Source organism: Streptomyces sp. NPDC005181, assembly GCF_040608395.1.
Lineage (GTDB): Bacteria > Actinomycetota > Actinomycetes > Streptomycetales > Streptomycetaceae > Streptomyces.
Genome location: NZ_JBEXID010000046.1, coordinates 1 through 55442 on the forward strand (window position 1 = coordinate 1; position 55442 = coordinate 55442).

A 55442-nucleotide genomic window follows, 5' to 3' on the forward strand; every position below is an offset into this window, starting at 1 on the left:
GGCGCGTGCCCGGCTGCACCTGCACCACGGCCGCTGGCTGCGCCGGCACCGCCGCAACGTGGACGCCCGCACCCCGCTGCGACTGGCCCGCGACGCGTTCGACCGGATCGGCGCGCAGCCCTGGGCCGAGATGGCCCGCGAGCAGCTGCGTGCCACCGGCGAGTCGAGCGGCCGACGGCACGCCAACACCAGCGAGCAACTGTCGGCCCATGAAACGCAGATAGCCGTACTGGCATCACAGGGGCTGACCAACCGGGAGATCGGCCAGCGCCTGTTCATCTCCCACCGCACCGTCGGAGCCCACCTGTACCAGATCTACCCACGCCTGGGCATCACCAGCCGGGGCATGCTCCCCGCTGCGCTTGCCGCCCTCCACGAAGAACAGCCCGAGGCCACCTTGTCCGGCGGCCCGAAGTGATCTGGCGGTGTCCGACCCAGGGCGGACGGCCTGTCGCACCGGGGCGCCGACTCCCGTGCCACGCACGTCTCCGCCGACCGGCTCGGGCACCTTCACGGCTCCGGCCACGGCGGGGGCGGTGTTCACCCCGCCCCGCCCTTGGCTAGGTCCTGTACGTGGTCGACCTGCAAGATCGGCTCTCCCGCGGAGGTGCGTTCCTTGGGGCGGCCGGCGCATTGGGGGCTTTCGCAGTTACCGCCGCTACGGTGAATGACTGCTGCTCGGGCGCTCGGGTCACGGATGAAGCGATCAACGAGCGACGGCTTCTTGCTCTGCTCCCGCTTGGCGTTGGCTTCCGCAGCTTTTGCCAAATGCTTGTAGGCGTCCTCGTCGGTCTCCGTGGTGTCGCGCGCCTCGGGATCCAGGTCGCCCAGACGGTAGCTGTCTGTGTCGTCGTGAAGCGCGCCGGTGTCGGCCTCAAGTGCCTCGACCACGTCCTGAGTCCAGCTCTCGCGCTCTGGGGAGGGTACGGGGGCCAGAATCGAGAGGAACTCACGACGCCACTCGCCGTCGGCTCCTACGCCCCAGTGCATCCGACGCTGAACGATGGCTGCCCAGGTTTCAAAGCTGAACTGCTTCTGTAATGGCTTGTGCCAGTAGCGCAAGGGACGACCAGCAGACTGATACTCCGCCATGAGTTCGTTGCCATTCGTGATCCGCTGATCCCCCGAGAGACCGTCACCGAGGTAGGCAATCCAGCCTGTGTCCGGCAACCGACCGTCGCCATAGGGGCTCTTGCCGTCCGAGAAGACGCTCAGAATGCTGTCAGCTAGGCACCCAATACCTGCCATCTCGGCGCAACCGAGCCTTCGACGGAGCCATTGATCGTGTGGAACAGGAGCCCGCGCTGGCGTGCGGGGTCGGTAAGCAGCCCGTGCAGACACCGTCGTCCATAGTGCAACCGGGATTTCGCGGTGCTGGGTGGGATGCTCAGGATCTCCGCGATCTCCACGTGGGAGAAGTCTTCAACGTCGGCCAGGTATACAACGATGGCGAGCTTCCGCGGGAGTCGCTGCAGCGCGACTTTCACCGCATGCTCCGACAGCCGGCCCACAGCCTGCGTCTCGGCGGTCTGGGGAACATGCAACGTCGGGCGTTCTGTGTCCGGCAACCGGCCGATGGAGCGTCGCGTCGGAGAGCTCGAGCGCACCGGGCGCTGTCGCTCGCCACGGGCATCGAGCGCGGTCTCGGCCAGGAACCGGAACATCCACATCCTGGCATCTGTCTGCCAGGTCAATGACCCGAAGGAGTCGAAAGCCCTGAGGTAGGTCTCCTCAATCAGCGCCTCGGCGTTGCGGCGATCGCGGGTCATCTGTACAGCGGCCGCGTACAACTGGTCGATGAACGGCATGGTCACACGGTGGAAGAGCGCGAAGAGTTCGGCTGGATCCGCCGCGGCGGCGGCAGGGCCGTCCAAAGCGCCGGTGTTCGGCGGAGCGGCCAACTCGTAGTCCGTGCTATCAGCGACAGGGATGCGTTGATCCTTATGCGGCAAGACGTCTCGTGGTGTGCGACGACTGCTCGCGCGGGTCTTTCTCTCGTGCGGTGTCGGGAGGGAAGTCAGGCTCGGGACGGTGCTCGGTCGTTCTCGGTCAGGACGCGGCGTGCTGCGGCACGCCGCGTCCTGGGCGCTGGACGGGTCGCAGGTGATGTCGCTGGCGCCATCCAGAGCCCTCACGACAGGGCCGCGCTCCGCCAGAGTGCGGACGATGGTTCCACCGATGGCCCCGGTTCCGCCTGTGACGACGGCGACCCTGGGGCCGGTGGCTTGAGGTGAGGTGTCGGGCATGAAGAGCTCCAGTACCAGTGAGGAGGGTATGTGAGTCGGGCTTGTCGGTGCGCTCGTTCGCCACAGCCCTGCCACGGTTGATTGCTTAGGGGTAGGTGCCGCGGCCGGGCAGGCCGCCGTCCCCGAAACCTACGACCGCGGACCAGTGGACCGGCTGCACAGGAGCATCTTTGGCCTGCAAGCCGGAACGCGTTGCAAGTCTGGCCGCAAGGCCATCATCGGTGCCTCGGTCACACGACTAGACAATCGGACCTGAGGCATAAGTCATGGCATCCATCGCCGTAGGTATGTGCCCCTCCGCGGCGGCGTCACCTCGCAGCAGTCCGACCGTGGCCGGGGCCGTGCCAGCGCGTCGCAGAGCAGTAGAGGCGGTGGCCTCGGCCAGCGGCCTGGCGAGCAAGGCCGGCCAGCGCCCCGAGATGACCGATGGCTTCGTCCTCACTGAGCACTGTGCATCGTGAAGTTGCAGGTCACGGGTCTGGTGTGCGCCGGGTTCGGGATGCTCACGCTGGTCGCGGGCGCATGACTCCGGACAAGATCGTCGGTCAGCGGGCGACTTCACGGTTCGTCAGGACCAGCAGAGCCCTCACCAGCGCGGTCGCCCACGCCGGGTCGGTGCGGATCTTGTCCAGGACGCGCCAGTTCTTCAGGTGGGCGAATCCGTGCTCGACCGGTGCCCGGACGGCCGCCAGTGCCTTGTTGGACAGCTTCTGCCCCCGTGTCAGAGGCCGGTTCCGGGCGGCCTTGTAGCCGGTGATCACCGTCGGGTCGGCGCCGGGATCGCTGTCGTCGAGCCCGACGAATCCCAGGTCAGCGATCGCGCCGAGCCCGGCCGCCCGCAACTTCTCCGTGAGCTTGTCGTGATGGCAGGCGGTTATCTCCGCGGTCCGTCCGGGTCTGACCGCGGAGACCCAGACCAGTCGGCCCCGGTCGTCGGTGAGCGCGATCACGAGCAGGCCATGGTGTCTGTGCTTGCCGGAATAGTTTCTCCGGTTCTCTGCATTTCCCCTCCTACTGTGGAGACCGTGACCGGAGGGATAGTTGGGGGTCAGGGCATCCAGGCAGCGCATTTACGACGCCGAGTTCTGTGAGGGGGCGGTACGGATCGTGACGGAGACCGGGAAGCCGATTCCGGAGGTGGCCGAGGATCTGGGCATCCGTCGCGGGGCTCCGGGCGGCCAAGCTCCATGCACCATCTGACGGCGCAGAGTGATGTGAGCCATACCCGGAGCCCCTGGGTGCACCGATCCTACGAATGACCAGTTCAGACCGAGAAGAAGGTAGGGCGTGATGTGTGCAAGCGATTCGTGGCCTTGTGGGTGAAGTAGCTGAGGCGGACCCGGCCGTGGCGGTCGGAGTGATCAGCAGCTGCAAGGCCGAGGAGGGCATACCGCACCGCGTCGCCTGCCGGGCTCTGGGGGTGTCGGAGTCGTGGTTTTACAAGTGGCGCGACCGGCCGCCGACCGCGCGGGAGGTGCGCCGGCAGTTCCTGGCGGAGGAGATCGAGGAGATCTTCCGCTGCTCCGGGGGCACCTACGGCTCGCCGAAGGTGTTCATCGAGCTGGTGCGCCGAGGCTGGCGGGTGTCGGTGAACACCGTCGCGAAGCTGATGGCCGAGCTCGGGCTGGCGGGCCGGAAGGCCAAGCGCCGCCGGTCGCTGACCAGGCCGGGCAAACGGCCGGCCGCCCCGGACTTCGTCCGCCGGGACTTCACCGCCGAGGCACCAGACCTCGTCTGGGCAGGCGACATGACCGAGATCGACACCGGCGAGGGCAAGCTCTACCTGGCCACGGTGATCGAACTGCTCTCCCGCCGGCTGCTCGGCTTCGCGATGGGCGCCCGGCACGACGCCGAGCTGGTGGTGGCCTCACTCAACATGGCCGCGGCCACCCGGGGCGGCGATGTCCGCGGCGTGGTCATGCACACCGACAGGGGCAGCGAATACTGCTCCCGGAAGTTCAAGCGGGCCTGCCGCAAGCTGAGCATTGTGCAGTCCATGGGCCGAGTCGGCTCGTGCTTCGACAACGCCGTCAGCGAGGCGTTCAACAGCGTCCTCAAAGTGGAGTACGTGTACCGGCACAGCTTCCGGACCCGCACCGAAGCCCGCATCAGGATCGCCACCTGGATCACCGGCTTCTACAACACCAGGCGGCTACATAGCGTGTGCGGCTTCAAGAGCCCGATCGACTACGAGAACGAGTACCGGGCCACCCTCTCCGAGGGACTGGCCGCATAGGAAGGACTCCACGGTTCGAGGGGATTGACAACGCGGGCCGCCGAGAAGTTGACGGTCCACCGGCCTGCGGGCTATGCGAGGTGCAGCACATCATCCAATTGGCGCTGGAACTCGTCGCGCTTCTGCGTCACGCGCTCGCGGAGGAAGGTCCGTAGGCCCTCTGGCTCGTCCTCGAGAGCGTTGAAGACGAACGTCGATATCCCGCCGAGCCGGTACGGCGTAAATGCGTTGAGGACCTGCTCGTTCTTGAGTTCGTATCCCTCCTCGGCCGTCTCGGCCCGAGAACCGGCCTCGTCCTTGACGGCCAAGGCTTCGCCAGGGCGGGCGAGGACGAGCACGCTGGCGTTGGAGTCGATCTGTGTGTTGTTGATGTCGCGGGCTCGCTGGAGGAGGTGCTGGATGGACGCCGACGGAGCGTCGTTGAAACCGGAGCACAGGATCGACACCGTATGCGGGTCCTCCAGCAGCACTTCGAGATCAGCGCGGCCCGCGGGCTGGTCGATTGGACAAGCGGCTGTACCGCAACCCGTGCAAGGGCAGTAGCTCGATCAAGCCCCCGAAGAAGCCGGAACGCAAGGCTCGGGCCTGGCAGCAGGATCGTGTTGACGCCGTACGGGAGGCGCTGGCCGATCGGTACCGGATCGCGCTCGACCTCGGGGTCGGGTGCGGACTCCGGCAGGGTGAGGCGTTCGCCTTCAGCCCAGGCGATGTCCGCGGCGATTCGTGCACGTAGAGCGGCAGATCCTGATGTACAAGTCGCAGCTGTACTTCGGCCCTCCCAAGGGCGGCAAGGAGCGCGATGCGCCCCTGCCGAAGGTGCTCGCGAAGCGGCTCCTCACGCACCAGGAGCACTTCGAACCGATCGACGTGACCCTGCCGTGGCTGGATCCCGAGGAGCCCGACCTCGCACGCGAGGACCGGCGCAAGGTGACCGTCCCGCTGCTCGTCTACACCGGGCGGCGCGGCGCGATCAACCGCACCACCTGGAACACCAAGGCGTGGAAGCCCGCGCTTGCGGGTGCGGGAGTCATCCCGCCGCTGCCCAAGCGACAGCCGGGCGAGAAGCCGTCGCGTGTATGGGAGCCGAGCCGCGAGCACGGCTTCCACGTCCTGCGCCATACTTATGCCTCGGTGATGCTCGAAGCTGGTGAGTCGATCGTGTCGCTCGCGAAGTGGCTGGGGCACTCCGACCCGGCGTTCACGCTCCGGACGTACACGCACTTCATGCCGCAGGCCGGCGCGCGGGGACTGTCCGCCATCGAGGCGTGGCTCACGGACCTCGGCTGAAAGTCCCTGAGAAGTCCCAAAGGACGGGACCAGCCGCCGGACGCCCGTAAACGTGCAGGTCAGAGCGTGAGCGCTCCCTGGGTGGGACAGAACCCGGCGTACAGCCCGACTCGTCTGCCGCTCATACGTCTGCTTCCCCCGCCTTCCCGGCAGGGCCGGACCCGCGGCTGTCGCGGGACCGGCCCTGTTGTGTTCCTCAGGACCGTGGCGGGCCGAGGTATCCGGTCGTGGCGGTCAGCCCGCCATCGGCAGGACCCTCCGCGACGGCACCGAGCCCAGTTCCTCCACGGCCACCGCCTCCCCGCTGTCCGCGTCGACGTAGCTGACACGGACGACCGGGTCGGCACCGCTGTCGCGGCCGGCCGTGGCGTCGAGTGCGAACACCACCGCGACCGGACGCGCGTTCTCCCCGTCCCCGTACACACCCGAGTACTGGAGAATGCGCCATCCGTCGTCCTCCCAGTGGGCCAGCAGGGCGGACCGGACCACTGGTGCGGCGGCCTGCCAGGCAAGGGAGCTCTCCAGGAGTTCGACGCTCGCCGCGACCGGCACCTGGTTCCCGGCGGCGGTGCCGAGGAGCGGGTGCCCGAAGACACGCAGCCTCGCCCGGCGCAGTGGCAGCAGCCACCACCGGTCGAGGTCGGCCGAGAGGGCGACCAGAACCGCCGCCGCCCCGGTCAGGAAGACAAGGGCACCGGCAGGCCGCCCGGAGACGGCCGGCCACCAGGTGTCCTGTGCCGCAGCCACCGTGGCCCCGCCGATGAGCACGACCGCCGCCCGTACGAACGCCCGCCAGGTGATGGGGGTGTCCTCGCGTACCGAGCAGCCGCACGATGATTCCGGTGCCATGGCCAGTCCGTAGCCGAGGTAGGCGAGGAAGCCCGCCCCGAGGAGCGCGGTGGCAGCCCCCGGCACCGGGTTCGCCGGGATCACCAGCAGACCTGCGGCGATCAGGAGTTCACCTGCGCCGGTCGCGCGCAGCACCACCGTGGCCCGCTCACTGCTGCGCAGCATCCGGGCCAGCGCCGTCTTCGGCGCCTGCTGCGCGGTGCCCCGGCTGAACACCTTGACCGCTCCGGTCCACCCGAGCAGGCCCGCGAGGACCAGCGGGGCGAGGCCCGTTGTCAGTGACAGCATCTCTTCCTCTCTCTGTGTCCTCTGGCCTGCGTCAGTGCCCGACGGAGATGCGGACGACGTCCACGGAGTTGTCGGACGGACGCCAGGCACCGAGCACCTGGGCGCTCTGTCCGATGCGCAGCCGGGACAGGTCGGACGTCAGTGCGCGGCCCGCGTAGGAAGCGCCGGCGTCCGGGGCGACGTGGCCGACCAGTTCGTGCTGCCCGTGGGCGAGGTGCAGCCGGTTCTTCGCGATGCCGCGGATCTGCGTGTCCAGGTTGACGATGTTCACCCACACCGCGTCGGCGGCCACGGTGCCGTCGGGCATCTTGACGCCGCGTGCGTAGAGCCCGTCGCCGACCTCGATCACTTCGGCGGTGGTGGCGCGTACCTTCCACACGCTGGTGACGTTGGTCATCTGCACCCGGGAGTGGCCGCCATTGGATCCGGCCACCTCCAGGATGCTGCCGGTGATGCCCGTGATGCGGCCCTCCACGAAGGTGGACTTGGCGATCGCGGGGTCGAGCGAGGGTTCCGCGGCGAAGGCGGCCTCGGCGTCGAGCCCGCCGAGCGCGGTCGCGCCGATGATGGTCGCGCCGCCGAGCGCGGCATTGGTGAGGAAGCGCCGGCGGCGCATCCCGTCGGCCCGGTCGTGTCGTACGGTCATGTCGGTCCTCCTCACTCGTAGATGTAGACCGGGAGCTTGCCCGAGCTCAGGTTGCCGATCGCCGAGAAGGCGGCCGGGGTCAGGTCGAGGACGCGGTTGGTGCGACAGGTGCCGTTGCAGCAAGTCGCCTCGCCGCACCAGTCCTTGGTGCGCGGGCCGCAGTCGGTGATCGTGATGCACACCGTCGCGCCCGAGCACTGGTGCTTGACGTTCATCACCGCACCGCAGCCGCGTCTGGGGATGTTCTCGCCACAGAGGTCGGGCCGGGTGATGTTCCAGCACGCCTGTGAGGCGTTGGGCCAGGCGCCGTGGTGTGCGCTGGACTGGCAGTTGCCGCAGGCACCGCCGCCGGCACTGGAGCATGGCCCCCAGGCGTTGCCGCAGCAGAACCAGCTGGTTTCACCGGCCCAGAGGCTGGTTGATCCGCAAGCCATAGTGTTGCCCCTCCTGAGAGAGTAGAGTTGACAAGTGCATGACAAATACTGGACCGACCGTCGACAGGGCACAGCGGAAGCGGGTACGCCCGTGGTGCGGCCGGGGATGGTTGTGCGAGCGAAGCAACCCAATGATGCGCGTAGACAAGCGGGGTGCATAGATGGCCTCGTGCCGCATCGTCGAGGATGTCGCCGGCCGCGCGCCGCTCGCCGGCGCTCAGCCTCCTGGTCCTGCCCGACGAACCACCAGGTGGCCGGCGAACCACTCCCTGGCCAGGTCCGCCACCATTCCGAGAGCGCCGGGCTCCTCGAACAGGTGAGTGGCGCCGGGGACCACGGCCAGGTGGTTCTCGCAGCGCAGCAATGCCTGGGCCTGGCGGTTGAGGTCCAGCACCACCTCGTCATCGGCTCCGACGATGAGCAGCGTGGGCGCGGTCACCGCCGGCAGGCGCGGTCCGGCCAGATCGGGCCTGCCGCCGCGCGAGACGACCGCCACGGCCGGGGAGTCCGGCTCCGCCGCCGCCCACAGCGCGGCGGCCGCGCCGGTGCTGGCGCCGAAGTAGCCCACCGCGAGGCCCTGGGTCTCGGGCCGGTCGAGCAGCCAGCGGGTGGCGTCGGTCAGGCGGCGGCCCAGCAGGGCGGTGTCGAAGACATGGGCGCGGTCCAGTTCCTCCTCCGCCGTGAGGAGGTCGAACAGCAACGTGGCCAGGCCCGCCTCGTTCAGCGAGGTCGAGACGGAGCGGTTGCGCGGGCTGTGCCGGCTGCTGCCGCTGCCGTGGGCGAACACCACGATCCCCGTGGCCCCTTCAGGGACGGCCAGCTGCCCGCCGAGCCGGACCGGTCCGGCGTGCACGACGACATCCGCGGCCGTCATCCCTGCTCCTCCCGCAGCTCCCACAGTTGCTGCGTTTTCGTGCCGCTGTTCGCATCCCTTGCGAAGGCGGGCTCTCCCGCCCGACGTTGTCCGAGGTCAGGGCGCCCAGCTGTCGTCACTGCTCCCGGCTTTCGACGGGACTTCCTGCCGGCCCCGCACCCGCATTCCACGCTACTCGCGTTCCGCCGAGGCGCGAACGCCCAACGGCTCCACCACCGGAGGCCACCGTGACCGCCCCGGCCTCCGGGAAGCTGCGCCCATCTCTGCAGCGCCGTACCGGCTCATCCCTTGACGACGCCCAGCGGCACCAGGCGGGCGACCGGCCGGGCGAGTCCGGCGCCCTCGGTGACGGCGGCGACCGCGTCGACGTCCTTGTACGCCTCCGGCGCCTCCTCGGCGAGACCACGCCACGAGGAGGGGCGCACGGCGATGCCCCGGCCCTCCAGTTCGCCGCGAAGCTGCTCCCCGCGGACCATGCGCAGCGCGTGATGGCGGCTCCAGACCCGGCCGGCGCCGTGGCAGGCGGAGTGGAAGGCATCGTTGCCGGGCAGGCCGACCATCACGTACGAGGCAGTGCCCATCGTCCCGGGGACCAGTACCGGCTGTCCCGCCCGGACGAGGTCCTCGGGCAGGCTCGGGTCGCCGGGCGGCAGCGCCCGCGTCGCGCCCTTGCGGTGGACGCACAGTGAACGCGCCACACCGTCCACCACGTGGGTCTCGAGTTTGGCGGTGTTGTGCGAGATGTCGTAGACCAGATCCAGACCGACTCCGGCAGCCGTCATGAAGGCGTGGCGGGCGGCTTCGGACAGCAGCTGGCGGTTGGCCCGGCCGTAGTTGGCGGCCGCCGCCATCGCCCCCAGGTAGGCGCGGCCCCGCGGCGAGTCGACCGGCGTGCAGGCCAGCTGCCGGTCCGGGACCTGGATGCGGCGCCGTTGCAGCTCCTGGTCCATGACGCGGACGTGGTCGGTGCACACCTGGTGGCCCAGGCCGCGCGAGCCGCAGTGGATCATGACGCACACCTGGCCCACCCGCAGCCCGAAGGCCGCCGCGGTGGCCCGGTCGTAGATCCGGTCGACCGCCTGGACCTCCAGGAAGTGGTTGCCCGAGCCGAGGCTTCCCACCTGGTGGAGGCCGCGCTCGACGGCGCGCGTGCTCACCTGCCCCGGGGCCGCGCCGTCCAGGACGCCGTAGTCCTCGCAGCGTGCGAGGTCGCGTGGCACACCGTGGCCGTGCTCGACCGCGTACCGGGCGCCGCCGACCAGCAGATCGTCCATCTCCCCGGCCCCCGACAGCTTCCACAGGCCGCCGCGCCCCATGCCGCGCGGGATGGTGCTGTCGAGGATGTCCATCAGCCGCCGCATCCGGTCGTGGCCGAGCGCCTCGTGGTCGATGCCGGCGGCCAGCAGCCGTACGCCGCAGGAGATGTCGAACCCGACGCCGCCGGGCGAGATGACCCCGCCGTGGGAGATGTCGGTGGCGGCCACCCCGCCGATCGGGAAGCCGTAACCCCAGTGGACGTCGGGCATGGCGAAGGAGGCGCGGACGATGCCGGGCAGCGTCGCCACGTTCGCCACCTGCTCCAGCGCCTTGTCCCCGGCCGCCTGCGGCAGCAGCGCACGCGAGGCGAACACCACCCCGGGTACGCGCATCGGCCCCCGCTGCTCGATACGGAAGCGGTACGGGCTCTTCTCCATCAGTGCGATGTCCACGTCCCTCACCTCCAGTCGACCGTCAGCCGTCCGGTCCGGTCGGCGACGGTGGTGCCGAACTCGGCGCAGGCGGTGGTGAGCCGCTCGCGGATCCACTCCCGTTCCTCGCCGCGTGCCAGGCGCGTGTGGCAGTAGTCCAGGGCCAGCGGCACCGCCGCCACCCGGGCGGGAACCAGGTGCGCGGCATCCGGGCCGTCCAGGGTCACCAGGAAGAGGAGCCCCAGGTCGTTGCGGAGGACCCGGTCGACGGCGTAGTCGTCGACGAAGTCGCCCAGGTCGTAGAGGATCCGGTCGGCGATCCCGTGGAAGACATGGGCGGAGTGCCCGGCGACCAGCGTCGCTCCCGCCGCCAGCAGCTCCGGGGCCACGGCCGCGATGTGGCGCGGTGGCCGGGAGGTCATGTTGGGGCCCCAGTGCGGAGTGACCAGCACGACATCCGCCGCCGCAGCGGCCCGGCCCACCGACTCCGTCAGCCAGCCGGGCACCCCCGTGCGGAGATCGGCCCAGGCCACACCGGGACTGTCCGTCCCGGCCGCGTACTCCTCCGGGTGGTCCGTGACGCCCACCACCGCCAGCCGCACACCGCCCGCCTCCAGCACCGCGAACTCCCGGGCCGCGTGTACGTTCGCCCCGGCGCCGACCGCGTGGACACCGGCCCCGGCCAGCAGGGTGCGGGTGTCGGCCAGGGCGTCGAACCCGTAGTCCAGCGCGTGATTGTTGGCGAGCGTCACACAGTTTGCCCCCAGGTCGGCCAGCACCTGCGCGGCGGCGGAGGGCGCGCGGAAGAAGAAGGCCTTGCGCGGGTCGGGCCAGCGGTGCCCGCGGTCGGAGACACAGCACTCCAGGTTGAGCACGACCAGGTCCGCCTCCGAGAGCGCCTCCCTGACCCCCATGGAGACGAGCGTTTCCGGCACCGGCGAGCGGCGCAGCTCCTCGGCGACGCTGCGCCCGAGCATGGTGTCGCCGGCCAGTGCCACCGTGAGCGCCATGATCCCGTCCTTCCCCGCCCTGCACTCAGACGTCGAGGGTCACCCGGCAGGTCCAGCCGCCGGGGCCGCCGCGCAGCTGCAGGTCGTGCAGTGAAACGGCCTTCGGCACCGCACCGACCGGCACGGCAGTGCCGGCGTCGGCCATCCGGAAGCGGACCGACAGGCCCCGGCCGTTCCCCGCCGACCGGATCGACCCCACCTCCACATCGAGCGGGATCTCACCGTCGGCGTCCATCCGGTAGACGACCTCCTCCAGGACGGACACCAGCAGATCCTCGTCGGACTCTGCCGTGACCACGGAGGCGCGTTCCCCGACGACTGCGGCCCCGGACGTGTCGGCGAAGCCCTCCACCACCGCGCGCACCGCCTCGCCGATGCAGCCCTCGGCCGTCGGCGACCATGCCTCCACCCGCATGTCCGCGGTGTGCGGCACAGCCCGGTGGCCACTCGCGCCGGGCTGCTTCCCCACGGGTTCCCGACCGTCCACGGTCGGCGCCTCTCCGTCGTCTCCGGATGCACAGCCTGATGCCGAGTTCCCCGAGCCGCAGGCGATGCCTCCTCCAGAGTCGTCCTGTACACCGCTCCGGGGCAAGCTGCACGAGGCGGCTCACGCCCGTAGCGGCCGCAGGGCCGTCGGCGACGGTGGCCGAGCGTGCGGCCGTCAGGACCGTGAAGCCACCCGTCGACCACCCGTCGGCGTCGCACACATTCACTCGCCTTCATCCGCCTCGTTGACCGCAGGCAACCAAAAGGTGACATACGGTAATTGTCTCGTCGTCCTGGTGAAGGAGTGCACGTATGCCGGTCTCGCTCGGTCTCGGTCTTCCGCAGATGAAGCAGTACGACATCGGCCGCGACGTGGCCACGGTGGCACGCGCGGCGGAGGACGCCGGGTACGAGAGCCTGTGGGTCTTCGAACGCGTGCTCTTTCCCGAGCCGGCCACCCAGGGGCTGTACGGCGTACCGGGGCTGCCGTGGCCCGATCAGTACCGCAGCGTCGCCGACCCGCTGGTCACGCTCACCCTGGCCGCCGCGGCCACCGGCCGGGCCCGGCTCGGCACCAGCGTCCTGATCGCCCCTCTCCACGTACCGTTCCAACTGGCCCGGTCGCTCGCCTCGCTCGACGTCGCGAGCGGCGGCCGGGTGATCGCGGGCCTCGGAACCGGCTGGTCCCTCGACGAGTACGCGGCGGCCGCGGTCGCCCCCTTCGAGAAGCGCGGCGCGGTCCTGGACGAACTGCTGGACGTCTGCGCGGCCGTCTGGGGCCCGGACCCGGTCTCGTACCGGGGCGAGCTGACCACCATCGCGCCGGCCGAGGTCGGTCCCAAGCCCGTTCGCCCGATCCCGGTCTATCTGCCGGCCAACAGCCCGCGCGCCGCCCGCCGGCTGGTGGACCGGGCGGACGGCTGGATGCCCGTCGCCATGGGCGCCACCGCACTGGCCGAACAGTGGCGGCAGGTACAGGACCTGGCTGGAGAGCGCGGCAGGGACCGGCCGATCGGCGTCTGCGTCCGCGCCAACGCGCGATACAGCCCCAAACCGTTCGAGGGCGCGGACCGACAGCCCTTCCGGGGCAGCGTGGCCCAGATCGTCGAGGACCTGGTGGCACACGCCGCAACGGGCGTACCCGAGATCCTGCTGGACCTCCAGGCAACGACGCGTGACGCCGCCGAACTCGTCGACGTGGCGGCCGAGGTGTATCGGGCGGCCCGAGCTGCGGGCGTCTGACGCTCGCGCCGAGGTCTGCCCCGGACCGGTCCATCGGCTCACTCGCTGAGCCGGTGGGCATGCACCCCTGCCCGTCGAGCGCCGGGTGATCCCGGCAGATGTTCGTGGGCGCCGTCTCAATCGCCGGGGAGCAGTCGGACCTCGGCACTCGGCAGCCTGCTCCACCAGTGGCCGTAACGGCGATAGACCTCCGGTTCGCGGTCGGCGAGGAAGGCCGTCAGCGCCCGGGCCTCGGCGGCGAGTTGCTCCCAGATGTCGTCCGGCAGGTGGTGGAAGGCGGTCGCCTCGATCCCTCCCTCGGCCGGACGCCATACGCCGGCGACGTACCCGTCGATCAGCAGGGTCGGCAGCACGTCGCCGTTCCTGCGGGTGACGAGCGTGCGGTAGTCCGGCGGGATGACACGGCTGCGGTCGGAGTAGGCAAGCAGGATGCTGTCCCACATGGCCATCAGCCGGGGCGGTGCCGGCGTGTCCTCGTCCGGACGCGCTGCGCCCGGGGCGTCGAACAGCTCCTCGCCGTTCGGCCCTTCCAGCCGCTCGATGCCACCGTCACCGGCGAGAGTCCGCAGTGCCGTCCTGGCCCTGGCTCGCTGGACCAGCGCGAACTGCGCCACGTCCGCCACCGATGCCGGCCCGAACCCCTCGAGATAGCGCAGGGCCAGCACCTGCAAGGACGCGGCGGACACCTCCGGGTCCGCCAGCACCGGTCGGGTCGGGGGTGCGACGTACGCCGGACGGGAGCCGAACGACCACGGAGGCGTGGTGGGTGCGTGCAGCAGCGGCGTGTACTGCCGCAGTCCCCACCACGCTCCGGGCTTCGGCGGCGCACCCAGCCGCTGTGCGAGCCAGGCCTCGTACTCCGCAGCCGTCCGAGGCCGGTCGGCGAACGCCAGCAGCTCCGGAACCAGCCCGTCGGCGTCCTCGGCGGTCAGCCCGGACGCCGTGAAGCGGTCACCCAGCCTGGAGGCACGCAGCAACGGCTGCACGGCCTCACGGAAGGCCCGGAAATCGTCAACGTGGACGGCATGCAACGTGATCCGCATGAGAGTCGACTTGACGACCGTGTGGCCGGCGAAGGCAGTATCGAGGTCGGCCGGGTCGAAGTCGGTGAGGCGGTTCCACAACGCGAGGTAGGGCGAGGCCGCCTGCTGCGCCTGCAGTGCGACCACGTGCCGTACCGCATCCGTGACGCCGAGCGTCTCCCGTCGCAACAGCAACTGCCGGGCGAGCGTGGAGCGGTTGAGCTCTCGCGCCGTGATTCTCATGCCGTGACCGTCTCATTCCCCCATGCCGTGAACCCGGCACCGGCGGCGCTCGCGGAGTACCCGGCTGTGCACCCTAACGCGTACGCCGGCACCTATCGAGACCGGCGCCCCCACCGTCCTGATCGAGAGCTGCCTGCTATCGGGGCCTTCCTCCACGCGGACTTCCGTGCGGAGCCGGGCCGTTCCGGAGCCACCCGCAGCAGCCCGGCGCCGGGTGAGGACTTCCGGAGGGGTGAATTCCGGTAGTGGTGTTCCGGGGCGGGGTGCACAGGTCCGGACGGGGGTCACCGGAGAGGGGAAACGCCCGGTCGGAATGCGGTGCAGGCGCCAGTCGCCGGAGGCGCGTAGGTGCCGCATGTGATTCCGGATCGCCGCGCGGCCCGGACCTGCGGTTGTGTGCCGCGGAGGGCCCGGCTGTGTGCGTTCAAGTTAACGAATACGTAAGGCAGTTGTGATTCAATGCTTGACAGGTGCGCATCACCACGCCACTTTGGGAGCGCTCCCACCATCAAGACTTGCACGCTTCCCTACCCTCCGCTCCCCACACCTTCGAGACGTGAACCGGAGGCATGGGCGCTGCCGCGCACCCATGTCCCCGGCTGTTCTCGGCCGAGGAAAGCGAATGTCATGAGTCCGGTAAAGCGCTCCACGCACGGCTGCCCGGGCGGACTGCCGGTCCGGTTATTCATCGCATGTGCAGTCGCCGCATCCCTGGCGGGCGTGCCGGCTGCGGCGGCCGAGCAGGGCACCCTGCACGACCTGGCCGCCGCCCACGGGAAATACTTCGGCTCCGCCACCGACAACCCCGAGCTTCCCGATGCCGCCCATGCCGCCACCCCGGATTCCGAATTCGCCTCGTACGGGACGTGGTGCGACTGGTCCCCGCTCGGCTGCTCCACCCTCACCCACCGGGCGGCCGCGGTGACTTCGCCGAAGGCCGGCGCCGACCACTACCTGGAGGTCGGCTTCGGCAGCGGCAGCCTGGCTGCGGGCGCCGCCACCGGCGAGAACCAGTTGCGCCTGAGCAAGACCGACTGGTCGGACTTCGACGAGAGCGACGACTACAGGCGCACCACCGGGACCTCCTACGCGGACGCCCCGAAGGTCGCGGTCTACATCGGCGGCGAACTCGCCTGGGGCATCGAGCCCTGACGTTCCCCCTCCCGACCCGCACAACGCTCCTTCCCTCTCTCACTCACTCCCTCCCCCTACGACGCCCGCCAACGGAGGATTTGTGTCGATATCACGGAGAACGTTCAGTACGGCCATGGGCGGCAGCCTGATCGCGATGGGTCTCACCCAGGGCACCGCCGTGGCCAGGCCCGCCACCCCGACGGGCGCAGGTGCCCGTGCCGCGGCGGCCGACGATCCGTACACCCAGGCGTTCCTCACCCAGTACGGCAAGATCAAAGCGGCGGCCAACGGCTACTTCAGCCCCGACGGCCTTCCGTACCACTCGGCCGAGACGCTGATGGTCGAAGCACCGGACCACGGTCACGAGACCACCTCCGAGGCCGTCAGTTTCTGGATGTGGCTGGAGGCCGCGTACGGCCGGGTGACAGGGGACTGGGCCCCCTTCAACGACGCCTGGGCGATCGCGGAGCGCACGATCATCCCGCAGCACGCCGATCAGTCCACCACCGACGCGTACAACCCGAGCTCCCCGGCGACCTACGCCCCCGAATGGCCGCTGCCCGACAACTATCCGTCCGCCCTGGACAGTTCGGTGACGGTCGGCTCGGACCCCATCGCCACGGAGCTGGCCTCGTCCTACGGCACGATGGACATCTACGGCATGCACTGGCTGATGGACCTCGACAACACCTACGGCTACGGCAACAAGCCGGGCACCGGCGGCGAGTCGGGGCCGGGAGCCGGACCTTCTTTCATCAACACCTATCAGCGCGGTGCGCAGGAGTCGGTGTGGGAGACCATCCCCCAGCCGACCACCGATCTCTTCAACTATGGCGGCCCGAACGGCTTTCTCGACCTGTTCGTCGACGACGCGAGCTATGCCAAGCAGTGGAAGTACACCAACGCTCCGGACGCCGACGCCCGCGCGGTGCAGGCCGCCTACTGGGCCTACCGCTGGGCCTCCGCCCAGGGCAAGGAGGGCGAGATCGCCGCGTCGGTGGCCAAGGCCGCCAAGATGGGCGACTACCTCCGCTATGCCATGTTCGACAAGTACTTCAAGCGGATCGGCAGTTGCACGGATCCCCACTCCTGCCCGGCCGCGTCCGGCCGTGACTTCCAGCACTATCTGCTCTCGTGGTACTACGCGTGGGGCGGCGCGGCCGCAGGCAGCGGCGGCGGCTGGGCCAAGCCCCCGGGCGAGTCGGACGGCAACAGTCAGCCCATCGACAACGACGAGGGCAAGGGCTTCGACCGGATGTGCGACCCGACGTACACGGGCAACGGGCGCAACGGCAACAACCTGACCGGCGCGCTGCCCGACTCGCCGCTGGCGGGCCACTGGTTCTCCGCCCAGTTCCAGGAGCTGGTGCGCAACGCGTACCCGCCCCTTGACGGCAGCGGCGGCGGTGACGACGACACCCAGGCGCCTTCCGCGCCGACCGGCCTGACCGTCACGGGGAAGACGAGCGGCAGTGTCTCGCTGTCCTGGTCGGCCTCGACCGACGACACCGGCGTGACCGCCTACGACGTGTACCGCGCAGGGGTGCAGGTGGGCTCCTCGGCCACGACCTCGTTCACCGACACGGGGCTCACCGCCTCGACGGCGTACAGCTACACGGTCAAGGCCCGGGACGCGGCCGGGAACGTCTCGGCGGCCTCCGCCGCCGTCTCGGCAACCACGTCCGCGGGCGGCGGAACCGGCACCGGCACCCTCAAGGTCCAGTACAAGAACAGCGATTTCTCGGCCACCGACAACCAGATCCGGATGGGCCTGCAGCTGGTCAACACCGGGACCACCGCGGTGAACCTGTCCACGGTGAAGGTGCGCTACTGGTTCACCCCCGAGGCCGGCGCGAGCACCTTCGGCACTGCCTGCGACTACGCGGTGCTGGGCTGCGGCAGCGTGACCACCGGCGTGACGTCCTCCGGCAGTTCGGCCGCCGGGGCCAGCCACTACCTGGAGGTCGGATTCGGCAGTGGCAGCCTGGCGGCGGGAGCCTCCACCGGGGAGATCCAGCTGCGCCTGAACAAGAGCGACTGGTCGAACTTCAACGAGGCCGACGACTACAGCCGCGCCACCAACACCGCCTACGCCGACGCGTCGAAGATCGGTGTCTACGTGGGTTCCACCCTCGCCTGGGGCACCGCCCCCTGACCCTGTCCGTCACCCCTGCGTCACCTGTTCCTTCGCTCCCGTCGCCGCCCTCTTCGCGGCGACGGGAGCGAAGGTCGTCTCTTCGCACCACACGCCTCATCTGCGCAGCGTGTCGGGGGCCCGGTGGGGGCGGAGGTCACGGAGGACCGACTCGACCTCACGGAGAAAGGACTGGTAGGAGGTCAGGCGCTGCCATTCGGAGTCGGGGATGCCGGGTACCGTAGCGGCGCTTGCCGTCCAGCTTGCGACCAGTTCGGCGTAGAGCGGTGTCTCGTTTGCCGCATCCGTGTACGCCTGACCCGCCACGAACGCGCCGGCAAGCTGCCCCCGTGATGCGCGTGCTCCGTGCGGCGCATCCAGCTGGGGCCGCGGACGCGGCCGGGCATGAGATGCACGGGGGGCCTGCGAGGGGTGCGGAATGGATGCCGCGGAGCCTCTGCCGGCAGCGGTGGCGGATGTGGGTGCGTTCATGACGGTGGTAACGATCAGCACCCATATGAGTAACTAGAGTGCGACACAGAATGATTAGATGGCGTTTCACCTTTCTTGGTACCTTTAGATCGAATATCGCTTCAAATCAGTTACAGAGGCGTTGCTCCGGGCATGGAACCGAGAGAGATGTGGGAGCGCCATGCCGTGCTGGCGCGGGCATATTTCGGGAATGACGAGGACGTACGCCGTGCGCAGGGGGCTCTTGACGAACGAAATGCGGACCGGATGCGGACGCTGGCCGCGTTTGCAGTGACGCTGGGCAGCGACGGGACCGTCGCGGAACTCCTCGGTCTCCATGAACGCGAAGTACGCCTCGCCCGCCGCACCGTGGGGAAGGACGATGCCCGGGCCATCGCCAAGGCGCTGTTGGACCAGCACGCTGCCGATGTGCGCAAGCTGCCACTCGATGACGCGGACGGATATCCCCCGCACCCGGAACCGGAGGGAAGGCATGTGTCCCATGAGGCTCCGCCCGCACCTCCAAGCCCCCCTCATGCTCCGGTCGCTGACGAACCGGTCCAATCAACGGCGTCGTCGACGGCCGTGGACGCGGTCCTGGTCGGAGCGTGGAGCACGGGGACCGACCTCGCCGTGCTGGCGACCGAGCTCGGTCTCGATCTCCCCCGCCTCGTCGCCCGCACCCGGTATCTGGAGGCGCAGGGCCGTCTCACCCATGCCTCGCAGCCGCTGGACCGTTCCGGCCGTCATCGCCGCGTCGACGGCACCGAGGCGCCCACCATGCCCCAGCCCCGGCAGTGGTACTACCCCACCCAGCCTCGCCCGCCGCACCAGGAGGGGACATGGGACCAGCAGCATCCGTCCGGCGCTTTCCACTCCGCGCCGATGCACGACTGGGACGGCATCCTCGACCAGTGGCAGGTTTCATCCGGTCCCACGAGCTCCTGGCAGGGATTCGCCTGAGAGCGCCCGGCGGCCGCACGTCCGTTATCGGTGGGGCCTCAGATGACCGGCGGCCGCCCCAGCACCGTCATGCGCCACACCGTGCGCCACCGCATGGGCTGTCGTCGGCCGCACGGGGTGCGGACCCCCTCGGCGAAGCCGCCGGCCCAGGCGCGCAGACCGGCGGCCGAGCGGGTGCGGGCCACGGTGAGGAGGGTCCAGGTGCCCAGGTAGGCCGGGACCAGGGGGAGAGGCAGGTTGCGGCGGGCCAGCCAGACCCGGTTGCGGGCCGTCATCCGGTAGTAGACCGAGTGCCTGGCCGGGGACGTCTTCGGGTGCTGGAGCAGCAGATCGGGTTCGTACAGAATCTTCCAGCCCGCATCGAGCGCCCGCCAGGACAGGTCCGTCTCCTCGTGCGTGAAGAAGAACTCCGCGGGCCACGGGCCGGTTTCGGCAAGCATCTTCATGGAGAGGGCGTGGCCGCCGCCGAGGAACGCCGTGACCGGGCCGCGGCGCATCGGGTCGGTGGCGCGCAGCCGGGGGATATGACGGCGCTGCGTCTCGCCGTGCTCGTCGGCGATGCGGAAGCCGACGATGCCGAGCTTCGGGTCTGCGGCGTACATCTGCTGGACCTTGCGCAGCACACCGGTGTCGACGAGGAGTCCGTCGTCGTCCAGCTCGACGACGACGTCCACGTCACCGAGTTCCGCGAGGCGGCGGAGGGCGACGTTACGGCCTCCGGGGCAGCCGAGGTTCTCGTCGAGCTCGATCATGGTCACACCGCCGGCCAGGCCGGAAAGGCCGGGGACGGCGGTGAAGTCCGGCAGCGAGGTGCCGTTGCCCACGATGACGAGACGGGTCGGCAGGACGTCCTGCATGGCCACCGAGGCCAGGAGGGCTTCGACCTGCTGCGGGCGGTCGCCCATGGTCACGATGGATACGCCGATGCGCGGTTCGGACAAGGTCAGCACTCCTGGGCTCGCTGCGGTGCCCGTGATGGTAGTCGCTTGCCGTTCAGGTTCCGGATGCCGCCCCGTCATGGCGGGTTGACCGGTGTCCGGTAACCGGCGTCGGTCCGTGCGCGGCGCCCGCGGCTGCGGCCTCAGGCGCCCGCCGCGTACCGCCAGAAGTCCCGCATCAGCGCGGGCGGTGTCGGCCCCGTCATCTCCAGCTGGCTGAGCATGATCGTGACTGTTCCGGTGGACGGGACGAGATGCCCCGTCGTGCCGGTGCCGCCGATCCAGCCATAGCGGCCCGGCACGTTCCACGGGTCGATCGTCTCGACATCGACCGAGCCGCCGAAGCCCCACCCCTGGCCCTCGAGGAACAGTCCGCCGGCCTCGCGCTGGGCCGGGGTCAGATGGTCGGTGGTCATCCGACGCACCGATGCGGGCGACAGCAGCCGACGGCCGTCGACGGTCCCGTCGGCGAGCATCATGCGGGCGAACGCCAGCCAGTCGTCGAGGGTCGAGACCAGCCCGCCCGCGCCGGACGGGAACGCGGGCACGCTGCTCCACTGGCCGTCGGGGGCGTCCACCAGTCGGGGACCGCCGTGCGGATCGATGCGGTAGAGGCTGGTGAAGCGGCCGAGCTTCGTGGCCGGTACCGCGAAACCGGTGTCCTTCATGCCCAGCGGCTCAAACAGCCGCTCGGCAAGGAACTCCGGCAGTGAACGGCCCGAGACCCGGGCGATCAGCACACCCTGGATGTCCGAGCAGGTGTTGTACAGCCAGGCTTCGCCCGGCTGGTTCAGCAGCGGGATACGCGACAGCGTCGCCATCCATGTGTCGGGCGCCGGGACGTCCTCCGGCTCCGGTCCCTGCTTCAACTCGCTGAACAGCGGGGCGACCCCCGGCAGCGTGAAGTCGGACGGGAAGCCGTACCCGGCACGGAAGGTGAGCAGGTCGAACACGGTGAGGGGCCGGGTCGCCGGGACCACGTCGTCGAGCGGGCCGGACGGCGTACGGAGCACCTTCGGCGAAGCCAGTTCCGGCAGCCACCGGCCGATCGGTTCGTCCAGCGTGATCCGGCCCTCCTCGACCAGCATCATGACCGCCGCGGCGACGATCGGCTTGGTCATCGAGGCAATACGGAAGATCGAGTCCCGGGCCATCGGGGCTGTGCCCTCGACGTCGGCCGAGCCGACCGCGTGGACCTCGGTCCGGTCACCCCGGGCCACCAGACCCACCACGCCCGGCACCGGCCCCTTGCCGACGTGCGTGTCCAGGATCTCGTGCAGGTCGGTCGTCATCGGTCCCACCTTCTCGATTCGTGCGGTCGGAGCCAAGACTCCCGCCGCTGCCGCGAATCATCGGACCGATTGCATCGATTCCGCCCGATCGGCCCTGTCGAGGGTGGTGCCGGGGGCTGTCCCGCAGGCGCTGCCGCCGGCCGGCATTGAAGACCATCCGGTTCGGTTCCGGACAGCACGGGCCGATTCCAGGTGGTCAGCCGGTGGCGACGGCCTGGCTCGGTACGGTTTCGAGGGAAGTGAGCAGCCGCTCGCCGCGGTCCTCAGCCATATCGAGGGTGGCCAGCACGGCGGGCGTCGAAATGCTCGGCAGGATGTAGTGCAGCAGGACGGAGATACGGCGACCCAAGTCCTCGCGTCTGCACAGGACCTGGGACATCACCTGGATGCCGGAGAAGGCGCCCGCCAGCAGCTCCGCCGTCTCGCCCGGTTGGACGTGCGGCAGGAGTTCACCCTGATTCTTCGCCGCGGTCAGCAGATGTTCGAGCCGGTCTATCCAGGCCCGGAACGGGGTGCCCCGGTCGAGACCCTCCACTGCCTGGTCCATCGCCAGTCCGACGCTGGCCCGCACCAAGGGTTCATGACGGAGCCGGTGGGCGAGCAGCATGCCCTGGTCCACCAGGTCCTGAAGCTTCGTCAGCTGGGGCGGCAGCGGAACGACGTCCAGCTGGAGATCCATCACGCCGAGCGCCAGCTCCTCCTTCGAGCTGAAGTGGAAGTACAGCGCCCCCTTGGTCACCCCCGCCCGCGCGAGGATCTCGCTGATGGTGGCGCTGCTGTAGCCGCGCTCGTCGAAAACGGCGGCGGCTGCCACCAGGATCGACCGTCGAGTCTGGATCGCGCGCGCCTGCTGTGCCATCAGCTACGTGTCTCTCTAGTCGTGGCGTGGTCAGCGCCACAGGAGGTCTGGCTGGAATCGAAAACCGGGCTGTCAGTATCTTACTGCGGGGGTGACAGGCCTCTTACATGGATCCTCTGGGGGAACTTCATGCTTCAGCTCACCTCACGCGCCGGTTCGACGTCGCGCCAAGGCCGACAGTCCAAATTTCCACGGGAGTTGGTCCACCGTTCCGATCCCGAGGATGTCTTTCCCACCGGCTGGACCAGACAGACCGACACCCAGTTCTCGGTGTCGGCCCGCTGGCCGCGTATGCACCGCTTCTTCGCCCCCGTGGCAGGCCGCTACCAGGACCCCCTGCTGATCGCGGAGACCATGCGGCAGACGACGATGCTGCTCGCTCACGCGGAGTTCGATGTTCCGGTCGGAGACCAGTTCGTGATGTGGGAGCTCGGGTACATCTCCTCGCCCGAACGCCTCGCCTTCGACGCGCACCCCGAGCACCCCGGCGGACCCTGGGACATCACTGTCGACGTCTCCTGCTCCCGGATCAAGCGGCGGGGCCGGGGCCTCGGCTCCATGAGCCTGGAACTGCTCCTGCACCGCAGCGGCAGCCGGATCGCAGCCGGCGGCGGCCGGATCAGCTGCACGTCGGCGAAGGTGTACGAGCGGCTGCGGGGGGACCGCCACGCCGTGATCGGCGTACCTGTTCCCCTCCTCCCGGCCGTCGCGCCGCACGAGGCCGGCCGGACCTCCGAGCGTGACGTCGTGCTGGCACCGACTCCGCGTCAGGGGGTCTGGCAGTTGCGGCTCGACACCGGGCATCCGACCCTCTTCGGCCGGCCCAACGACCATGTGCCGGGCATCCTGTTGCTGGAGGCGGCCCGGCAGGCCGCCCACGTCGTCCGCCCCGGGCGCGCCTTCCTCCCGGTGTCGCTGGAGACCGCCTTCCTCCGTTACGTCGAACTCGACCGCCCCTGCTGGATCGAGGCCCGGATCGTCCCTGCGGGCACCCCGTCGACGACCAGGGTGCAGGTCCGGGCCACCCAGGACGGCGCACCTGTCTTCACCAGCACGCTCGACTCCCCGGACCGCGTCGAGGAAGCGCAGGACGTACGGCCATGACGGCGCCGCGCATCCTCATCACCGGGGCAGCCGGATTCATCGGCAGCCATGTCGTGGCCGCCGCGCGTCAGGTCCCCGGGGCCCGCCTGCGCCTGATGACGCACCGGACCGCGCTCGACAGCGGTCGCGACGTCGTGACCGGCGCCGGGGTCCGCGTCGAGACCGTGTACGGAGATCTCGCCGATCCCTCCTCCCTGCGCGGCAGCTGTGACGGGATCGATGCCGTGATCCACTGCGCCGCGCAGATCGGCGGCGACGCGGAAACGGCCACGACCGTCAACGACCACGGCACCCGCGCCCTGGTCGAGGAGACCGCACGCAGCGGCGTCGCCCGGATCGTCCACCTGAGTACAGCATCCGTCTACGGCCGTGGCCCGTTCACGGAGCTGCTGCCGGACCGGGTGGAACCGGCCCCCGCCTCGGCCACCAGCCGGACTCGCGCCGCCGGCGAGCAACACGTCCTCGCGGCGGGCGGAGCCGTACTGCGCCCGCACATCGTGCACGGTGCCGGGGACCGCTGGGCGGTGCCCGGACTCGTCGCCCTGCTCCGGCAGTTGAGGGCCGGACTGACCGGGTGCGAGGCGCGACACTCGCTCATCGACGTGGAGACGCTGGGCAGAGCGCTGCTCGGCGCGGCGCTCTCCCCGAAGGGGCCGGCGGGCGTCTACCACGTCAACCACCCGGAGCCGGTGGCCTGTTCGGACCTGCTGTCGACGGTCGTGGGCGAACTCGGACTGCCCTGGGCGGGTCCGGGCATCGGTGTCGACGCCGCGCGTACCCGGCTGGCCGAAGTCCCGTACGCCCTGCACCATCTCGACATGCTCGCGGTGGACCACTGGTTCGCCGACGAGCGGGTCTGGCAGGACACCGGCTGCGAGCCGGACGCGGGCTTCGCCGTCACCTTTGCCCGGCACGCCCCCTGGTACCGGCGGTTCCTGGGGCAGTAGCCGCCCGCCGCGTCACTCCGCCGCCGGGATCCGTGTCCCCGTCCCGCTCACCCGCACCCGTGCGTCGCCCGCACGCAGTTCGACCGTGAGTGTGCCGGGGCGGCCCATGTCCTCACCCTGGTGGAGGGTGAGGACCGCGGCGTCCGGGACGAGGGCCAGCTCGCGCAGGTACGCCCCGAACGCGGCCGCCGCCGCGCCCGTCGCCGGGTCCTCGACCACACCGCCGACCGGGAACGGGTCGCGGACATGGAAGACGGCCTGCGACTCGCGCCACACCAGCTGAACCGTCGTCAGATCGAGGCGGTGCATCAGCGATTCGAGACGCGCGAAGTCGTAGTCGAGCTCGGCGAGCCGCTCGCGGCTTGCCGCGGCCAGCACCAGGTGGCGGGCGCCCGCAAAGGCGATGCGGGGCGGCAGGGCCGGGTCCAGGTCGGCGGCCGGCCAGTCCAGGGCGGCCAGCGCCTCGGCCAGGTCGTCCGGGGCGACATCCGAGACGTGGGGCTCGACGCTCGTGAGGGTGGCACGGAGCTCGGCGCCGTCCTGGGCGATGGTCACCGGGACCGTGCCCGCCCGTGTGGTGAGGACCAGATCGCCGGGGCCGTTGCGCTCGGCGAAGGCGATGGCCGTCGCGACGGTCGCGTGGCCGCAGAACGGGACCTCGGCCTTCGGGCTGAAGTAGCGGATCGTATAACCACGACCGGTCGATCCGTCCGTGTCGCCCGGCCCGGTCAGGAACGCCGATTCGCTGTAGCCGAGCTCGGCCGCGATGGCGAGCATCGCCGCGTCGTCGAGACCGGAGGCGTCGAGGACGACACCCGCCGGATTGCCGCCCTCGGGGTCGGCGGAGAACGCGGTGTAGCGCAGGACCTCGGTGCCTGGAATCTGATGCATGAAGCAGGTCAACAGCCCCGCGGTGCAGAGCATTCCCGGCCGGGACGACCGGCGCGCCGAACCGCGGCCGAGGCTCCGGCTCCGTGGCAGTTCTTGATGCTGTTGCCCGTCTCGCCCAGGAGCAGGTGCCGGGGCAACGCGCGCCCGCGCCCGGCCGGATGATGCCGGAGCGGTCGGCTGGGGTCAAAGGTTCGATATCACGTCGGCTCTCAACCGCGGCCCACGTACGGCATCGTCGTCGCCAGAACCGTCGCGAACTGCACATTCGCCTCCAGTGGCAGCTCCGCCATGTGCAGCACCGTCCGCGCCACGTCGTCCGCCGCCATCACCGGCTCCACCGCCAGCTCGCCGCCGGCCTGAAGAGTGCCGGTCTGCATCCGCTCGGTCATCTCGGTCGCCGCGTTGCCGATGTCGATCTGTCCGCAGGCGATCCGGTACGGGCGCCCGTCCAGGGACAGCGACTTCGTCAGCCCCGTCATGGCGTGCTTGGTCGCTGTGTACGCCACCGAGTGCGGGCGCGGCGCATGGGCGGAGATCGAGCCGTTGTTGATGATCCGACCGCCCTGCGGGTCCTGCTCCTTCATCTGCCGGTACGCCGCCTGCGCGCACAGGAACGCCCCCGTCAGGTTCACGTCGACCACGGTGCGCCAGTCGTCGTACGACAGGTCCTCGACCGGGACGGAGCGCGGGCCGAAGGTGCCCGCGTTGTTGAACAGCAGGTCGACCCGGCCGATCCACTCGCGTACGGAGGAGAACAGCGCGGTCACGTCCTCGGGGCGGGAGACATCGGCGGGGACGGTGATCACCCTGGCCTTCTCCCCGGCCAGTTCCGCGGTTTCGGCGAGGGGCTCCGGTCGGCGGCCCGCAAGGGCCACCGACCAGCCGGCGCCGGTCAGGGCAAGAGCCACCGCACGGCCGATCCCGGAGCCCGCGCCCGTGACGACGGCCGTTTTCGCATCGGAGTTCAACAGTTTGTTGCTCATGACGCCGCAGCGTACGCCTCCCGGGCCAAAGGTCCCTGACGGGCGGCCGGTTCGGGTTAGGCGGAATGATTCCTCGATCGTTCGTCGGCGATTCCAGTGCCACCGGGACCGCTCGATGATGATCATGGTTCCTGCGACTGCGTACGCCTGTGCCTGCGTGCCTCTGTGTCTGCGGTACCCCCTGCGCAATTCGTCCCCCGAGGGGCGATCCTGCCGCACTCCTCATCCGCGCGACGCCCGTGCGACGCGAACACGACAGCCACTCGATGTGCGGGACCAGTGGACTTCCCCCGTACACCACCAGTCAGGGGAGTGACAGATGACGTACTCATCGCACCAGCAGGAGATGCGCGACGCCGCACGCCACCTCGGCCGCCGCCGCTTCCTCACCGTCACCGGTGCCGCTGCCGCGCTCGCCTTCTCGGTCAATCTGCCGACCGCCGGCGCCGCGAGCGCCGCCGAGCTGGACGTCAGGAAGATCAGCGAGGACCCGTTCACCCTCGGCGTCGCCTCCGGCGACCCGCTGCCGGACTCGGTCCTGCTGTGGACGAGACTCGCACCCCGCCCGTACGAGCCGGACAGCGGACTGCCGAACGCCCGCGTCCACGTGCGCTGGGAGCTTGCCCGCGACGAGCACTTCACCCGGATCGTCCGGCGCGGCACCACCATCGCCCACCCGGAGTTCGACCACAGCGTCCATGTCGAGATCAAGGGCCTCGACGCCGACCGCGTCCTCTACTACCGCTTCCGCGCCGGGAAGTGGATCAGCCAGGTCGGCCGGACCCGCACCGCTCCCGCCCGGCACGCCCGCAACAGCGAGCTGACCCTCGCCGCCGTCTCCTGCCAGGCCTACCACGACGGCTACTTCACCGCGTACAGCCACCTCGCGCAGGAGGACGTCGACGTCGTCTTCCACCTCGGCGACTACCTCTACGAGTACGCCGTGACCGCGACCGGCGGAGCCCGCAACTACACCGACCGCACGCTCCCCGCGCACTTCAACCGGGAGACGGTCACCCTGGAGGACTACCGGCTGCGGTACGGGCTCTACAAGTCCGACCCGGATCTGCGCGCCGCGCATGCCGCGCACCCCTTCGTCGTCACCTGGGACGACCACGAGACCGAGAACAACTACGCGGGCGGCACCCCGGAGAACGACGTCCCGCCGGAGGAGTTCCTGCTGCGCCGCGCCGCCGCGTACCGCGCGTACTGGGAGAACCAGCCACTGCGCACCCCGCAGCGGCCGACCGGCCCCGACATGAAGCTCTACCGGCGCCTGCAGTTCGGCCGGCTCGCCCAGTTCGACATCCTCGACACCCGCCAGTACCGCAGCGACCAGGCGTACGGGGACGGCTGGCAGAAGCCGGGACCGGAGTCCGAGGACCCGGCGCGCACCCTGACCGGTGCCACCCAGGAGCGTTGGCTGCTCGACGGCTGGCACGCCTCGCGGGCCACCTGGAACGTCGTACCGCAGCAGGTCACCTTCGCCCAGCGGCGCGATGTGCCGACCGATGCCTTCAAGCTGTCGATGGACGCGTGGGACGGCTACCCGGCCTCCCGGGACCGGATCCTGAAGGGCGCGGAGGCCGCCGGGATCGACAACCTGATGGTGCTGACCGGCGATGTGCACGTCGGCTACGGCTTCGACCTGAAGAAGGACTTCGACGACCCGTCGTCCCGCACGCTGGGCACGGAGATCGTCGCCACGTCCATCACCAGCGGCAAGGACGGCTCCGACAAGCCGGCCAGCTGGAACAACCAGATGCAGGCCAACCCGCACATGAAGTTCTTCAACGGACGGCGCGGGTACGCGGTCATCACGCTGGGCCAGGAGCAGGCGCGCGCCGACTACCGCACGGTGTCGGCCGTCACCACGCCCGGTGCGCCCGTCACGACGGCCGGATCGTTCGTCACTGAGGTGGGCAACCAGGGCCTCACGCCTGCGTGAAGCCCTGGCCCCGTCCCGGTCAGCCGATCTCGTCCGCGGGGTAGCGGACGCCGATGCGGTCCCGTACCGCATCGAGCGTCCGCATCACCGCCAGCGAACCGTCCAGCGGCACCAGCGGCGACTCCGTCTCGCCCGCCAGCAGCGCCCGCACCACCTCGGCCTGCTCGAACTGCATGCCGCTGAGTCCCTCGCCCGCGGCCTCCGCGGTGAACTCCTGCGGGTCGTGTCCCGGCCGGTGCAGCACGAACCGCTCCGGATAGAAGAAACCGCGCGGGAAGTCGATCCGCCCCCGGGTGCCCGTGATCGAGGCGGTCTGCGGGGTGTCCGCGACCAGCGAGCAGCTGAGTAGCGCCGTGGCGCCCGACTCCCAGCCCAGCAGCATGCCGGTGTTCAGGTCGACGCCCTCCGGGGAGAGCAGCGCGTCGGCCTGGATCCGGTCCGGCTCACCCAGCAGCAGCTGCGCGAACGACACCGGGTACACCCCCAGGTCCAGCAGCGCACCGCCGCCCAGCGCCGGGTCCCGCAGCCGGTGGTCGGGGCCGAACGGGCCCGCGAGCCCGAAGTCGGCCTGCACGGTGCGGATGTCGCCGATGGCGCCGTCGGCGATGAGCGCGGTCAGCTGCCTGATGAGCGGGTTGCAGTACGTCCACATCGCCTCCATCAGGAAGAGGCCACGGTCCCGGGCGAGCGCCACGAGCTCCTCCGCCTCCCGGGCATTGAGCGTGAACGCCTTCTCGCACAGCACGTGCTTCCCGGCCTCCAGACAGAGCGCGGTGGCCTCCCGGTGCGCGGAGTGCGGCGTGGCCACGTACACCACGTCGACCTCGTCGTCCGCGGCGAGCTCGGCCCAGCTGCCGTACGCCCTGGGTATCCCGAACCGCTCGGCGAACGCCTTGGCCGACGTGTCCGTGCGCGAGGCCACGGCCACCACTTCCGCGCCGGGCACCGCCTGAAGATCAGCGGTGAAGGTCGCGGCGATGCCACCTGTAGCCAGCACGCCCCAACGCACGGTCCTGCTCATGCCTGCTCCCAAAAAGGTCTCGACCACTCCGGCTGAGCTGAGAGCATAGAGGCGAATTCAACTATTTGGAGATGAGAATGCCGGAGAGCGGCGTGAGCCGAGCCCAGCACACCCACATACCGACCGACAGGACCGGCACCCGGACCGCGACCGCTCCGACCGCCACCGCCACCGCCGCGACGCGGCGCACCGGACTCCTCGTCACCCTTGTCCTGGGCGGTCTCACCGCACTTCCGCCCCTCTCCATGGACATGTACCTCCCGGCGCTCCCCGCGGTCACCGACGCCCTGCACGCCCCCGCCGCCACCGTCCAGCTCACCCTGACCGCCTGCCTCGGCGGCATGGCGCTCGGCCAGGTCGTCGTCGGACCGATGAGCGACCGCTGGGGCCGGCGCCGGCCGCTCCTGCTCGGCATGGTCGTCTACGTACTCGCCACCGCGCTCTGCGTCTTCGCGTCCACCACGGAGCTCCTCATCGGCTTCCGTCTCCTGCAGGGGCTGGCCGGCGCGGCCGGCATCGTCATCGCCCGGGCCGTGGTCCGTGACATGTACGACGGCGTGGACATGGCCCGGTTCTTCTCCACCCTGATGCTGATCTCCGGCGTCGCACCGGTCGTCGCGCCGCTGATCGGCGGACAGGTGCTGCGGTTCACCGACTGGCGGGGCATCTTCGCCGTCCTCACCGTCGTCGGCGTGCTGCTCACCCTGGTCGTCTGGAAGTGGCTGCACGAGACGCTGCCGCCGGAGGAACGGCACACCGGCGGCGTCGGCGACGCGCTGCGCACCATGCGCGGACTCCTCGGCGACCGCACGTTCACCGGCTACATGATCGCGGGCAGCCTCGCTTTCGCGGCCCTCTTCGCGTACGTGAGCGCCTCGCCGTTCGTCGTCCAGGAGATCTACGGTGCCTCGCCGCAGACCTTCAGTCTGCTTTTCGGCATCAACTCGATCGGTCTGATCACCGTCGGCCAGATCAACGGCAAGGTGCTGGTGGGCCGGATCAGCCTGGACAAGGCGCTCGGCTTCGGGCTCGGGGTCATCGTGCTGGCCGCTACCGCGCTGCTGCTGATGACGGCCGGGGTCTTCGGCGATGTCGGTCTGGTGCCGGTCGCCGCCGGGCTCTTCGTACTGATGTCGGCGATGGGGCTCGCGATGCCGAACACCAACGCCCTGGCCCTGATGCGCACCAAGCACGCCGCGGGTTCCGCCTCGGCGCTGCTCGGTACGTCGGCATTCCTGATCGGGGCCGTCGCCTCACCGCTCGTCGGTATCGCGGGGGACGCGACGGCCGTACCCATGGCGGTCGTCCAGCTGGTGTGCGCGGTCGGCGCCATGGCGTGCTTCCTGGGCCTGTGCCGGCCCTGGCAGCGCGATGGCACAAGGATCTGAGCAAAGGCCTTTGAGCCACTCGCCCCCGGGGGGGCGAGTGGTCACGATCCGCCGGGGGGGGCGAGTGATCACGATTCGCCGGACCTCCTCCAGCGGTCGGCGCGCGGGTAGCCGAGCAGATGCAGCCGGTCCAGCTCGTCCGTCCAGCGGAACACACCGACTCCCGCCGCGGCCTCCGTCGCCGGCAGCCGCACATTCGCGGGCAGCGCTTCCGGCACCCCGCTGGTGACCTCGACCTGGACCGGCCGGCCGCGGCCGGCCAGCACGTCCGTCGCATTGCGTCCGGGCGTCGCGCCGTACGCGACGCCCTCGTCCGTCACGGAGACCAGGGTCAGCGGCTTCGAGCCGTCCGTCGCCTCCAGACAGAACCCCTTCTTCGTCTCCAGGTCGAAGGCGAGGTTCCCGGCCACCAGGTATGTCCCCGAGGGCGACATGACGGCCTGCGGGTACTGGCCCGGCTTGATCGCGACCTTGTGGCACTCCACCGTGGCCACCGGCTTCCCCGTCTCCGCGTCGTGCACCGCCCACAGGTCATGGGTCGTCGCCCGCTTCCGGCCCTTGGCGAGCTGCCACTTCGCCAGCACCCAGCCGGGGGCCACCGACGTGGGGATCCCGCTGGACCGGTCGGTGCCCTTCGGGGCGACGTTCCGGCTGAACCAGCCGCCCTGCACCCAGAACTCCCGCGCCCCGCTGACCAGCAGCCCCTTCGTGGTCAGTCCGAACACCTCGGTGAGCTGCTTGCAGGACGGGCAGCCCTTCGGGTACTCCAGCGCCGTGGGGGCGATCTTCGTGATCCGGCCGCTCGCCGGGTCGACCAGCACGCTGTTGGTGCGGCCGTCGCTGATCAGGATGCCGGGTCCGCTGGTGTCGACGGTCGGCGCGGAGTTCCACGGCACCTCGATGCGCTGCCGGGAGCCGTCCGTCGCGTTGTACACATCGAGGGAGACGATCGTGTCGGCCGGGGTCAGCGCGTTCACACCGACCTTTCCGTACGCCCAGGTGACGAAGTACTCCACGTCGTCCTTGGTGACCAGGAGCAGCTTCGGGAAGTGCTTCGAGGCCGGCGGCCGCCAGTTCTCGCCCTTCCAGCCGGCCTTCCCGGTCTCCGAGTCGATGGTCTCCAGCCGGTACTGGCTGTCGGAGATCCGCAGCAGATAGGCGAGGCGCCCCGTCGTCCGGGAGATCGCGTAGTCGGGCGAGGTGTTGACGAGCTCCCAGCCGCGTCGGGTCGTGTACGCGGGGGGAACGGTGAGCTGCGTCGCCGGGCCCGTACCCGTCCGATCCGGCTTCTTCGGCCCGCCGCCGCCCTTGCCCCCCTCGCCCTTGGTCCTGTTCCCCCCGGCACCGCAGGTGGCCAGCAGAAGCAGCAGGGCAAGCACCAGCACCCCGGCGACCAGAGTCAGGCGCACGATCTTCTGTCGCATGGTCCCCTCGATGAGCATTCCCGACCTCACGTGAGCATTCCTGACCTCGCGCCGATCAGCGTAGCAACTGGCCCCGGTGCCCAGGCAGTTCAGCTCGGCGGCCGTGTGCGCGGACCGGCTGCGGGCGACGGTGCGCCGCACAGGACGGGCACCGGCCGGGAAGCAGCCGGAGACCAGCCGGTCGCATCCGCCTACAATTTGTCGGTGAACGTCACCCTCTCCACCGCGGAAGCCCTGCGCGCGGCGCTGGCCGGACTCCTCGACGGACTGCCGCCCAAGCAGGCCGCACAGGCGGTCGACCGGCTCATCGCCAATTACCGGGGGACCACCCCGACCGACGCCCCGGTGCTCCGCGACCGCTCGGACGTCGCCGCGTATGCCGCGTACCGGATGCCCGCGACCTTCGAGGCGGTACGGTCCGCCCTCGCCGCGCTGCGCGAGGCCGCCCCGGAGTGGTCACCCGTCACCCACACGGACATCGGCGGCGGCACCGGCGCGGCGAGCTGGGCCGTCGCCGGGGCCTGGGAGGGGCACCGGACGGTCGTCCTCGACTGGGCCGAGCCCGCCCTCGTCCTCGGCCGGGAACTGGCCGAGGCCTCCGGCATCGAGGCCCTGCGCACCGCCGACTGGCGGCGGGCCCGGATCGGCACGGGCCTCGAGCTCGACCCCACGGACCTGGTGACCGTCAGCTACGTACTGGGCGAGCTGACGGCGGCCGCCCGCACCGCCCTCGTCGACACGGCCGCAGCCGCCGCGCAGGCTGTCGTGATCGTCGAGCCCGGTACCCCGGACGGGTACGCCCGCATCATCGAGGCCCGCGACCGGCTGATCGGCGTCGGGCTGACGGTCGCCGCGCCGTGCCCGCACAGTGAGGCGTGCCCCATCGAGCCCGGAACCGACTGGTGCCACTTCTCGGCCCGGGTCAGCCGCTCCTCGCTGCACCGGCAGGTGAAGGGCGGATCACTGCCGTACGAGGACGAGAAGTTCAGCTATGTCGTGGCGACCCGCTTCGCCACCGAGCCGGTACTCGCCCGGGTCACCCGCAAGCCGCAGATCCGCAAGGGGCAGGTGCTGCTGGACCTGTGCACCCGCGACGAAGCGCTGAAGCGCTCCACGGTCACCAAGCGGCACGGCGAGCTGTACCGGGCCGCCCGGGACATCGCGTGGGGCGACGCCTGGCCGCCCCCCGGACAGGAGGACCAGGGGATGTCTCCGGCGGATCATCTCCGGCCCTGATCCGCCGGACACTCCTCAGCCGCGCAGCTCCTGGGTGCAGCACTTCACGCTGCCGCCGCCCTTGAGCAGCTCGCTCAGGTCCATCGGGACCGGTTCGAAGCCGCGTGCACGCAGCGGGTCGAAGAGGCCCGCGGCGCCCTGCGGCACCAGCACATGGAGTCCGTCGCTGACCGCATTCAGCCCGAGCGCCGCGGCATCGGTCTCCTCGGCGATCAACGCGTCGGGGAAGAGCCGCCTCAGCACGAAGCGGCTGCCCGGCGAGAAGGCGCCCGGGTAGTACATGATCTCGTCGCCCGCCTCGTCGAGCACACACAGCGCCGTGTCCAGGTGGTAGTAGCGCGGGTCCACCAGATCGAGCCCGATCACCGGCCGCCCGAAGAACTCCTGCGCCTCGTCGTGCGAGAGCGGACTGGACCGGAAGCCGCGGCCGGCCAGCAGGTACGACGAGGTGACCGCGAAATCGCCCTCGCCCTCGTTGACGTGGACCGGCTCATGGATCTCGGTGAAGCCGTGCTCCCGGAACCAGTCCCGGTGCGCCTCGGCCTCGGCATGCCGTTCCTGGTACGCGAACCGGGCGCCCAGTACCCGGCCGTCGACGACGGTGGCGCCATTGGCGGCGAAGACCATGTCGGGCAGGTCGGGACGCGGGGTGAGCAGCTCGACGGTGTGGCCGAGCGCCTGGTAGCGGTCGCGCAGATCCTCCCACTGGGCCTGGGCCAGCTGCAGATCGACCGGCTTGCTCGGGTCCATCCACGGGTTGATGGAGTACGTGACCTTGAAGTGGGCCGGGGGGCACATCAGGTAGCGGCGCGGTGTCGCTTCACGAAGCGATGAGGGTGTGGCTTCACGAGGCAATGGGGGCTCCTCACGGACAGCAGGGGTGGCCTGCGGACAGTCGGGGCTCGCACGGGTCTGTGCGTGAGCCCATGGTGCGCCGTGCGGGGCGACCGCGCAGTGAACCGATCGGGTGGTTGTACGGACGGCTCGGTAACGACTACGGAGCGGCGCCGAGGTGCTACGTCACGTCTCGCTCGGCTGCCGGACACCTCTTGAGCCACACCTGCCAATTCAGGCCAATTATTGGCATAGTGCCCAGCTCGGCGCGCCGGTCCTCGCACCCCGCTTGAGAACTCTGGCCACCCGAGGCGCAGGATGGTGGGACCATAGGCAGGGGCAACGCTGAGGTAAGGGGATTAATGGGCGCCGATTTCGGCCGTTCTCGCGGCACAGAGAGCAAGTTTTCCCAATGGTTTCGCCGACGACCCAAACCGCAGCAGAGCGACGTCGACGACACCGCCCGGGAGGCGCTGCTCCTGGCTGTCGCCGAAGCCGGAATGCCCATCGCGCCCGCCGCCCACCCGGTCGGCTACCGATGTTCGTGCGAACGCATCGGCTGTCCCACCCCCGCCCGGCACCCCATCTCGTTCGCCTGGCAGACGCAGTCCACCACCGACCGCGCCCAGATCGAGCGCTGGGCCCGCAGTCAGACGCAGGCCAATTTCATCACCGCGACCGGCATGATCCATGACGTCCTCGACGTGCCGTTGACCGCGGGCAAACAGGCTCTGGAGCGGCTTCTCGCCGCGGACATCGACGTCGGCCCGGTGGCCGTCTCCGGCGACGACCGGATGCTCTTCTTCACCGCCACCCGCGGCACCCCCGAGGACGAGGACGAGTGGTGGCCCTGCGAGCTGGACTGCCATCCCGAGACCATGGACGAGCATCCCGGGCTGCGCTGGCACTGCCGCGGGAGCTATGTCCTCCTGCCGCCCGCCATGCTCCCCGGTGAGCTGGACGTGCACTGGATCCGCGGCCCGGAGAACCCTCTGCCGGACCCGCTGACGCTGTTGGAGACGCTCACCGACGCCTGCGCGCAGTACGCCGACTCGGCGGACCAGAGCGATCTCGACCACGACTCGGTGGCCTGGCCGCTCAGCCGCTGAAATTCCCGGCAGCAGAAGAACGGGCGAACCCGTAGCGCGGGGCCTCACGAGCCCTGCGCCACGAGCAGCGCGAGCCCTGTGCCACGGGCGGCAGGGGACGCCGGCTCCCGGCAGCACGGGACGCCACCCACGTGGCGCGGGACGGCGCCTACGTGCCCTTCGCCGCGGTGAGTCCGGGCAGCCGGTTCAGCATGATCACCTTGGCGTCGTCCGAGGCGCCTTTCTTCGGGACGTACACCAGCTGGCTGGAGACCCGCTCCTTGGTGAGGGTGGTCTTCACCTCGCCGGTCAGCAGCGCCTGCACATCCGCGTTGACCGGTGGGCGCAGCCCCTTCGCCGCGGTCTGCTGCTCGAAGTGCTTGCTGCTGAAGAAGACCAGCGCGCCGCCGTCCTCCGTCTCCAGGCCGAGCGGAGCGAACGTACCGCTCTCCAGCGGCTGGTCGATGAACTGGAAGGAGAAGCCGGCCCGCCGGCTGTTCCTGCGCTCGTTCCGCCAGGCCGAGGTGGCGACCCCGGGGGCGAACACGTCCGGCGTGCCCTTCTGCAGGTACTGCGTGTACTGCGTGCTCAAGTCCTTCGGCGCCACGGCCAGTTCCGCGTTCTCCGCGGTGACCGGCCGGGCCCGTCCGTCGCCGTCCTTCGTGAACGCAGGGAGCTCGGACGGTGCCACGACCGCGAGATACGACGCCTTCCAGACCGCGTCAGGACCGGTCCGGACGAAGGCGATCAGCCAGCTGGTGTCCTGCTTCCCGCTGTCCTGGTCGCGGTTGGAGTCGGTGTCCGCGAGGAACCAGCGCGGCCAGCCGGCCTTCTTCGGGATGAGATACGTGGCGTCGGTCAGCTCCAGCGGCTGATGGTTCGCGTTGCCGTTGGGGTTGTTCTTCTGCCGAGCCCGCAGACCGGCCTGGTTGATCGCACCGAGCGGACCGGTGACCCGGTCCGCGTCCAGCGCCGGATCGTAGGCCTTGTCCGCTGCGTTGTACGCGGTGGTGAAGTCCGAAAGGGCCTTCGCGGCCTCAGACTTGGTCGCCGACGGTACGACTTCCAGCTCGCCGTGCACCGTCACGCACCCGCTCGCCGTCATGCTCAGCACCGTCGCTGTCGCGAGCCCCGTCGCCAGCCGAATCGGCCTCAGGCTTCTCATCCGTTGCTTTCTGCGCCTTCTGATCCGTCGCCCCCACTGACCGTCCGAACCCTACCGGGGCGAGGAACAGCGCGAGAGTGGGGATCAGATACAGCGCCCACACCGTGACCTGAAGAACGGTCGGATCGGGCTGGAAGTTGAAGGTGCCCTTCAGCAGCGTGCCGTACCAGCTGTCCGGCGGGATCGTGGCGCTGATGTCGAACGCCCGGTTCTGCAGACCGCCGAGGAACTCGGCCTCCTGCAGGTCGTGGACGCCGTACGCGAGCACACCCGCCGCGACGACCACCAGCATGCCGCCCGTCCAGGTGAAGAACTTCGCCAGGTTGATCCTCAGCGCACCGCGGTAGAACAGCCAGCCCAGCACCACGGCCGTGGCGATCCCGAGCAGCGCACCGATCATCGGATGCCAGCCGTCGTCCGCGGCATGCACCGCACGCCAGACGAACAGTGAGGTCTCGAGCCCCTCCCGGCCGACGGCGAGGAGTGCGGTGGCGACCAGCGCGCCGGTGCCCATCGCGAGCGCGGCGTCGAGCTTGCCGTGCAGCTCCGCCTTCAGATGCCGCGCGGTGCGCCGCATCCAGAACACCATCCAGGTGACCAGGCCGACCGAGATGATCGACAGCGAACCGCCGAGCGCCTCCTGCGCCTTGAACGTCATCTCCTGCGAGCCGAATTCGAGACCCGCGCCGAACGCCAGGCTGACGACGACCGCGATGCTGACCCCGACCCAGATCGGCAGCAGCTTGCTCCGATTGCCGGTCTTCACCAGGTAGGCGATGAGGATGCAGACGACCAGACTGGCCTCAAGGCCCTCGCGCAGGCCGATCAGGAAGTTGCTGAACACGTTTCGGTTCTCCTTTTTCCGCTTCGAGTCCCGTTACGAGAACAGCGCCCGGCCCCACCAGTCGTCCTTGGAGCGGACGCCCGGCGGGACGGCGAAGTGCGCCGAACCCACGTGCTGGATGTACTCGTTGAGTGCGTCGTGTGCCGCGAGGCGGCGCTGCAGCGGAATGAACGCCTTCCGGACATCGCGCTGGTAGGCCAGGAAGAACAGCCCGGCGTCGAGCCGGCCCAGGCCGTCCGTGCCGTCCGTGAAGGAGTAGCCGCGGCGCAGGATCGTCGCACCGTCGTTACTGTCCGGGTGGGCGAGCCGCACATGGGCGGTCGGCAGCATCGCCTTCAGGAACGGCGCGTCGCGCTCCTTCGCCTTGCCGACCGGGGCGCCTTCGCCCTTGTCGCGGCCGAAGATGTCCTCCTGCTCCTGGAGCCCGGTCCGGTCCCAGGTCTCGATGTGCATGCGGATACGCCGGGCCACCAGGTACGAACCCCCGGTCATCCAGCCGGCCTTGTCCTTCTCGCCGACCCACACATGCTTGTCGAGGGCCGCGGTGTCGGTGCCGGAGATGTTCCGGGTGCCGTCCTTGAAGCCCATCATGTTGCGCGGGGTCTGGGCGTCGGGCGTCGTCGACGACGTCTTGCCGAAGCCCAGCTGTGACCAGCGGATCGCGGTGCGGCCCATGCCGATCCTGGCGAGGTTGCGGATGGCGTGCACCGCGACCTGCGGGTCGTCCGCGCACGCCTGGACGCACAGGTCGCCGCCGCTGCGGGCCGCATCGAGATTGTCGCCGGGGAACTTCGGCAGATCGACGAGCGCCTCCGGGCGCCGGTCCTCGAGGCCGAACCGCCCCTTGGCGAACAGCGAGGGACCGAAGCCGATGGTGACGGTCAGCCGGGACGGCTTGAGACCCAGCGCCTCGCCCGTGTCGTCCGGCGGTGCTTCGGCGAGACCGCCGTACGCCCCGTCGCCGACCGCATGACCGGCCGTCATCCGCTCGGCCGCCCGCGTCCACTCCTTGAGCAGCGCGATCAGCTCGCCCCGGTCCTTCGTCGTCACATCGAACGCGGCGAAGTGCAGCCTGTCCTGGACGGCGGTGGCGATACCGGCCTGGTGCACACCGTGGAACGGCACCGCGGCGCCGCTGTCCGCGGCCGGCACGGCGTCGTTCTCCGTACGCACCGCGGCGACCGCACCACCGGCCGCGACCGCGCCGAGCGCCAGCCCGGCACCGCCCCAGCCGAGCAGCGCACGGCGCGACGGGGCGCGGCCGCCGGTACCGGCCGACCCCTCGGTGGCGTCCGCCTCGCGGGCGCCTGCGCCGGCGACGTCCGCCCCGGCGGTGTTCTGGCTTTCCTCGGACATGACCAGTGCCTCCCCGCCCGTTACTTCGTCACTGCCGCGGCGAGCTGCGACAGCGGCTCGGCCAGCGCGTTGACGGCGTCCGACAGCTCCTTGCGGTCCGCCTTGCCGACCTTGTCGTACGAGGTGAACTCGTAGGAGTTCTTGTCCTTGCGGTACTTGTCCAGCAGCGTGTTCAGCGCCGCGAACTGCTTGTCCAGGGTGGTGGTCAGCGCCGCGTCGTTCTTCGAGGCGATCGGCTTGAGGAGCTCGTACGACTTCTGCGCGCCCTCGACATTGGCCTTGAAGTCGATCAGGTCGGTGTGGCTGTAGCGCTCCTCCTCACCGGTGACCTTGCCGGTGGCGACCTCGTCGAGGAGCTCCTTGGCGCCGTTGGCCATCGAGGTCGGGGTGATCTCCGCCGTGCCGACCCGCTTCTGCCAGTCGACGAGGTCCTTGTAGAGAACCGGGGCGAGGGCCTTCTCCTCGGCGCCGAGCTTCTTGTCCTGCCACAGCGCCTTCTCCAGGCGGTGCCAGCCGGTCCACTTCTGGCCGTCCTCCAGGCCGTCCTCGCGGACGTCGACCTTCGGGTCGATGTCACCGAAGGACTCGGCGACCGGCTCGGTGCGCTCCCAGCCGATGCGGGAGTCGGCATACGCCTTCTTCGCGGCCTCGATGTCACCCGCGGCGACGGCGTCCGTGAAGACCTTGACCTTCGGCAGCGTCTCGTCGGCCTGCGCCTGCACATAGGTGCGGTAGCCGGCGACGGCCTTGTCCATCTCGGGGCTGCGCTTGACCGCGGTGCCGCCGGTGACCTCGATCTTCTGCCGGAAGCCGGCGCCCTTCATGCCGGGCTTGCAGACGACGTCGTACGAACCGGCCTTGACCTCGGCGGTGATGGTGGCCTTGGTGCCGGGGCCGATGTTCTCGCGCTCGGCGACGATGCGGTCGTCCGGGAAGAGGACGTAGACCTCGGTGACCTTGGATCCCTTGTTCTCCACGGCCAGCGCGATGTGACCGGCCGGGAGCTTCTTCTTCGACACCGCGCAGGAGTCGTCCTTCGCGGTGACCTTCACCGCGTCGTCGCCCTTGCCGTCGCTCTTCTCGGCGCAGCCCGTGACGGCGGTCAGAGCTGCCACGGTGGCGACAGCGGTGACGACGGAGAAACGAACGGCTCGCATACGGGCTCCACAGAGACAGAAAGAGGAAGGACAGGGCCGGACAGAGGTGGGTGAGGCGGACCTAACTTAACCGAGGCTTACCTCACTGGTACCCACTCGTGCAGTGATTCAGCTCTCACCTGCGGCGCCGAGGAACGGGGCGATCACAGTCGACCCATGGGCGACCCACGGAAGGGTCAAGAGATGGTCAAGCGGTTCTTGTCGGTGCGGACAAGGGGCGCCTGGGGGCCGGAAGTTCTTGTCGGTACCACGAGAGGCGTCCCGGTCCGCGGATGCGGGAACACCTCGACCGGCTGCCGGTACACCTCGCCCAGCAGCTCACCGGTGAACACCTCGGCGGGCGGCCCCGCCACCGCGATGCGCCCCCGGTGCAGCACCGCCGCCCGGTCCGCGTACGCCGCGGCGAGACCCAGATCGTGCAGCACGACGACGACCGCGTCCCCGGCGGCGGCCCGCTCCCGGCAGATCCGCAGCACCAGTTCCTGATGGCGCAGATCGAGCGCGGCGGTCGGCTCGTCGAGCAGCAGCAGCGGGGCACGCTGCGCCAGTACCCGGGCCAGCGCGACCCGGGCCCGCTCACCGCCGGACAGCGCGGAGAAGGGGCGGCCGGCGAACTCGGTGACCGCCATTGCCGCGGCGACCGCCGGACCGTCCTCGTCCGCGCGCTCCGTCCCGGTCCACGGCGCCCGTCCCATCCGCACGACGTCCTCCACCGGGAACGGGAAGGAGAGCGCGGTGGACTGCGGCAGTACGGCGCGGCGCAGGGCCAGTTCGGCCGCGGACCAGTCGGTGACCGGGCGGCCGTCGATCCGTACCTCGCCGCTCTCGACGGGAAGATCGGCAGCCAGTGCCGCCAACAGCGTCGACTTCCCGGCCCCGTTGGGCCCGACGAGCGCCAGCACCTCGCCCGCGCTCGCCGTCAGCTCGATCGAGTCGAGGACCGGCAGCGGCCCGAGCCGGACCCGCAGCCCGCGCGCCTCGGCGACCGGGGAGCCGGGGGAGACGGGGGCGGGCAGCGTGCGGCCGCGCCGCCCGCCGAACACATTCCTCACGGCTCTCACGCCCAACCACCTTGCTTGCGACGGGTCCTGCGCAGCAGCCAGAAGAAGAACGGGCTGCCGAACAGTGCGGTCAGCACACCGAGCGGCAGCTCGGCGGGGGCGGCGACGGTACGGGCCGCGAGATCGCCCGCGACCAGCACCAGCGCACCACCGAGCGCACTGCCGGGGACGAGGAAGCGATGACCGGGACCGTTCGCCATCCGCAGCAGATGCAGGACGAGCAGCCCCACGAACGAGATGATCCCGGCGACTGCCACCGCCGCGGCCGTCAGCAGGGCCACGACGAGGACGAGCACGATCCGGAGCCGTTCGACATCCACTCCCAGATGCCGCGCGGGCCGCTCGCCGAGCGCGAGGAGGTCCAGTTTCCGTGAGTGGAACGGCGCGACGGACAGCCCGAGCACCGCACACGGCAGCACGGCGAGCACCTTCGGCCAGGTCGCCTGGGCCAGCGAACCCAGCTGCCAGAAGGTGATCTGGGCGATCTGGGCGTTGTCGGCGAAGAAGATGAACAGGCCGATCAGCGCGCCCGCGAAGGCGTTGACGGCGATCCCGGTGAGGATCAGCGTCACCACCTCAGTCCGCCCGCCGGACCGCGACAGCGCGTACACCAGCGCCCTCGCCTCCACCGGATCCGACATCCCGGCCGGCGCCCTGTTCGCCGCCTCGGGCATCGTCGTGGCGGCCGGTGCCGGAGTCGTCGTCGCGGCCCGCCGCCGTACCGTCTGACCCGCCCCTACGCCACCACCGGGCCGCACGATGCTTGAATGCGCACGTGAGTGACTACGACGTACCCGCAGGCATCGACGTGCTGCGCGTGTTCTGCGGCCCGGACGGACGGCACGGCAACGCCCTCGGGGTCGTACGCGACGGGCGTACGTACCCCGACGAGGCGTCCCGGCAGGCGCTCGCCGGGCAGCTCGGCTTCAGCGAGACCGTGTTCGTCGACGATCCCGAGCGCGGGCACGTCGACATCTACACGCCGGGGCTCCGGCTGCCGTTCGCCGGGCATCCGCTCGTGGGCGCCGCCTGGCTGCTCGACCTGGAGATCCTGGAGCTGCCGGTCGGCGAGATCTTCGCCCGTCAGGACGGCGAGTTCAGCTGGATCGCGGCCCGCCCCGAGTGGGCGCCGCCGCGCGCACTGGAGCGGTACGCGTCCGTCGCCGAGGTCGAGGCGCTCCCCGGGCCGCCGCCCGGGGAGGGCTGGCTGTACGTATGGGCGTGGGAGGACGAGGCGGCGGGCCGGGTCAGGGCGCGGGCGTTCCCGCGGCGCGACGACGGGATCGTCGAGGACGAGGCGACAGGGGCGGCGGCGCTGCTGCTCAGCGCGCAACTGGGCCGAGCCCTCAACATCATCCAGGGCCGCGGCTCCCAGATCCTCACCGCACCCGCGCCGGACGGCTCGGTGGAGATCGGGGGCCGCGTCGTGCTGGCGCAATCAAGCCTGTCACCAGCGCTGTGACGTCTGACGGGCGATTTCAAGCGGGTCGTCGGCGTCGTGACCTCGGACGGGGCGAATCCAGGCGGGTCGTCGGCGCCGTGATGTCGGGCGGGGCGAATTCAAGCCCGTCCGGCGATTGAGGACGGAGCGGCACGGCGGATCGGGTCCACGCCGGCACCCGGTCACCCGGGCCCCCGCACCGCCGGGGCCCTACGCACTGCGTGGGAACACCTCGCCCAGCTCCCGGAACACCGCCGTGTTCAGCGCAAACGCCCGCTTGCACTCCTCGATGATCCGCCGCTTCTCCAGCTCGTCCGCGTCCACCGCGTCCAGCAGCTCGCGGTAACCCCGCTTGAACGAGGCGGGGTTGGCTATCTCCTCGAAGACATAGAACCGCACCCCGTCGCCCTTGCGCGCGAAGCCCCAGGTCTTCTCCGCCTTGTCGCGGATGATCTGGCCGCCGGAGAGATCCCCGAGATAGCGGGTGTAGTGGTGCGCGATGTATCCGGCGGACCAGGTGCGCGCGCACTCGGCGACCCGGTCGGCGTACGCGGCCGTCGCGGGCAGCGGCTCCAGGCCCCTGCGCCAGTCCGCGCCGCGAAGATGCGCCAGATCGCGCTCCAGTTCCGCGGTGCGCATCAGTTCCGGCTGTATGAACGGACCGGCGACCGGGTCGGTGCGCAGGGCTTCCGCGCCCTCCTCCAGCGCCCGGTAGACGAACCACAGCTGCTCGGTGTAGCGCGTGTACGCATCCACTCCGAGCCGCCCGCCCAACAGGTCGCTCATGAAGGTCGACGTCTCCGCCTCGGTGTGCTGCTCGTGCGACGCCGTGCGGATCAGCGTCGAGAAGGGCGTCGCGGCGGCGGTTGCGTCCAAGGCGGGCCTCCGGGGACCGAGGAGGGACGGGAAGTCCGGAAAGGGACAGAAAAGCCGACAGCAACTGCGCTCGGCAGCCACTGTCGACATCTCCGATCTTCCTACTTAGGCTTACCTAAGTCAACGGCTTCCCGACGGACCGTCGGTAAAAACGTTACGCCTGGCTCCGCATGTGTGCCGGGGTTACGGAGTGCGTACGACGGGTTACGGAAGGGTCAGGATCTCGGAGCCCGTCTCCGTCACCACCAGCGTGTGCTCGAACTGGGCGGTGCGCTTGCGGTCCTTCGTCACCACGGTCCAGCCGTCGTCCCACATGTCGTACTGGTGCGTCCCGAGCGTCAGCATCGGCTCGATCGTGAAGGTCATGCCGGGCTGCATCACGGTGGTCGCGTGCGGGCTGTCGTAATGCGGAATGATCAGGCCGGAGTGGAACGAGGAATTGATCCCGTGCCCGGTGAAGTCCCGGACCACGCCGTACCCGAAGCGCTTCGCGTACGACTCGATGACCCGCCCGATCACATTGATCTGACGCCCGGGGCGGACCGCCTTGATGGCCCGGTTCAGCGACTCCTCGGTGCGCTCCACGAGCAGCCGGGACTCCTCGTCCACATCGCCGCAGAGATACGTGGCGTTGTTGTCGCCGTGCACCCCGTTGATGTACGCGGTGACGTCGAGGTTCACGATGTCGCCGTCGCGCAGCACCGTGGAGTCCGGGATGCCGTGGCAGATGACCTCGTTGAGCGACGAGCAGAGGGACTTGGGGAAGCCGCGGTAGCCGAGCGTAGACGGGTAGGCGCCGTGATCGCACATGAACTCGTGGGCGACGCGGTCGAGTTCGTCCGTCGTCACACCCGGGGCGATGTGCTTCGCGGCTTCGGCCATCGCCTGTGCGGCGATCCGGCCGGCGATGCGCATGCGCTCGACGGTGTCGGCGTCCTGGATCTCCGGGCCGGTGTACGGCGCAGGAGCCGGCTTGCCCACGTACTCGGGGCGCCGGATATTTCCCGGTACGGAACGGATGGGAGTGATCTCCCCTGGTACGAGCAGCGACTGGCCAGACATGTCAGCGAGTCTAACCAGAGCGCTTGGGGCAGCATGGCTGCGAGGAAAGGAGCCGATGATGGCCCTGTTCAAGAAGCGCACGGTCGGCAAGCCCGGCGAGTGGTACTACTGCCTGGTGCACCAGAAGGTCGAGGAAGGCCCCGAGTGCCCCGCGAAGGACCGGTTCGGCCCCTACGCCTCCCGTGAGGAGGCACAGCACGCGATGGACACGGCGCAGGAGCGCAATCTGGAGTGGGAGAACGACCCCAGGTGGCACGACAAGGCCACGCCTCCGGAAGCCGACGCGTAGAGTTCCGGCCTTGTCCGGCAGCTGCCCGGGGCTCCGGCCCCGGACCCTGCTCCTCACGCGCCGGAGGGGCTGGATTCCTTCGACTGCCGGCGCCGCACGGCGTCCGCGTCCGTCTCGGAGTTGTACGTGAGGAGCTTCGGCAGCGCCGCAGCCAGCAGCGCGACCGAGGCCACGCACGCCACCCCGCCCGTCCAGATCGCGGCCCGTGTGCCCGTCCAGCCCGCCATCGCGCCGGCCCGCACCTGGCCCAGCTGCGGCCCCACGCTGTACGACAGCACCTCGATGCCCGCCAGCCGCCCGCGCAGCTCCTCCGGGATGGTCTGGTTCCAGATCGTTGAGCGGCCCAGACCGCTGAGCATGTCGCCCGCGCCCGCCAGCGCCAGGCAGACCAGGACCAGCCACACATTGCCGAGCCGGCCCGCCGCCACGATCGCGAGCCCCCAGGCCGCCGCACCGAACACCACGAACAGCCCGTGCCGCCGCACCCGTGACGTCCAGCCGCTGGTCAGGCCCAGCACCAGAGACCCGACCGACCCCGCCGCATACATCAGCCCCAGCGACCACTCGGCGTCCAGCTCGTCCGCCAGGAACGGGAAGATCGTGTTCGGGAAGGCGAAGAACATCGCCGCCAGGTCGATCGCGTACGTCCCCAGCAGCACCGGCCGGCTCCACGCGTACCGGGCACCCTCGGCAATGCCGTGCAGCGACGGCTTCCGGGCGTGCTCGGCCGGTGGTGCGGGCGCCAGCCGCAGACAGAGGAGTACGGAAACGGTGAACGTGGCCACGGTGACCGCGTACGCCGTGGCGTGCCCGGCGTAGGCGACCACCAGACCCGCCACCGCCGGGCCCGTGATCGCGCCGAACTGCCAGCGCAGCGAGTTCAGCGCGGCGGCCGCGGTGAGCTGGTCGTGCGGCACGATCCGGGCGATCAGGGAGTCCAGCGCGGGCCGCTGGAGCCCGGCGAGCGCGGAGACGCCTCCCGCGACGAGATAGAGCGGCCAGAGCATCGGGTCGGGCAGGGCGGCATTCACCAGGAGGACGAGCGCGAGCAGCCCCAGCCCCGCCTCGGTGCCCAGGATGACCTTGCGGCGGTCCGCGGAGTCGGCGAGCGCCCCGCCGTACAGACCGAAGACGACCAGCGGCACCAGCTCGACCGCACCCATCGCGCCGACGGCGAGCGGCGAACCGGTGAGCTCCTTGATCTGGAGCGGCAGCGCGATCAGCGCCATGAAGCTGCCGAAGTAGGTGACCAGGCCCTGGATCCACAGCAGCCGGAAGTCGGCCGAGGAACGCCAGGGCGAGAGGTCGGGCAGGAGCGCGGAGAGCCTGGCGGGCAGGGTGGTGGCAGAGGTCACGAGGGGTCATGGTCCGGCGCCGTACGTGCCCTCTGCAACCGGTTTTGCCGGGGCCCGTGGCGGCCGTGCCCTCGTCACCATCGCGCGGGCGGCGGCGCGGTCAGCTGGTCGGCGAGCCGGGACAGCCGGTCCCGGAAGCGATGGCGGCCGCGCGCTGCGGGGGCGCTGTTCTCCCCGGCCGCCGCGCTCACCAGATGCTGCACGGTGTCCAGATCCACATCGTCCCTGCAGGACACCGCGAGCGTCTCATGGGCGAGCCCCCGCACCTCCGGATCGCCGTTGTCCAGCGACAGCACCATCGCCCCCGCCCGGCGCGCGTCGTGCACCCGCTCCAGCAGCCCGTCCCCGGGCCGCTCGGGAGCCACCAGGAACAGTGTCTCGCCCCGCCCGGCCGCCTCGATCCGGCCCAGACCGACGGCCAGATGCGCCGGATCGCCCGGCTCCACCCGGTGCCGGACGAGCGTGGGCGTCAGCTCCGGCAGCCCGGACCAGGTGGACTCGTCGACCAGATGGGCCGCCAGGTGCCACGGCTCGTAGGCCGCCGTACCCACCAGCAGCAGCCCGCCGCCGTGCGGAACGACGGACGACCGGAGGGCCCCCGCGAACCGCCGGGCCGCCGCGGGCCACTCGGTCCCGGCGAGCACTTCACGGAGCAGGGCGACGCGTACGGCATCCATGGCCCGGCATCATGCCGCAGGACCCGCCCCCCGCACCGGCGAACGGCCCCGAACCAGCCGAACGGGGGCAGGCGCAGTGACGGATCTCGCAGGGATGCGACGCTGCGTTCCCCTCCATGGCGCGCAGTAGTGTCGGGCACATGACTACGAATGACAACGGCAGCACGCCCAAGCCCCCCGCCAAGGACCCCTGGGACCTTCCCGACGTATCCGGGCTGACCGTCGGCGTGCTCGGCGGGACCGGCCCGCAGGGCCGCGGTCTCGCCTACCGGCTCGCGCGCGCCGGGCAGAAGGTGATCATCGGTTCCCGTGCCGCCGACCGCGCGCGGACCGCCGCCGACGAGCTGGGCCTCGGCGTCGAGGGCGCGGACAACGCCGAGTGCGCCCGCCGCAGCGACGTCGTGATCGTCGCCGTGCCGTGGGACGGCCACGCCAAGACCCTGGAGTCGCTGCGCGACGAGCTCGCCGGGAAGCTCGTCATCGACTGCGTCAACCCGCTCGGCTTCGACAAGCAGGGTGCGTACGCCCTGAAGCCCGAAGAGGGCAGCGCCGCCGAGCAGGCCGCCGTCCTGCTGCCCGAGTCCCGGGTCACCGCCGCCTTCCACCACCTCTCGGCGGTGCTGCTCCAGGACGAGGCGATCGAGGAGATCGACACCGATGTGCTGGTGCTGGGCGAGGCCCGCGCCGACACCGATCTCGTGCAGGCGCTCGCCGGCCGGATCCCCGGCATGCGCGGCATCTTCGCGGGCCGGCTGCGCAACGCCCACCAGGTCGAGTCGCTGGTCGCCAACCTGATCTCGGTCAACCGCCGCTACAAGGCGCACGCCGGGCTGCGTACCACCGACGTCTGAGCCCACGGGCGCCCACGGCCGCACCCTGCGGAGAGCGGAATGGGGCATGAGGGACACTGGACGGGACCGTGCGCCACCCCCGGACAGGAGCTGCCCCCCCATGCCCCGCCTCGCTCTCTACGCCCTCGCCGTCTGCGTCCTGGCCGTCGGTGCGGCCGTGATCTCCTTCGTCCAGGGCACCTGGCTCGGGATCATCTGGGTGCTGCTGGCAGGACTCTCCTCCAACATGGCGTGGTACTACCTGCGCAAGCACCGCGCAGAGACCGCAGCGGGCTAGGAGTTTCCTCTAACCCACGGCGCAGGACGGATTCGACTTCTGCCAGAACTGGTAGAGGTCGAAGCCGCAGTACGTATCGGACTCGCTGACGCCCAGCGACTGCAACAGGCTGTGGATCGCGTCGAAGAACACGGCGTTGACTTCGGGGATCCACAGCAGCCCGAACACCGCGAACAGGCCGAACACGGCGAACGGCTCCACCTGGCGGCGGATCCGGTACGACAGCCACGGCTCGATCACCCCGTACCCGTCCAGCCCCGGGACAGGTAGGAAGTTCAGGATCGACGCGGTGACCTGGAGCAGCGCCAGGAACGCCAGCGCGTACCGGAACCCCAACGGGACACCGTCCAGCGCGTGCAGCCAGAAGGGCGCCGTGCAGACGACCGCGAACAGTACGTTCGTCAGGGGGCCCGCCGCCGAGATCAGGCTGTGCTTCCAGCGGCCGCTGATCCGGCCCCGCTCGATGAAGACCGCGCCACCGGGCAGCCCGATCCCGCCCAGGATCACGAACAGCACCGGCAGCACGATGCTCAGCAGCGCATGGGTGTACTTGAGCGGGTTCAGCGTCAGATAACCCTTCGCCCCGATCGAGATGTCACCGCTGTGCAGTGCGGTGCGCGCGTGCGCGTACTCGTGCAGACAGAGCGAGACGACCCAGGCCGCCGTGACGAAGAGGAAGACCGCAAAGCCGGGCGGCTCGGCGAAGTGTGTCCACACCGCCCAGCCGGAGACCGCCATGACGGCGGCGATCCCGAGGAAGATGGGACTGATCCGCCGGTCGCTGCGGGCAGTTGCGGTGGTCATCAGCGGACTCCAAGTGGCTCGGCGGCAGAGGGTGGAGCGCGTCACGGGCGGGGCGAGTCCCGACCGTACAGTCGACACGGCGGAAACGACTCGCATCAGGGTGGTGGTTCCGGCCAGGGTGGATACATGACGAGCAGCACCGGGGAACCGTTGGGTAACGCCGAGGACCGGAAGGGACCGCCGCTGCCGGGCGCCTGTCCGATTCCCGATCGCGGTCACGGAGAATAGGCGCGTGCGCTACAGCATCCTCGGCACCACGCAGGCACTCCACGACGACGGCACGGCCGTCGCCATCGGTGGGGCGCGGCTGCGCGCCCTGCTGACCGTTCTCGCGCTGAGCCCCGGTCGTGCGGTCCCGGCCGCGGTACTTGTCGACGAGGTGTGGGACGGCGAGCCGCCCGCCGATGCGGTGGGCGCCCTGCAGGCGCTCGTCGGCCGGCTCCGGCGGGTTCTCGGCCATGAGGCGATCACCTCCGCCGAGAGCGGCTACCGGCTTGCCGCCGACCCCGACGCGGTCGACCTGCACCGCTTCGACCGGCTCGCGGGGGAGGGGGCGCGGGCCCTGGACTCGGGCGATCCGGCAAAGGCCGTCACCGTCCTCGACGATGCGCTCGCCCTGTGGCGGGGCCCGGTCCTCGCTGATTTGCCCGACCGCGGCGCCGTCGCCGCCCGCTGGACGGCCCGCCGGCTGGACGCCCGCCGTACCCGGCTCGCCGCGGCGCTGGCGCTGGGCCGCGCCGACGAGGTACTGCCGGAACTGGTCGCGCTCTGCGCCGGCCACCCGATAGACGAACCGCTCCAGGCGCTGCGCCTGCGGGCGCTGCGGGACGCCGGACGTACGGCGCAGGCGTTGGCGGCGTACGAGGAGGTACGCACCGTACTCGCCGACCGCCTCGGCACGGACCCCGGCCCCGAACTGCGGGCTCTGCATGCGGAGTTGCTCCACCAGGAACCGGTGCGGGCGCCGTCGAACCGAGGGGGCGGACAAGGCCGGGCGCCCGCGCCGGGTCGCACGTCCGGGCTCGACCGGACGCCCGGACAGGACCCGGCCGCCGCGCCGCACCACGCGCCTGCGCCGAAGCGGGCGCCGCTGGCGGACCCGGCCGCCGCGCCGCACCAGGTGCCCCGGACGGCTCGTACCCCCGCGCCCGCCCCTGCCCTCACCCGCGGCGGCTCCCCGGCCCGGTACGCCCCCGCCCCCCACGGCAACCTGCGTGCCAGGCTCACCAGCTTTGTCGGGCGCGAGGCCGATATCGAGGCGCTCCGGGACGACCTCGCGCAGGCCCGGCTCGTCACCCTTCTCGGGCCCGGCGGTGCGGGCAAGACCCGGCTCTCCCAGGAGGCCGCCGAGTCCGCCGCGCTCGCCTGGCCGGACGGCGTCTGGCTTGCCGAGCTCGCCCCCGTCGACGACCCCGAGGCCGTGCCCGAAGCCGTACTGACCGCGCTCGGTGCGCGCGAGACCGTGCTGCGCGGCGCCGGTGCCGAGGAACTCCGGGCCGCCGAGCGGGGCACCGGCGATCCGCTCGTCCGGCTCATCGAGCACTGCTCCCGGCGCCGGATGCTGCTCCTCCTCGACAACTGCGAGCACGTCATCGAGGCCGCCGCGGCGCTCGCCGACCATCTGCTCGTCCGCTGCCCGGGCCTCACCGTCCTGGCGACCAGCCGTGAACCCCTTGGCGTACCGGGCGAGTTCGTCCGCCCCGTCGACCCGCTGCCCGATCCGATGGCGCTGCGCCTGCTCGCCGACCGCGGCGCCGCCGCGCAGCCCGGCTTCCGGATCGACGGCGACGAGGAGACAGCGGCCGCCGCCGCCGAGATCTGCCGCCGTCTCGACGGCCTGCCGCTCGCCATCGAACTTGCCGCCGCCCGGATGCGGATGCTCAGCCCGCGCCAGATCGCGGACCGGCTCGACGACCGGTTCCGCCTGCTGACCAGCGGCAGCCGGACCGTTCTGCCGCGCCAGCAGACCCTTCGCGCCGTCGTCGACTGGTCCTGGGACCTCCTCGACGCGCCCGAACGCGCCGTCCTGCGCCGCCTGTCCGTCTTCGCCGGCGGCTGCACGCTCGCCGCGGCGGAGTCGGTCTGCGCCCACCCCGCCCCGGACACCCCTGTCGCCCCGGACGATCCGGTCGAGCCCGTCGACCCGCGTGACGTCGCCGTCCTGCTCGGCTCGCTCGTCGACAAGTCCCTTGTCGTCGCCGCGCCCGCCGACGACGGCGAGATGCGCTACCGGCTCCTGGAGACCGTCGGCGAGTATGCCGCGGGACGGCTCGACGAGGCCGGGGAGCGGGCCGCCGTCGAGCGGCAACACCTTGTCTTCTACCGCGAGCTGGCCCGTACCACCGACCCCGAACTCCGCGGCGCGGGACAGCGGGCCGCCATCGAGCTCCTGGAGCGCGAATACGAGAACCTGCGTACGGCCCTGCGTCGCGCCGTCGCCGCCCGCGACGAGCAGGAGGTGCTCTGTCTGGTCCTCTCCCTCTCCTGGTACTGGCAGATGCGCGACCTGCGTACCGACGCACTCCAGTGGTCCGACGCGGCCGCCGAGCTCGGCCCCGACCCGTTCGCCCCGCCCGCCCGGCCCGCACCCTCGCTCCATGAGCGGTGCACCGACGCGCCGCCGCCCATGTCGCCCGAGCTGCTCGAAGAGGCGCGGCGCGGGGTGCGGCTGATCCAGCTGGTCAGCATGGACCACGCGATGGACGAGTGGACCACCGAGCAGAGCATGGAGCGGCTGCGCGTCATCGCGGCCACCTACCGGTCGGGCCAGCCGCAGACCTGTCGCGCCCCGGCGTCGCTCTGGTTCTTCGCGGTCCTGCTCACCGGGGACGTGGGCCGGCTGCGTGAGCTGCTGGACGAAACGGTCCGCTCCTGCCGGGAGTTCGGCTACGAGTGGGAGCTCGCCGCCGCGCTCCAGATGCGCGCCAATGTGCTGGCCAACCGTCCCGACTGGGCAGGGGAGGCCCGGGGGGACGCCGACGAGAGCCTGGAGATCTTCCACCGGCTCGGCGATGCCTGGGGTGCCGCGGAAGCTCTCTCCTGCCGGGGCGAGGCCAATGAGAAGAAGGGCGAATACACCAGCGCGGCCGACGACTTCCTCGCTGCGATCGGCTGGGCCGAGCGGCTCGGGGCCCACTCCCAGGTGTCGCTCCTGCGCACCCGGTACGCCTCCGTGCTGACCGAGCTCGACCGTGGCGCCGAGGCCGAGACGATCCTCCGTGAGGTGCTCACCGAGGGCCGTCAGGCGGGGCACGAGGCGATGCCGGCCGCCCGGCTCCATCTCGCCATGTGGCTGGGCCGATCCGGCCGTACGGCCGAGGCGCGGGAGCAGCTCATCGAACTGCGCGAGGAGTTCCGGTCCGAGACGGTGGCGATCTTCGACGGGTTCGTGCTGGGCGGCATGGCGTGGCTGGACAACGAGGACGGCCTGTACGCCGACGCCCTCGACCGGGGCCGGCAGGCTCTGGTCCGGTCCCAGGACCCGCTGTCGCAGATGGTGGCACCCCAGATGTCCGCCCTTCATCTCGTCACCGTGGCCCGGGCCCTCGGCGGACTCGGCGGCGAGCGCCGGGCGGCGGACGCGGCTCGGCTGCTGGGGGCCCGGGAGGGCCTGCTGCCGGCCGGTCATGTCGAGGCGTCGCTGGAGCGCGACAACCACGCGCGGGCGGTGGAACTGGTTCGCGGCGTCCTCGGGGAGGCCGCCTACGCCGCCGCGTACGCCGAGGGCGGCGGCCTCACACTGGAGGAGGCCGCCGCCCTCGTGGACGCGTATCGGGACTGACCCCGGACGTCCCGTCCTCAGGTCTTCTTGCGGAACTTGGAGACCGCGAGCGGCGCCGTCACCAGAGTGATGGCCGCGGCCCAGCCGAGCGTCAGCCACACCGAGTGCGCCACCGGACCGCCGAGCATCAGCCCACGCGCCGCGTCCGCGAGATTGGACAGCGGGTTGTAGTCGGTGAACGACCGGAGCCAGCCGGGCATCGTCGTCGGCGGTGCGAAGATCGAGGAACCGAACTGCAGGGGCATCATCACCAGGAACCCCATTCCCTGAACCGCCTGGGCCGTCTTCAGGGACAGCCCCAGCAGCATGAAGATCCACATGATGGCGACGCCGAACGCCGCCGAGAGACCGACAGCCGCGAGCAGCCCGAACACCGAGGTCTTGAGCTGCATGCCGATCAGGAAGCCCATGCCCAGCAGGATCACCGTGGCGACCATCATCCGGCCGAGCTCGACCACGATCTTCGCGATGAGGACCGAGGAACGGGCGATCGGCATCGTCCGGAACCGGTCCATGACGCCCTTGCGGAAGTCGTCATTGACACCGGTGCCGACCGCCATGGCGATGTTCATGCCCATCATCGCCATCAGCCCGGGGATCACGTAGTTGATGTACGTCTGCCGGTCCCCGCCCAGGCTCGCGCCGACGGAGCCGCCGAAGACGTACACGAACAGCAGCGTGAAGACGATCGGCATCAGGAGCGCGTCGAACATCGACTCCGGGTCCTGCTTGATCTGGAGCAGATTGCGCCGCACCAGCGCGCCGATGTGCCGCAGATTGCTGCGCAGCCCGATCCGGCCCTCGTCGTGGAGGACCTTCGCCGGTGCGGAGCCGGTCGGGGCGTCGGGGGTCAGAGTCGCCGTGCTCATGCCGGGACCTCCTCGGGGATCGTGTCGGTCACGGACGGCGAGGTCTTCTCACCGGTGATGGCAAGGAACACCTCGTCCAGGCTGGGCAGCGCGGTGGCGATGTGCGCGATGGAGAGACCCCGGCCGGCGAACAGGCCGATGACGGCGGTCAGTTGGTCGTCGCTGAGGATCGGCACGTACAGCATTCCCTCGTCCGGGACGGCCTGCGAACCGGCGACCCCGTCGAGACCGGCCTCCGCGAGCGCCTGGACCATGGCGGGCAGCTGGGCCGGGTCCGTGGGCCGGATCTGCAGGGTGCGGCCGCCGACCTTCGCCTTGAGCTCGTCGACCCCGCCGTTGGCGATGATCCGGCCCTTGTCGATGACGGTGAGCTCATTGGCGAGCTGCTCGGCCTCTTCCATGTACTGGGTGGTCAGCAGCACGGTCGCCCCCTCCGCGACCATCCGCTGCACCTCGTCCCAGACCTCGTTACGGGTCCGGGGGTCGAGTCCCGTCGTCGGCTCGTCCAGATACAGCACGGCCGGGCTGCCGATCATCGAGGCGGCCAGGTCGAGCCGCCGCCGCATACCGCCGGAGTAGTTCATCGCGGGCCGCTTGGCGGCTTCGGTGAGCGAGAACCGCTCCAGCAGCTCGTCGGCGCGGGTCCGCGCGGTCTTGCGGGGCAGGTCGAGGAGGCGCCCGATCATATAGAGGTTCTCCCAGCCGGAGAGCTTCTCGTCGACCGAGGCGTACTGGCCGGTCAGGCCGATGATGCGGCGCAGCTGGCGGGGCTGCTTCACCACGTCGTAGCCCGCGACGGTGGCGTGTCCGGCGTCGGGCACGATGAGGGTGGAGAGGCAGCGTACGAGGGTGGTCTTGCCGGCGCCGTTGGGGCCGAGCACACCGAGGACGGTGCCCTCGCGCACGTCGAGGTCCACGCCGTCCAGAGCCTTGGTCTCGCCGTAGTGCTTGACCAGCCCCCGCACCTCGACGGCGTTGCCGCCGCTCCTGGGGTTCTTGTCGATTCGCGTCATGCCCACTATGGGAACATCCGCCACCGACAGTCCACCGACATCCTGCCGACAGAGGGGTCTGCGCCGCACCTACAGGTCGCCGATACACGCCGACAGCCCGCCGATGGGGGAAGTCGGCGGGCTGTCGTGGTGCGGGCAGTGGTCAGTGATCCCCGGGAGGGGACCGGTCCCGCGCTAGTGGAAGGTGTGCTCCGGCGCCGGGAACGTGCCGCCGACGACCTCGTCCGCGAACTCCTTCGCCGCGTCGCCGAGCACCTTGCGCATGTTCGCGTACTGCTTGGTGAAGCGCGGCACCTTGCCGCCCGTCAGCCCGACCATGTCGGTGTAGACCAGCACCTGGGCGTCGGTGTCCGGACCGGCGCCGATGCCGACCGTCGGGATGTGCAGACTGCGGGTGATCTCGGCGGCCACCTCGGCCGGTACGAGCTCCAGGACGACGGCGAACGCCCCGGCATCCTGCGCCGCCTTGGCGTCCCGGATCAGCCGGTGCGCGGCCTCGTCGCTGCGGCCCTGCACCCGGTAGCCCATGGTGTTCACGGACTGCGGGGTCAGCCCGAGGTGCGACATGACCGGGATGCCGGACGACACCAGCAGCTCGGTCTGGGCGAGCGAACGCTCCCCGCCCTCCAGCTTCACCGCACCCACACCGGCCTCCTTGACCAGCCGGGTGGCGTTGCGCAGGGCCTGGACGGGCCCTTCCTGGTACGCCCCGAAAGGCAGGTCGCCGACGATGAGGGCGCGCTTGGTGCCCCGCACGACGGCGGCGGAGAGGATGGCCATCTCGTCCATCGTGACGGGCACGGTGGTCTCGTAACCGAGGTGGCAGTTGCCCATGGAGTCGCCGACGAGCATGACCGGGATACCGGTCTCGTCGAAGACGGACGCGGTCATCGCGTCGTAGGCGGTGAGCATGGGCCACTTCTCGCCGCGCTCGGTGGCGGCGGCGATGTCATGGACGGTGATGCGGCGGGTGCTCTTGCCTCCGTACAGCGCCTTGCTGCTGTCGGTGGCGGCCCCCGCAGGGGTTGCGGGCTGGTTCTGCGCAGCCTCAAGCGTCATTGCCAACGGCTCCTTCGTCATCTCGAGGCGCCCTGACGGCGTCCCCGGACCGGTTCCATGGTGGCATCCCGGGCCGCCCCCGGGAAGTGGGCCCACTCGGCAAAGACTTTCTGCGAAGGTCGGCAAGGCCACCATCTACCGGCGCTGGAGCGGCAAGGAAGAGCTCTTCGTCGACGTACTGCGCGACATCGAACCGTTCCTAACGAGGTTGTCAATTCCTTTGTGTATGTCGAGGTATGGAGCCTTGCTGGTCGGGCCACCGGCGGTGGTTACTTTCGGTGATCTTGCAGGGGTCAGAG

53 protein-coding genes and 3 pseudogenes are annotated in these 55442 nt (G+C 70.5%); 21 read left to right on the forward strand and 35 right to left on the reverse strand.

The window, feature by feature from the left end; all coding sequences use genetic code 11:
* A partial coding sequence (locus ABZV38_RS25560) for a helix-turn-helix transcriptional regulator (RefSeq protein ID WP_356330588.1) occupies positions 1-418 on the forward strand: 418 nt, incomplete at its 5' end.
* 122 nt (positions 419-540) lie between these two features.
* Here the strand turns inward: ABZV38_RS25560 and ABZV38_RS25565 are convergent.
* From ABZV38_RS25565 to ABZV38_RS25575, 3 genes are all read right to left on the reverse strand, one after another.
* Positions 541-1248, reverse strand: a complete 708-nt coding sequence (locus tag ABZV38_RS25565) for a hypothetical protein (RefSeq protein WP_356330590.1) — start codon at positions 1246-1248, stop codon at positions 541-543.
* Positions 1227-1808, reverse strand: coding sequence for a sigma factor-like helix-turn-helix DNA-binding protein (locus ABZV38_RS25570; protein WP_356330592.1), 582 nt, complete (start codon positions 1806-1808; stop codon positions 1227-1229). Before ABZV38_RS25570 ends, ABZV38_RS25565 begins: the two co-directional genes overlap by 22 nt.
* A gap of 983 nt (positions 1809-2791) precedes the next feature.
* On the reverse strand, positions 2792-3196 hold the full coding sequence (locus tag ABZV38_RS25575; RefSeq protein WP_356330593.1) for a transposase family protein: 405 nt from the start codon (positions 3194-3196) through the stop codon (positions 2792-2794).
* Between the two features lie 365 nt (positions 3197-3561).
* Between ABZV38_RS25575 and ABZV38_RS25580 the strand changes: the two genes are divergently transcribed.
* Complete coding sequence (locus ABZV38_RS25580; protein ID WP_356330595.1) at positions 3562-4482, forward strand: IS3 family transposase; 921 nt, start codon at positions 3562-3564, stop codon at positions 4480-4482.
* 71 nt (positions 4483-4553) lie between these two features.
* On the opposite strand, the gene ABZV38_RS25585 is transcribed toward ABZV38_RS25580, so the two are convergent.
* The gene (locus ABZV38_RS25585) at positions 4554-4952 is read right to left on the reverse strand and encodes a hypothetical protein (protein WP_356330597.1); all 399 of its coding nucleotides are present in this window, start codon (positions 4950-4952) and stop codon (positions 4554-4556) included.
* A gap of 32 nt (positions 4953-4984) precedes the next feature.
* On the opposite strand from ABZV38_RS25585, the gene ABZV38_RS25590 reads away from it, so the two are divergent.
* Both ABZV38_RS25590 and ABZV38_RS25595 read left to right on the forward strand, forming a co-directional pair.
* The gene (locus ABZV38_RS25590) at positions 4985-5215 is read left to right on the forward strand and encodes a hypothetical protein (RefSeq protein ID WP_356330599.1); all 231 of its coding nucleotides are present in this window, start codon (positions 4985-4987) and stop codon (positions 5213-5215) included.
* The gene (locus ABZV38_RS25595) at positions 5206-5769 is read left to right on the forward strand and encodes a tyrosine-type recombinase/integrase (RefSeq protein ID WP_356330601.1); all 564 of its coding nucleotides are present in this window, start codon (positions 5206-5208) and stop codon (positions 5767-5769) included. Before ABZV38_RS25590 ends, ABZV38_RS25595 begins: the two co-directional genes overlap by 10 nt.
* Positions 5770-6003: 234 nt before the next feature.
* Here the strand turns inward: ABZV38_RS25595 and ABZV38_RS25600 are convergent, their stop codons facing one another.
* From ABZV38_RS25600 to ABZV38_RS25630, 7 genes and pseudogenes are all read right to left on the reverse strand, one after another.
* Complete coding sequence (locus ABZV38_RS25600; RefSeq protein ID WP_356330603.1) at positions 6004-6906, reverse strand: MauE/DoxX family redox-associated membrane protein; 903 nt, start codon at positions 6904-6906, stop codon at positions 6004-6006.
* Positions 6907-6937: 31 nt separating this feature from the next.
* Positions 6938-7552: a cell wall protein gene (locus ABZV38_RS25605; RefSeq protein ID WP_356330605.1), complete on the reverse strand. Its 615-nt coding sequence runs from the start codon at positions 7550-7552 to the stop codon at positions 6938-6940.
* Positions 7553-7563: 11 nt separating this feature from the next.
* Positions 7564-7986, reverse strand: coding sequence for an RlpA-like double-psi beta-barrel domain-containing protein (locus ABZV38_RS25610; protein WP_030926101.1), 423 nt, complete (start codon positions 7984-7986; stop codon positions 7564-7566).
* Positions 7987-8203: 217 nt separating this feature from the next.
* Positions 8204-8860 (reverse strand): annotated as a pseudogene (locus ABZV38_RS25615) (dienelactone hydrolase family protein); the annotation flags it as partial.
* Positions 8861-9141: 281 nt separating this feature from the next.
* Positions 9142-10569 carry an RtcB family protein gene (locus tag ABZV38_RS25620; protein WP_356330607.1) on the reverse strand — a complete coding sequence of 476 codons (1428 nt, stop codon included), beginning with the start codon at positions 10567-10569 and terminating at the stop codon, positions 9142-9144.
* Between the two features lie 5 nt (positions 10570-10574).
* Complete coding sequence (locus tag ABZV38_RS25625) at positions 10575-11558, reverse strand: CapA family protein (RefSeq protein ID WP_356330608.1); 984 nt, start codon at positions 11556-11558, stop codon at positions 10575-10577.
* A 25-nt stretch (positions 11559-11583) separates the two neighbouring features.
* Positions 11584-12027: an archease gene (locus ABZV38_RS25630; protein WP_356330610.1), complete on the reverse strand. Its 444-nt coding sequence runs from the start codon at positions 12025-12027 to the stop codon at positions 11584-11586.
* Between the two features lie 329 nt (positions 12028-12356).
* Here ABZV38_RS25630 and ABZV38_RS25635 point away from each other — a divergent pair, with 329 nt between their 5' ends.
* A complete protein-coding gene (locus ABZV38_RS25635; protein WP_356330612.1) occupies positions 12357-13286 on the forward strand; it encodes an LLM class F420-dependent oxidoreductase in 930 nt (309 codons plus the stop codon).
* Positions 13287-13402: 116 nt separating this feature from the next.
* On the opposite strand, the gene ABZV38_RS25640 is transcribed toward ABZV38_RS25635, so the two are convergent.
* Entirely contained in the window at positions 13403-14551 is a 1149-nt protein-coding gene (locus ABZV38_RS25640) for a winged helix DNA-binding domain-containing protein (protein ID WP_356330613.1), read from the reverse strand.
* A 627-nt stretch (positions 14552-15178) separates the two neighbouring features.
* Here ABZV38_RS25640 and ABZV38_RS25645 point away from each other — a divergent pair.
* Both ABZV38_RS25645 and ABZV38_RS25650 read left to right on the forward strand, forming a co-directional pair.
* Positions 15179-15703 carry a cellulose binding domain-containing protein gene (locus tag ABZV38_RS25645; RefSeq protein WP_356330615.1) on the forward strand — a complete coding sequence of 175 codons (525 nt, stop codon included), beginning with the start codon at positions 15179-15181 and terminating at the stop codon, positions 15701-15703.
* Between the two features lie 127 nt (positions 15704-15830).
* Positions 15831-17840, forward strand: coding sequence for a glycoside hydrolase family 48 protein (locus ABZV38_RS25650; RefSeq protein ID WP_356330669.1), 2010 nt, complete (start codon positions 15831-15833; stop codon positions 17838-17840).
* Positions 17841-17936: 96 nt separating this feature from the next.
* Here the strand turns inward: ABZV38_RS25650 and ABZV38_RS25655 are convergent, their stop codons facing one another.
* Positions 17937-18146 (reverse strand): hypothetical protein, encoded by a 210-nt coding sequence (locus ABZV38_RS25655; protein WP_356330617.1) that lies wholly within the window; start codon positions 18144-18146, stop codon positions 17937-17939.
* A 297-nt stretch (positions 18147-18443) separates the two neighbouring features.
* Between ABZV38_RS25655 and ABZV38_RS25660 the strand changes: the two genes are divergently transcribed.
* Positions 18444-19253 (forward strand): hypothetical protein, encoded by an 810-nt coding sequence (locus tag ABZV38_RS25660; protein WP_356330619.1) that lies wholly within the window; start codon positions 18444-18446, stop codon positions 19251-19253.
* A 38-nt stretch (positions 19254-19291) separates the two neighbouring features.
* Here the strand turns inward: ABZV38_RS25660 and ABZV38_RS25665 are convergent, their stop codons facing one another.
* From ABZV38_RS25665 to ABZV38_RS25675, 3 genes are all read right to left on the reverse strand, one after another.
* Entirely contained in the window at positions 19292-20194 is a 903-nt protein-coding gene (locus ABZV38_RS25665; protein WP_356330620.1) for a glycosyltransferase, read from the reverse strand.
* A 140-nt stretch (positions 20195-20334) separates the two neighbouring features.
* Complete coding sequence (locus ABZV38_RS25670; protein ID WP_356330622.1) at positions 20335-21483, reverse strand: serine hydrolase domain-containing protein; 1149 nt, start codon at positions 21481-21483, stop codon at positions 20335-20337.
* Positions 21484-21679: 196 nt separating this feature from the next.
* The gene (locus tag ABZV38_RS25675) at positions 21680-22342 is read right to left on the reverse strand and encodes a ScbR family autoregulator-binding transcription factor (RefSeq protein WP_356330624.1); all 663 of its coding nucleotides are present in this window, start codon (positions 22340-22342) and stop codon (positions 21680-21682) included.
* A gap of 198 nt (positions 22343-22540) precedes the next feature.
* Here ABZV38_RS25675 and ABZV38_RS25680 point away from each other — a divergent pair, with 198 nt between their 5' ends.
* Together ABZV38_RS25680 and ABZV38_RS25685 are read left to right on the forward strand one after the other, a co-directional pair.
* Positions 22541-23446 (forward strand): ScbA/BarX family gamma-butyrolactone biosynthesis protein, encoded by a 906-nt coding sequence (locus ABZV38_RS25680; protein ID WP_356330625.1) that lies wholly within the window; start codon positions 22541-22543, stop codon positions 23444-23446.
* Positions 23443-24393 carry an NAD(P)-dependent oxidoreductase gene (locus tag ABZV38_RS25685; protein WP_356330627.1) on the forward strand — a complete coding sequence of 317 codons (951 nt, stop codon included), beginning with the start codon at positions 23443-23445 and terminating at the stop codon, positions 24391-24393. Before ABZV38_RS25680 ends, ABZV38_RS25685 begins: the two co-directional genes overlap by 4 nt.
* 12 nt (positions 24394-24405) lie before the next feature.
* Here ABZV38_RS25685 and ABZV38_RS25690 read toward each other — a convergent pair whose 3' ends face one another.
* Together ABZV38_RS25690 and ABZV38_RS25695 are read right to left on the reverse strand one after the other, a co-directional pair.
* On the reverse strand, positions 24406-25284 hold the full coding sequence (locus ABZV38_RS25690; protein WP_356330629.1) for a PhzF family phenazine biosynthesis isomerase: 879 nt from the start codon (positions 25282-25284) through the stop codon (positions 24406-24408).
* 209 nt (positions 25285-25493) lie between these two features.
* A complete protein-coding gene (locus ABZV38_RS25695) occupies positions 25494-26267 on the reverse strand; it encodes an SDR family oxidoreductase (protein ID WP_356330631.1) in 774 nt (257 codons plus the stop codon).
* Positions 26268-26586: 319 nt separating this feature from the next.
* Here ABZV38_RS25695 and ABZV38_RS25700 point away from each other — a divergent pair, with 319 nt between their 5' ends.
* The gene (locus ABZV38_RS25700) at positions 26587-28215 is read left to right on the forward strand and encodes an alkaline phosphatase D family protein (RefSeq protein WP_356330632.1); all 1629 of its coding nucleotides are present in this window, start codon (positions 26587-26589) and stop codon (positions 28213-28215) included.
* 19 nt (positions 28216-28234) lie between these two features.
* Here ABZV38_RS25700 and ABZV38_RS25705 read toward each other — a convergent pair whose 3' ends face one another.
* Entirely contained in the window at positions 28235-29236 is a 1002-nt protein-coding gene (locus ABZV38_RS25705; protein WP_356330634.1) for a Gfo/Idh/MocA family oxidoreductase, read from the reverse strand.
* A gap of 77 nt (positions 29237-29313) precedes the next feature.
* Here ABZV38_RS25705 and ABZV38_RS25710 point away from each other — a divergent pair, with 77 nt between their 5' ends.
* Entirely contained in the window at positions 29314-30624 is a 1311-nt protein-coding gene (locus tag ABZV38_RS25710) for a multidrug effflux MFS transporter (protein WP_356330671.1), read from the forward strand.
* 68 nt (positions 30625-30692) lie between these two features.
* Here the strand turns inward: ABZV38_RS25710 and ABZV38_RS25715 are convergent, their stop codons facing one another.
* Complete coding sequence (locus tag ABZV38_RS25715) at positions 30693-32048, reverse strand: hypothetical protein (RefSeq protein WP_356330636.1); 1356 nt, start codon at positions 32046-32048, stop codon at positions 30693-30695.
* A gap of 204 nt (positions 32049-32252) precedes the next feature.
* Here ABZV38_RS25715 and ABZV38_RS25720 point away from each other — a divergent pair, with 204 nt between their 5' ends.
* The gene (locus tag ABZV38_RS25720) at positions 32253-33284 is read left to right on the forward strand and encodes a small ribosomal subunit Rsm22 family protein (protein WP_356330638.1); all 1032 of its coding nucleotides are present in this window, start codon (positions 32253-32255) and stop codon (positions 33282-33284) included.
* A gap of 15 nt (positions 33285-33299) precedes the next feature.
* On the opposite strand, the gene ddaH is transcribed toward ABZV38_RS25720, so the two are convergent.
* Positions 33300-34082: a dimethylargininase gene (ddaH, locus tag ABZV38_RS25725; protein WP_356330673.1), complete on the reverse strand. Its 783-nt coding sequence runs from the start codon at positions 34080-34082 to the stop codon at positions 33300-33302.
* A gap of 398 nt (positions 34083-34480) precedes the next feature.
* Here ddaH and ABZV38_RS25730 point away from each other — a divergent pair, with 398 nt between their 5' ends.
* The gene (locus ABZV38_RS25730) at positions 34481-35227 is read left to right on the forward strand and encodes a bifunctional DNA primase/polymerase (protein WP_356330639.1); all 747 of its coding nucleotides are present in this window, start codon (positions 34481-34483) and stop codon (positions 35225-35227) included.
* Between the two features lie 148 nt (positions 35228-35375).
* Here the strand turns inward: ABZV38_RS25730 and ABZV38_RS25735 are convergent, their stop codons facing one another.
* From ABZV38_RS25735 to ABZV38_RS25760, 6 genes and pseudogenes are all read right to left on the reverse strand, one after another.
* Positions 35376-36311, reverse strand: coding sequence for a hypothetical protein (locus tag ABZV38_RS25735; protein WP_356330641.1), 936 nt, complete (start codon positions 36309-36311; stop codon positions 35376-35378).
* A complete protein-coding gene (efeU, locus tag ABZV38_RS25740) occupies positions 36244-37215 on the reverse strand; it encodes an iron uptake transporter permease EfeU (RefSeq protein WP_356330643.1) in 972 nt (323 codons plus the stop codon). The genes ABZV38_RS25735 and efeU overlap by 68 nt, the downstream gene beginning before the upstream one ends.
* A gap of 33 nt (positions 37216-37248) precedes the next feature.
* A complete protein-coding gene (gene efeB, locus ABZV38_RS25745; protein ID WP_356330645.1) occupies positions 37249-38571 on the reverse strand; it encodes an iron uptake transporter deferrochelatase/peroxidase subunit in 1323 nt (440 codons plus the stop codon).
* A gap of 20 nt (positions 38572-38591) precedes the next feature.
* Positions 38592-39728, reverse strand: a complete 1137-nt coding sequence (efeO, locus tag ABZV38_RS25750) for an iron uptake system protein EfeO (protein ID WP_356330647.1) — start codon at positions 39726-39728, stop codon at positions 38592-38594.
* 176 nt (positions 39729-39904) lie between these two features.
* A complete protein-coding gene (locus ABZV38_RS25755) occupies positions 39905-40789 on the reverse strand; it encodes a heme ABC transporter ATP-binding protein (RefSeq protein ID WP_356330649.1) in 885 nt (294 codons plus the stop codon).
* Positions 40786-41403 (reverse strand): annotated as a pseudogene (locus tag ABZV38_RS25760) (iron ABC transporter permease); the annotation flags it as partial. The pseudogene ABZV38_RS25760 and the gene ABZV38_RS25755, both read right to left, overlap by 4 nt.
* Here ABZV38_RS25760 and ABZV38_RS25765 point away from each other — a divergent pair.
* The gene (locus tag ABZV38_RS25765; RefSeq protein ID WP_356330676.1) at positions 41345-41518 is read left to right on the forward strand and encodes a hypothetical protein; all 174 of its coding nucleotides are present in this window, start codon (positions 41345-41347) and stop codon (positions 41516-41518) included. The pseudogene ABZV38_RS25760 and the gene ABZV38_RS25765 overlap by 59 nt on opposite strands.
* Before the next feature lie 46 nt (positions 41519-41564).
* Positions 41565-42251, forward strand: coding sequence for a PhzF family phenazine biosynthesis protein (locus ABZV38_RS25770; protein ID WP_356330651.1), 687 nt, complete (start codon positions 41565-41567; stop codon positions 42249-42251).
* 189 nt (positions 42252-42440) lie between these two features.
* Here the strand turns inward: ABZV38_RS25770 and ABZV38_RS25775 are convergent, their stop codons facing one another.
* Together ABZV38_RS25775 and map are read right to left on the reverse strand one after the other, a co-directional pair.
* Positions 42441-43106: a biliverdin-producing heme oxygenase gene (locus tag ABZV38_RS25775; protein WP_356330653.1), complete on the reverse strand. Its 666-nt coding sequence runs from the start codon at positions 43104-43106 to the stop codon at positions 42441-42443.
* Between the two features lie 204 nt (positions 43107-43310).
* Positions 43311-44168, reverse strand: coding sequence for a type I methionyl aminopeptidase (map, locus tag ABZV38_RS25780; protein ID WP_356330655.1), 858 nt, complete (start codon positions 44166-44168; stop codon positions 43311-43313).
* Positions 44169-44226: 58 nt separating this feature from the next.
* Between map and ABZV38_RS25785 the strand changes: the two genes are divergently transcribed.
* Positions 44227-44457: a hypothetical protein gene (locus ABZV38_RS25785; protein ID WP_356330675.1), complete on the forward strand. Its 231-nt coding sequence runs from the start codon at positions 44227-44229 to the stop codon at positions 44455-44457.
* 53 nt (positions 44458-44510) lie between these two features.
* Here the strand turns inward: ABZV38_RS25785 and ABZV38_RS25790 are convergent, their stop codons facing one another.
* Both ABZV38_RS25790 and ABZV38_RS25795 read right to left on the reverse strand, forming a co-directional pair.
* Complete coding sequence (locus ABZV38_RS25790) at positions 44511-45812, reverse strand: MFS transporter (protein WP_356330656.1); 1302 nt, start codon at positions 45810-45812, stop codon at positions 44511-44513.
* A gap of 74 nt (positions 45813-45886) precedes the next feature.
* Complete coding sequence (locus ABZV38_RS25795; RefSeq protein ID WP_356330658.1) at positions 45887-46489, reverse strand: hypothetical protein; 603 nt, start codon at positions 46487-46489, stop codon at positions 45887-45889.
* A 140-nt stretch (positions 46490-46629) separates the two neighbouring features.
* Between ABZV38_RS25795 and npdG the strand changes: the two genes are divergently transcribed.
* Together npdG and ABZV38_RS25805 are read left to right on the forward strand one after the other, a co-directional pair.
* Complete coding sequence (gene npdG, locus ABZV38_RS25800; protein ID WP_356330660.1) at positions 46630-47340, forward strand: NADPH-dependent F420 reductase; 711 nt, start codon at positions 46630-46632, stop codon at positions 47338-47340.
* A gap of 100 nt (positions 47341-47440) precedes the next feature.
* Positions 47441-47617 (forward strand): hypothetical protein, encoded by a 177-nt coding sequence (locus ABZV38_RS25805; protein WP_267005466.1) that lies wholly within the window; start codon positions 47441-47443, stop codon positions 47615-47617.
* 9 nt (positions 47618-47626) lie between these two features.
* Here ABZV38_RS25805 and ABZV38_RS25810 read toward each other — a convergent pair whose 3' ends face one another.
* Complete coding sequence (locus ABZV38_RS25810) at positions 47627-48421, reverse strand: site-2 protease family protein (protein ID WP_356330662.1); 795 nt, start codon at positions 48419-48421, stop codon at positions 47627-47629.
* A gap of 232 nt (positions 48422-48653) precedes the next feature.
* Between ABZV38_RS25810 and ABZV38_RS25815 the strand changes: the two genes are divergently transcribed.
* The gene (locus tag ABZV38_RS25815) at positions 48654-52202 is read left to right on the forward strand and encodes a BTAD domain-containing putative transcriptional regulator (RefSeq protein WP_356330664.1); all 3549 of its coding nucleotides are present in this window, start codon (positions 48654-48656) and stop codon (positions 52200-52202) included.
* A 17-nt stretch (positions 52203-52219) separates the two neighbouring features.
* Here ABZV38_RS25815 and ABZV38_RS25820 read toward each other — a convergent pair whose 3' ends face one another.
* The 3 genes from ABZV38_RS25820 to panB form a co-directional block, all read right to left on the reverse strand.
* A complete protein-coding gene (locus ABZV38_RS25820; protein WP_267005469.1) occupies positions 52220-53071 on the reverse strand; it encodes an ABC transporter permease in 852 nt (283 codons plus the stop codon).
* Positions 53068-54084: an ATP-binding cassette domain-containing protein gene (locus tag ABZV38_RS25825; RefSeq protein WP_356330666.1), complete on the reverse strand. Its 1017-nt coding sequence runs from the start codon at positions 54082-54084 to the stop codon at positions 53068-53070. Before ABZV38_RS25825 ends, ABZV38_RS25820 begins: the two co-directional genes overlap by 4 nt.
* A 174-nt stretch (positions 54085-54258) precedes the next feature.
* Positions 54259-55143: a 3-methyl-2-oxobutanoate hydroxymethyltransferase gene (gene panB, locus ABZV38_RS25830; RefSeq protein WP_356330668.1), complete on the reverse strand. Its 885-nt coding sequence runs from the start codon at positions 55141-55143 to the stop codon at positions 54259-54261.
* A gap of 109 nt (positions 55144-55252) precedes the next feature.
* Between panB and ABZV38_RS25835 the strand changes: the two are divergent.
* Positions 55253-55339 (forward strand): annotated as a pseudogene (locus ABZV38_RS25835) (TetR family transcriptional regulator); the annotation flags it as partial.
* Positions 55340-55442: the final 103 nt, after the last annotated feature.

What these genes read in the sequence shown, in the direction of transcription:
- ABZV38_RS25565 (WP_356330590.1), bottom strand. Translation starts at nt 1,248, where the DNA reads ATGGCAGGTATTGGGTGCCTAGCTGACAGCATTCTGAGCGTCTTCTCG.
- ABZV38_RS25785 (WP_356330675.1), top strand. Translation starts at nt 44,227, where the DNA reads ATGGCCCTGTTCAAGAAGCGCACGGTCGGCAAGCCCGGCGAGTGGTAC.
- ABZV38_RS25625 (WP_356330608.1), bottom strand. Translation starts at nt 11,558, where the DNA reads ATGGCGCTCACGGTGGCACTGGCCGGCGACACCATGCTCGGGCGCAGC.
- npdG (WP_356330660.1), top strand. Translation starts at nt 46,630, where the DNA reads ATGACTACGAATGACAACGGCAGCACGCCCAAGCCCCCCGCCAAGGAC.
- ABZV38_RS25670 (WP_356330622.1), bottom strand. Translation starts at nt 21,483, where the DNA reads ATGACGACCGACCTGCACGAGATCCTGGACACGCACGTCGGCAAGGGG.
- ABZV38_RS25820 (WP_267005469.1), bottom strand. Translation starts at nt 53,071, where the DNA reads ATGAGCACGGCGACTCTGACCCCCGACGCCCCGACCGGCTCCGCACCG.
- ABZV38_RS25605 (WP_356330605.1), bottom strand. Translation starts at nt 7,552, where the DNA reads ATGACCGTACGACACGACCGGGCCGACGGGATGCGCCGCCGGCGCTTC.
- map (WP_356330655.1), bottom strand. Translation starts at nt 44,168, where the DNA reads ATGTCTGGCCAGTCGCTGCTCGTACCAGGGGAGATCACTCCCATCCGT.
- ABZV38_RS25640 (WP_356330613.1), bottom strand. Translation starts at nt 14,551, where the DNA reads ATGAGAATCACGGCGCGAGAGCTCAACCGCTCCACGCTCGCCCGGCAG.
- ABZV38_RS25660 (WP_356330619.1), top strand. Translation starts at nt 18,444, where the DNA reads ATGGAACCGAGAGAGATGTGGGAGCGCCATGCCGTGCTGGCGCGGGCA.
- ABZV38_RS25635 (WP_356330612.1), top strand. Translation starts at nt 12,357, where the DNA reads ATGCCGGTCTCGCTCGGTCTCGGTCTTCCGCAGATGAAGCAGTACGAC.
- ABZV38_RS25570 (WP_356330592.1), bottom strand. Translation starts at nt 1,808, where the DNA reads ATGCCGTTCATCGACCAGTTGTACGCGGCCGCTGTACAGATGACCCGC.
- ABZV38_RS25735 (WP_356330641.1), bottom strand. Translation starts at nt 36,311, where the DNA reads ATGACGGCGAGCGGGTGCGTGACGGTGCACGGCGAGCTGGAAGTCGTA.
- ABZV38_RS25610 (WP_030926101.1), bottom strand. Translation starts at nt 7,986, where the DNA reads ATGGCTTGCGGATCAACCAGCCTCTGGGCCGGTGAAACCAGCTGGTTC.
- ABZV38_RS25805 (WP_267005466.1), top strand. Translation starts at nt 47,441, where the DNA reads ATGCCCCGCCTCGCTCTCTACGCCCTCGCCGTCTGCGTCCTGGCCGTC.
- ABZV38_RS25810 (WP_356330662.1), bottom strand. Translation starts at nt 48,421, where the DNA reads ATGACCACCGCAACTGCCCGCAGCGACCGGCGGATCAGTCCCATCTTC.
- ABZV38_RS25675 (WP_356330624.1), bottom strand. Translation starts at nt 22,342, where the DNA reads ATGGCACAGCAGGCGCGCGCGATCCAGACTCGACGGTCGATCCTGGTG.
- ABZV38_RS25730 (WP_356330639.1), top strand. Translation starts at nt 34,481, where the DNA reads ATGGGCGCCGATTTCGGCCGTTCTCGCGGCACAGAGAGCAAGTTTTCC.
- panB (WP_356330668.1), bottom strand. Translation starts at nt 55,143, where the DNA reads ATGACGCTTGAGGCTGCGCAGAACCAGCCCGCAACCCCTGCGGGGGCC.
- ABZV38_RS25695 (WP_356330631.1), bottom strand. Translation starts at nt 26,267, where the DNA reads ATGAGCAACAAACTGTTGAACTCCGATGCGAAAACGGCCGTCGTCACG.
- efeB (WP_356330645.1), bottom strand. Translation starts at nt 38,571, where the DNA reads ATGTCCGAGGAAAGCCAGAACACCGCCGGGGCGGACGTCGCCGGCGCA.
- ddaH (WP_356330673.1), bottom strand. Translation starts at nt 34,082, where the DNA reads ATGTGCCCCCCGGCCCACTTCAAGGTCACGTACTCCATCAACCCGTGG.
- ABZV38_RS25825 (WP_356330666.1), bottom strand. Translation starts at nt 54,084, where the DNA reads ATGACGCGAATCGACAAGAACCCCAGGAGCGGCGGCAACGCCGTCGAG.
- ABZV38_RS25715 (WP_356330636.1), bottom strand. Translation starts at nt 32,048, where the DNA reads ATGCGACAGAAGATCGTGCGCCTGACTCTGGTCGCCGGGGTGCTGGTG.
- ABZV38_RS25710 (WP_356330671.1), top strand. Translation starts at nt 29,314, where the DNA reads ATGCCGGAGAGCGGCGTGAGCCGAGCCCAGCACACCCACATACCGACC.
- ABZV38_RS25685 (WP_356330627.1), top strand. Translation starts at nt 23,443, where the DNA reads ATGACGGCGCCGCGCATCCTCATCACCGGGGCAGCCGGATTCATCGGC.
- ABZV38_RS25705 (WP_356330634.1), bottom strand. Translation starts at nt 29,236, where the DNA reads ATGAGCAGGACCGTGCGTTGGGGCGTGCTGGCTACAGGTGGCATCGCC.
- ABZV38_RS25700 (WP_356330632.1), top strand. Translation starts at nt 26,587, where the DNA reads ATGACGTACTCATCGCACCAGCAGGAGATGCGCGACGCCGCACGCCAC.
- efeO (WP_356330647.1), bottom strand. Translation starts at nt 39,728, where the DNA reads ATGCGAGCCGTTCGTTTCTCCGTCGTCACCGCTGTCGCCACCGTGGCA.
- ABZV38_RS25795 (WP_356330658.1), bottom strand. Translation starts at nt 46,489, where the DNA reads ATGGATGCCGTACGCGTCGCCCTGCTCCGTGAAGTGCTCGCCGGGACC.
- ABZV38_RS25645 (WP_356330615.1), top strand. Translation starts at nt 15,179, where the DNA reads ATGAGTCCGGTAAAGCGCTCCACGCACGGCTGCCCGGGCGGACTGCCG.
- ABZV38_RS25690 (WP_356330629.1), bottom strand. Translation starts at nt 25,284, where the DNA reads ATGCATCAGATTCCAGGCACCGAGGTCCTGCGCTACACCGCGTTCTCC.
- ABZV38_RS25600 (WP_356330603.1), bottom strand. Translation starts at nt 6,906, where the DNA reads ATGCTGTCACTGACAACGGGCCTCGCCCCGCTGGTCCTCGCGGGCCTG.